33 protein-coding genes and 2 pseudogenes (1 of these 35 only partly in view) are annotated in these 40,967 nt (G+C 59.6%); 13 read left to right on the forward strand and 22 right to left on the reverse strand.

What is annotated here, in order from left to right:
• The 3 genes from tdcD to G5182_RS11505 form a co-directional block, all read left to right on the forward strand.
• A protein-coding gene (gene tdcD / locus G5182_RS11495) for a propionate kinase (protein WP_216951787.1) crosses the window boundary here: on the forward strand, nt 1–131 show its 3' portion. Its footprint begins 1,078 nt before the window's first position; only the last 131 of its 1,209 coding nucleotides appear in the window; its start codon lies off the left edge, out of view; it ends in the stop codon at nt 129–131.
• Nucleotides 132–175: 44 nt separating this feature from the next.
• On the forward strand, nt 176–2,470 hold the full coding sequence (pflB, locus tag G5182_RS11500) for a formate C-acetyltransferase (RefSeq protein ID WP_323912687.1): 2,295 nt from the start codon (nt 176–178) through the stop codon (nt 2,468–2,470).
• A 69-nt stretch (nt 2,471–2,539) separates the two neighbouring features.
• Nucleotides 2,540–2,929, forward strand: a complete 390-nt coding sequence (locus G5182_RS11505) for a RidA family protein (protein ID WP_227341070.1) — start codon at nt 2,540–2,542, stop codon at nt 2,927–2,929.
• 106 nt (nt 2,930–3,035) lie between these two features.
• Here the strand turns inward: G5182_RS11505 and G5182_RS11510 are convergent, their stop codons facing one another.
• The gene (locus G5182_RS11510) at nt 3,036–4,247 is read right to left on the reverse strand and encodes an RsmB/NOP family class I SAM-dependent RNA methyltransferase (protein ID WP_047434271.1); all 1,212 of its coding nucleotides are present in this window, start codon (nt 4,245–4,247) and stop codon (nt 3,036–3,038) included.
• Nucleotides 4,248–4,469: 222 nt separating this feature from the next.
• Between G5182_RS11510 and G5182_RS11515 the strand changes: the two genes are divergently transcribed.
• The 8 genes from G5182_RS11515 to G5182_RS11550 all read left to right on the forward strand — a co-directional run bounded on the left by G5182_RS11515 (nt 4,470) and on the right by G5182_RS11550 (nt 12,949).
• On the forward strand, nt 4,470–6,476 hold the full coding sequence (locus G5182_RS11515) for a reprolysin-like metallopeptidase (protein ID WP_227341069.1): 2,007 nt from the start codon (nt 4,470–4,472) through the stop codon (nt 6,474–6,476).
• The gene (locus G5182_RS11520; RefSeq protein WP_227341068.1) at nt 6,473–6,802 is read left to right on the forward strand and encodes a hypothetical protein; all 330 of its coding nucleotides are present in this window, start codon (nt 6,473–6,475) and stop codon (nt 6,800–6,802) included. Before G5182_RS11515 ends, G5182_RS11520 begins: the two co-directional genes overlap by 4 nt.
• Before the next feature lie 252 nt (nt 6,803–7,054).
• A complete protein-coding gene (locus G5182_RS11525; protein WP_421254392.1) occupies nt 7,055–9,019 on the forward strand; it encodes a reprolysin-like metallopeptidase in 1,965 nt (654 codons plus the stop codon).
• Nucleotides 8,998–9,333 (forward strand): hypothetical protein, encoded by a 336-nt coding sequence (locus G5182_RS11530; RefSeq protein ID WP_227341066.1) that lies wholly within the window; start codon nt 8,998–9,000, stop codon nt 9,331–9,333. Before G5182_RS11525 ends, G5182_RS11530 begins: the two co-directional genes overlap by 22 nt.
• Nucleotides 9,334–9,473: 140 nt before the next feature.
• Nucleotides 9,474–10,112: a pyridoxamine 5'-phosphate oxidase gene (pdxH, locus tag G5182_RS11535; RefSeq protein ID WP_013723557.1), complete on the forward strand. Its 639-nt coding sequence runs from the start codon at nt 9,474–9,476 to the stop codon at nt 10,110–10,112.
• A gap of 36 nt (nt 10,113–10,148) precedes the next feature.
• Nucleotides 10,149–10,763 (forward strand): glutathione S-transferase family protein, encoded by a 615-nt coding sequence (locus G5182_RS11540; protein WP_323912678.1) that lies wholly within the window; start codon nt 10,149–10,151, stop codon nt 10,761–10,763.
• Nucleotides 10,763–12,403: a GNAT family N-acetyltransferase gene (locus G5182_RS11545; protein ID WP_323912677.1), complete on the forward strand. Its 1,641-nt coding sequence runs from the start codon at nt 10,763–10,765 to the stop codon at nt 12,401–12,403. Before G5182_RS11540 ends, G5182_RS11545 begins: the two co-directional genes overlap by 1 nt.
• Nucleotides 12,404–12,409: 6 nt before the next feature.
• Nucleotides 12,410–12,949 (forward strand): GNAT family N-acetyltransferase, encoded by a 540-nt coding sequence (locus G5182_RS11550; RefSeq protein ID WP_167556828.1) that lies wholly within the window; start codon nt 12,410–12,412, stop codon nt 12,947–12,949.
• Nucleotides 12,950–13,045: 96 nt separating this feature from the next.
• On the opposite strand, the gene G5182_RS11555 is transcribed toward G5182_RS11550, so the two are convergent.
• The 15 genes and pseudogenes from G5182_RS11555 to G5182_RS11625 form a co-directional block, all read right to left on the reverse strand.
• Nucleotides 13,046–13,459 carry a hypothetical protein gene (locus G5182_RS11555; RefSeq protein WP_335873548.1) on the reverse strand — a complete coding sequence of 138 codons (414 nt, stop codon included), beginning with the start codon at nt 13,457–13,459 and terminating at the stop codon, nt 13,046–13,048.
• Nucleotides 13,460–13,641: 182 nt separating this feature from the next.
• The gene (locus G5182_RS11560) at nt 13,642–14,772 is read right to left on the reverse strand and encodes a cupin domain-containing protein (protein ID WP_127006698.1); all 1,131 of its coding nucleotides are present in this window, start codon (nt 14,770–14,772) and stop codon (nt 13,642–13,644) included.
• Between the two features lie 139 nt (nt 14,773–14,911).
• Nucleotides 14,912–16,282 (reverse strand): adenylosuccinate lyase, encoded by a 1,371-nt coding sequence (purB, locus tag G5182_RS11565; protein WP_005334624.1) that lies wholly within the window; start codon nt 16,280–16,282, stop codon nt 14,912–14,914.
• A 130-nt stretch (nt 16,283–16,412) separates the two neighbouring features.
• Entirely contained in the window at nt 16,413–17,027 is a 615-nt protein-coding gene (gene hflD, locus G5182_RS11570; protein ID WP_005334622.1) for a high frequency lysogenization protein HflD, read from the reverse strand.
• A 23-nt stretch (nt 17,028–17,050) separates the two neighbouring features.
• Entirely contained in the window at nt 17,051–18,157 is a 1,107-nt protein-coding gene (gene mnmA, locus G5182_RS11575) for a tRNA 2-thiouridine(34) synthase MnmA (RefSeq protein ID WP_005353619.1), read from the reverse strand.
• Nucleotides 18,158–18,314: 157 nt separating this feature from the next.
• Nucleotides 18,315–18,806, reverse strand: a complete 492-nt coding sequence (locus G5182_RS11580) for an NUDIX hydrolase (RefSeq protein ID WP_335873546.1) — start codon at nt 18,804–18,806, stop codon at nt 18,315–18,317.
• Nucleotides 18,806–19,729: a 23S rRNA pseudouridine(2457) synthase RluE gene (gene rluE, locus G5182_RS11585; protein WP_421254393.1), complete on the reverse strand. Its 924-nt coding sequence runs from the start codon at nt 19,727–19,729 to the stop codon at nt 18,806–18,808. Before rluE ends, G5182_RS11580 begins: the two co-directional genes overlap by 1 nt.
• Before the next feature lie 104 nt (nt 19,730–19,833).
• Complete coding sequence (locus tag G5182_RS11590; protein WP_421254394.1) at nt 19,834–20,601, reverse strand: PTS sugar transporter subunit IIA; 768 nt, start codon at nt 20,599–20,601, stop codon at nt 19,834–19,836.
• Nucleotides 20,601–20,906, reverse strand: coding sequence for a PTS fructose transporter subunit IIB (locus G5182_RS11595; RefSeq protein WP_005334611.1), 306 nt, complete (start codon nt 20,904–20,906; stop codon nt 20,601–20,603). The genes G5182_RS11590 and G5182_RS11595 overlap by 1 nt, the downstream gene beginning before the upstream one ends.
• Nucleotides 20,907–21,124: 218 nt before the next feature.
• Nucleotides 21,125–22,531 carry a hexose-6-phosphate:phosphate antiporter gene (gene uhpT, locus G5182_RS11600; RefSeq protein ID WP_005353611.1) on the reverse strand — a complete coding sequence of 469 codons (1,407 nt, stop codon included), beginning with the start codon at nt 22,529–22,531 and terminating at the stop codon, nt 21,125–21,127.
• Nucleotides 22,532–23,185: 654 nt separating this feature from the next.
• Complete coding sequence (locus G5182_RS11605; protein WP_421254395.1) at nt 23,186–25,093, reverse strand: PTS fructose transporter subunit IIABC; 1,908 nt, start codon at nt 25,091–25,093, stop codon at nt 23,186–23,188.
• 535 nt (nt 25,094–25,628) lie between these two features.
• On the reverse strand, nt 25,629–26,405 hold the full coding sequence (locus G5182_RS11610) for a phosphotransferase family protein (protein WP_266134038.1): 777 nt from the start codon (nt 26,403–26,405) through the stop codon (nt 25,629–25,631).
• 11 nt (nt 26,406–26,416) lie between these two features.
• Nucleotides 26,417–26,932 carry an AAA family ATPase gene (locus G5182_RS11615; RefSeq protein WP_216951773.1) on the reverse strand — a complete coding sequence of 172 codons (516 nt, stop codon included), beginning with the start codon at nt 26,930–26,932 and terminating at the stop codon, nt 26,417–26,419.
• Nucleotides 26,933–26,963: 31 nt separating this feature from the next.
• Nucleotides 26,964–27,062: pseudogene (locus tag G5182_RS11620) on the reverse strand (GNAT family N-acetyltransferase); the annotation flags it as partial.
• 65 nt (nt 27,063–27,127) lie between these two features.
• Nucleotides 27,128–27,391 (reverse strand): hypothetical protein, encoded by a 264-nt coding sequence (locus G5182_RS11625; protein ID WP_421254396.1) that lies wholly within the window; start codon nt 27,389–27,391, stop codon nt 27,128–27,130.
• A 276-nt stretch (nt 27,392–27,667) separates the two neighbouring features.
• Here G5182_RS11625 and G5182_RS11630 point away from each other — a divergent pair.
• Nucleotides 27,668–27,940: pseudogene (locus G5182_RS11630) on the forward strand (transcriptional regulator); the annotation flags it as partial.
• A gap of 83 nt (nt 27,941–28,023) precedes the next feature.
• On the opposite strand, the gene G5182_RS11635 reads toward G5182_RS11630, so the two are convergent.
• Nucleotides 28,024–28,956, reverse strand: a complete 933-nt coding sequence (locus G5182_RS11635; protein ID WP_421254399.1) for a LysR family transcriptional regulator — start codon at nt 28,954–28,956, stop codon at nt 28,024–28,026.
• 520 nt (nt 28,957–29,476) lie between these two features.
• On the opposite strand from G5182_RS11635, the gene G5182_RS11640 reads away from it, so the two are divergent.
• Nucleotides 29,477–32,578: a hypothetical protein gene (locus G5182_RS11640; protein ID WP_421254400.1), complete on the forward strand. Its 3,102-nt coding sequence runs from the start codon at nt 29,477–29,479 to the stop codon at nt 32,576–32,578.
• A gap of 96 nt (nt 32,579–32,674) precedes the next feature.
• Here G5182_RS11640 and ruvC read toward each other — a convergent pair whose 3' ends face one another.
• The 5 genes from ruvC to G5182_RS11665 all read right to left on the reverse strand — a co-directional run bounded on the left by ruvC (nt 32,675) and on the right by G5182_RS11665 (nt 40,647).
• Complete coding sequence (gene ruvC, locus G5182_RS11645; RefSeq protein WP_005334512.1) at nt 32,675–33,196, reverse strand: crossover junction endodeoxyribonuclease RuvC; 522 nt, start codon at nt 33,194–33,196, stop codon at nt 32,675–32,677.
• 115 nt (nt 33,197–33,311) lie between these two features.
• Nucleotides 33,312–34,361, reverse strand: coding sequence for an efflux RND transporter periplasmic adaptor subunit (locus G5182_RS11650; RefSeq protein ID WP_421254397.1), 1,050 nt, complete (start codon nt 34,359–34,361; stop codon nt 33,312–33,314).
• Between the two features lie 15 nt (nt 34,362–34,376).
• Nucleotides 34,377–37,439 carry an efflux RND transporter permease subunit gene (locus tag G5182_RS11655; RefSeq protein ID WP_421254398.1) on the reverse strand — a complete coding sequence of 1,021 codons (3,063 nt, stop codon included), beginning with the start codon at nt 37,437–37,439 and terminating at the stop codon, nt 34,377–34,379.
• Nucleotides 37,440–37,605: 166 nt separating this feature from the next.
• Complete coding sequence (locus G5182_RS11660) at nt 37,606–39,945, reverse strand: acyl-CoA dehydrogenase (protein ID WP_005353557.1); 2,340 nt, start codon at nt 39,943–39,945, stop codon at nt 37,606–37,608.
• A gap of 48 nt (nt 39,946–39,993) precedes the next feature.
• Entirely contained in the window at nt 39,994–40,647 is a 654-nt protein-coding gene (locus tag G5182_RS11665) for a TetR/AcrR family transcriptional regulator (protein WP_421206238.1), read from the reverse strand.
• Nucleotides 40,648–40,967: the final 320 nt, after the last annotated feature.

Consider the following 40,967-nt stretch of genomic DNA (forward strand, 5'->3'; position numbering starts at 1 on the left):
AGGGCTGCCGGGTGATTTCGGCGGCAGAGTCCATGGTGCTGGCGGCGGTTATTCCCACCAATGAAGAGAAAATGATCGCACTGGATGCCATTCGTCTGGGGCAGCTGGTTCGTCAGGCCGAGTGCGTCTGACATCTTCCACTGTAGTGTCATGAGTAGTGAATGAGGTTTATTTGATGAAAGTTGATATGCAATTGGATCAGGATAAATTCCGTCAGGCATGGCAAGGGTTTGCCGGTGAAAACTGGAAGCACGAGATCAACGTCCGTGATTTTATCCAGCAGAACTACACCCCCTATGAAGGTGACGAACAGTTTTTAGCAGATGCGACCGAAGCGACCACCACTTTGTGGAATAAGGTGATGGAGGGGATCCGTATCGAGAATGCCACCCACGCACCGGTCGATTTTGATACCAATATTGCCACGACCATTACTGCCCACGGGCCGGGTTATATCGAGCAGGGGCTGGAAAAAATCGTTGGCCTGCAAACCGACAAGCCCCTTAAAAGAGCACTGCATCCATTTGGCGGAGTAAATATGATCCGCAGCTCTTTTGAAGCATATGGCCGGGAGATGGATCCCGAATTTGAATATACCTTCAGCGAATTGCGCAAAACCCATAACCAGGGCGTGTTCGACGTCTACTCTCACGAGATGTTGCGCTGCCGAAAATCGGGAATTTTGACCGGTTTACCGGATGGTTACGGCCGTGGTCGCATTATCGGAGATTATCGTCGGGTCGCGCTCTATGGCATAGATTATCTAATCCGTGAGCGGGAGCTGCAGTTTGCCGATCTGCAACCGGCGCTTGAGCGGGGAGAGCAGCTGGAGCAGGTGATCCGCCAGCGCGAGGAGCTGGCCGAGCACAAGCGGGCACTGGTGCAGATCAAGCAGATGGCGGCCAACTACGGCTTTGACATCTCCGGGCCGGCACGCACTGCCCAGCAGGCAGTCCAGTGGCTCTACTTTACCTATCTGGCGGCGGTGAAGTCGCAAAATGGCGGGGCCATGTCCCTCGGTCGCACCGCCACCTTCCTCGACATCTATATCGAGCGGGATCTGAAGGCGGGGCTTATCAGCGAGCAGGATGCCCAGGAGCTGGTCGATCACTTCATCATGAAGATCCGCATGGTGCGCTTCCTGCGCACCCCCGAGTTTGACTCTCTCTTCTCCGGCGATCCCATCTGGGCCACCGAGGTGATCGGCGGCATGGGGCTGGATGGTCGCACCCTGGTGACCAAGAACTCCTTCCGCTACCTCCACACCCTCAAGACCATGGGGCCGGCGCCCGAGCCCAACCTCACCATCCTCTGGGCGGAAGGATTGCCGCGGGCCTTCAAGACCTATGCCGCCCGCGTCTCCATCGATACCTCATCCCTGCAGTATGAGAACGATGACCTGATGCGCACCGACTTCGAGAGCGATGACTACGCCATCGCCTGCTGCGTGAGCCCCATGGTGATCGGCAAGCAGATGCAGTTCTTCGGTGCACGCGCCAACCTGGCCAAGACCCTGCTCTATTGCATCAACGGCGGCGTGGACGAGAAGCTGAAGATCCAGGTTGGTCCGAAAGTGGCGCCCATCATGGACGAGGTGCTGGATTACGAGACCGTCATGGCCAGCCTCGACAGCTTTATGGATTGGCTGGCGGTGCAGTACATCAGCGCGTTGAACCTGATCCACTACATGCACGACAAGTACAGCTATGAGGCCTCGCTGATGGCGCTGCACGATCGCGACGTCTATCGCACCATGGCCTGCGGCATTGCCGGTCTGTCGGTAGCGGTCGATTCGCTGGCGGCCATCAAGTACGCCCGGGTCAAGCCGGTGCGCGATGCTGACGGGCTGGCGGTCGATTTCGTGATTGAGGGGGAGTATCCCCAGTACGGCAACAACGACGAGCGGGCCGACTCCATTGCCTGCGATCTGGTCGAGCGCTTCATGAAGAAGATCCAGGCGCTGCCGACCTACCGCAATGCGGTACCGACCCAGTCGATCCTGACCATCACCTCCAACGTGGTCTATGGCCAGAAGACCGGCAACACCCCGGATGGCCGCCGCGCCGGTGCCCCGTTTGCCCCGGGGGCCAACCCGATGCACGGTCGGGATAGCAAGGGGGCGGTCGCTTCGCTCGCCTCGGTGGCCAAGCTGCCGTTCAAATACGCCAAGGACGGGATCTCCTACACCTTCTCCATCGTGCCGGGGGCGCTCGGCAAGGAACCCGCCAATCGCGAGAACAATCTGGTGGGGCTGATGGATGGCTACTTCCATCACGAGCGGGATGTGGAAGGGGGGCAGCACCTCAACGTCAACGTGATGAACCGCGAGATGCTGCTGGATGCCATCGACAATCCGGACAAGTACCCCAGCCTGACCATCCGGGTCTCCGGCTATGCGGTGCGCTTCAACGCCTTGACCCGCGAGCAGCAGCAGGACGTCATCTCCAGAACTTTCACCAACATGATGTAACTCTCATGCCCGGGGTGAGCAGGCTTGCTCCGGGCCTACTTTTTGTTTGTCAGCACGAGGAAGTAACAGATGCGACAGGTTATCACTACCAAAGCGGCGCCGGGCGCCATCGGCCCCTATGTGCAGGCCACCCGGATTGGCAACATCCTCTACACCTCCGGTCAGATCCCGCTGGACCCGGTGAGCGGCGACGTTGCGGAGGGGATCGAAGCGCAGACCCTGCGCTCCCTGCAAAACGTACAGGCGATTGTCGAGGCGGCAGGCGGCGAGGTGCGAAACATCTTCAAGACCACGGTGTTTGTCTCGGATCTGAACGACTTTGCTGCGGTCAACCGGGTCTACAACGACTTCTTCACCGAGCACGATGCCATGTATCCGGCTCGCTCCTGCGTAGAAGTGGCTCGGTTACCGAAGGATGTGAAGATCGAGATAGAGGCGATTGCTGCGCTGGAGTCCTGACGCGGCGATCCTTATCAATAAAAAGAGCGGCAGCTCGAGGCCTGCCGCTCTTTTTTCATCGAACCCGCCGTGCGCGATAAGGGCGCAAGGAGCAGGTCATTCTGGATCAGGCGATCCGTTCGATACGAGCCATGTAGAAGCCGTCGAAGCCGGTCTCGGACGGGCTCACGGTGTGATCGTCACGCAGACGGAAGTTTTCGTTGGCGGCGAGGAACTTGTCCACCTGCTGGCGGTTCTCCTCGGGCAGGATGGAGCAGGTTGCATAGACCAGCAGGCCGCCGACTTTCACCATCTGGCTGTAACGCTGCAGGATCTCTTCTTGCAGCGCGACCAGCACCGGCAGACGCTCGGCGGTATCACGCCACTTGGCATCCGGATTGCGCTTGAGTACGCCAAGACCGGAACAGGGCACGTCAAGCAGTACGCGGTCGGCGCTCTCTTTGAGGCGCTTGACGGTCTTGCTGCTGGTGATGACCCGGGTCTCCACGTTGTGGGCACCGGCGCGACGGGCGCGCTGCTTGAGGTTCTCCAGCTTCCACTCTTCCACATCCATTGCCAGCAGACGGCCTTTACCCTGCATCATGGCGGCGATATGCAGGGTCTTGCCACCGGCACCGGCGCAGGCGTCGATCACCCGCATGCCTGGGGCAACTTCCAAAGCGGCAGCAACCAGCTGGGAGCCAGCGTCCTGCTGTTCGAAGCAACCATCGGCAAAGGCCTTGGTACGGAACAGGGCGGCGTCAGAGGTGACCTGCAGGGCAGTCTCCACACCTTCAACCGGAATGGTGGTGACCTGCTCTTTGGCCAGCATGGCTTGCAGTTCATCACGGGTGCACTTGAGGGTGTTGACCCGCAGGTAGCGCTTGGGCATCCAGGCCAGGGCGGCACGCTCGGCAGGCCAGGCTTCACCCAGCTGCTCGCTACCCAGTTTCTCCAGCCAGCTCGGGCAACCATCCATCAATACCGGGTTCTTCTTCGCCTCGGTCAGACGGCGGCGGAATGCTTCTTCATTGAAGCGATCCAGGGTCGGGTGATTGGGCTGGGCAATTTTGTGGAAGGCGTGCCAGCTGTGCAGCAGTGGCCAGACATTCTTTTCGGCCTGACGCACCTGAATACCGGTGAGGAAACAATAGAGGCTGAGACGGCGCAGCAGGTCGCCGGTGACCAGGGCAATCCTTGCCTGTTCTTGCGGTTTGAGTTCGATGCCGGAGAAGTGACGGGCATAGGCGCGGTCGAGGGTAAGACCCTGACCGAGCACATCGTCAACAATGGCAACGACCAGATCCCCGAAACGGGGCAACAGTGGGGATTTGAGCATGAGATTAACCTTGGCCAGATAAAGATGAACCGCACCTTTGTGAAGAGGAGCAGTTCTAAAATTGACAAATCCGCGCAATGATAGGGGTTAGACGGGGTTGGCGCAACACTCCCACTCGGGAATGGTGGAAAGGGTTGCTTCAGCTTTGTATTGATGTGGCCGAATAAAAATAAAGTACAGGCCGCAATTCAGGCGATTGCATTAATAAAAGGACTAAAAACAATGCATGTGACGAAATACTCTAGGGTGGCCTTGCTGGTTGCCAGCATGCTGGGCTCAACCAGCCTGATGGCCAGCGAGTGGAGCACGGTAGCCGCCAGAGCGACTGCGGAGCAAGGTTATGAGGTGCGGGCCAATCAGTTTCGAGTGGCCAAGGTGCCGCTCGACTATTTTGCCGGACTGCAAGCCGGGGTGAGTGAGCTGACCCTGCCGCTGCCCGATGGGGGGGAGGTCACCTTTGCTCTGGAAGCCTACGACTTGCTGCCTGCAGATCTTGCCGCCAAGTATCCGCAGATCCGCACCTTCAAGGGGTACAACCCGGCGCATCCGATAGAGACGGGGCGCTTCGATCTGGGGCCACAGGGTTTCCATGCCATGTTCAGCCATCAGGGCAAGATGGTGTTTGTCGATCCGCTGCGCAATGCCGAAGGGTATGCCGTCTATTACCAGCAGGATGCCCATAGTCGCCTGGAGGATGAGGCGGACAAGGTGCTTGGCCATGATGCCGACAGGGCGTTGCAGCAAAGGGTGCAGGTGGATGGTAATGTGCGTAAGCGCTACACCATCGCCATTTCGGCGACGGGGGAATATACCCGATACCACGGAGGCTCCAGGGTACTGACCATGGCGGCCATCACAACCCTGCTCAACCGGGTGAATCAGGTCTATCAACAGGATGTGGGGGCAGAGTTTGTATTGGCCAGTGGCAATGACAACCTGGTCTTTACCGATCCGGCCAGTGATCCCTTTGATAACACCAATGCGGATGCTGATCTGAACGTAGATGTGCAGGCTCAGGCGTTTGCTGCCGGGGATGTGGGGGCATTTGATATCGGCCATGTCCTCAATACTGGAGGCGGTGGTTTGGCGAGTTTGGGGGTGTTATGTGTTGATACCCTGCCACCCTATTACGCCTATGGCGCCAAGTCATCTGGCATGACGGGTTCAAAAGAACCAGTCGGTGATGCTTTCTTTATAGACTATGTGGCCCATGAAATTGGCCACCAGTTTGGTGCCGAGCATACCTTCAACGGCACGACCGGCAATTGTGGTGCGGGTAACCGTGCTGAGGAGCAAGCTTGGGAGCCGGGCAGTGGCAGCTCCATCATGGCCTATGCCGGCATCTGCGGTGAGGAGAATATCCAGCCACACAGCGATCCCTATTTCCATAGCAAGTCCATCGAGCAGATGCGAGCTCATATGGCGAGCGAATCGACCTGCGGAACCACGCTCGCGTTGAGCAATAATGCTCCGCAGGTTGCGGCCGGCAACGATTATGTGATCCCGGCCAATACGCCCTTTGCCCTGAAGGGGGCGGGGGCGGATCTGGATGGTAACCCTCTGCTCTTCAACTGGGAGCAGATCGACAAAGGCACCGAATCGAGCAGCGTCGCTACCATGGTTGACGATGGCTCCCGGCCGCTGTTTCGTTTTGTCTCTCCCACGGCATCGCCGGAGCGGATCCTGCCGAGTTTGCCATCCCTGCTCTCCGGCACGCTTGCCAAAGGAGAGGCCTGGCCGACCACCAACCGGGATCTCAATTTCAGACTGACGGTGCGAGATGGTCAGGGTGGCGTTGCCAGCGATGACATGAAGGTGCAGGTGGTCAATACCGGCACAGCATTTCGCATCACCAGCCCAATTTCCGGGGTCACCCTCACGCCCGGGGGGAGTCAGTCACTGACATGGGACGTGGCTGGCACCACGTTGCCACCCATCAGTTGCAGCAAGGTGGATATATCTGTAACCCAGGACGAGGGTGCTAGCTGGGCACTCCTCGTCTCCAGCCAGCCCAACAGCGGCTCTGCCACAGTGACCCTGCCGGGCAACCTCACCAGCAGTGTCAGGCTGAAAGTGGCTTGCAGCGACAACATCTTCTTTGCCATCAGTCCCCTCAAATTGCCTCTGGTGCAAGGTGGCTCTAATTCAGGTGGCGGTGGTGGTGGCGGGGTGCTCGGATTGTGGACGCTAGCACTGGCGCTGCTTGGCTGGCAACGGAGGCGCACATGAGGGGAATCCCCCTGTTGCTGCTTGCCATGCTCGGCGGTTGTCGGGTCGATGCCAGCACCCTGGAGCAGGAGCTGAGTGCAAACCTTGCCAGGCAGGATTACCGCCTCATCGTGATCGCGGGGCGGGGAGAGTTCGCCCCCGGTATTGCAGCCGAGCAGCAGGCAGAGGCCAAGGCGCGCTGTGGCAAGCGTTATCTGGATGGATTGGGCGATGTGATAAGGCCCGGCCAGCACGAAACGCATGCCAAACTGAGTGCCTACGCCAGCGAGTTTAACCGGCGCATGGTGATTCATTGCCCGATAGCATCGGGCGCGGATAAGCAGTAATACGCCAACGAACCAATCCAAATGGGGGGATATTCAGCCCCCTATCTATCCGTGAAGGCGCCAATGGCGCCTTCACTTTTTTCCGTTGTTGAATGGGGTCAGTCTGTATCGCCTGAGATGGGGAGCGTGGGTGTAGCACGATGTCTCAGCGTGACAGAAGTTTTGTGCGAATTTTCTTTTCTGTCTGTCACGCAGATCGTCAATTGACGCTGCACCATACTTGTTGTCACCAGGGTAGGGCAAGGAGGCTCTATGAAGCATGGCATTGCGGTGATTATCACCAGTTTGTCTGTTCAGGTTGCAGCAGAACCACAGTGGACCTTCATGGATGAAAACTTGGAAAGGGGAGGGATCTATGATGTGCGAGCTGAAAAGGTCAGAGTGGTGGTTCCTGACAAGCCTTTTGAGCCCGGGCATCTCGCCAGTGTGTTGACTTTGCCACTGCCGGATGGCACTACGGTGCAGTTTGATGTTCATCCCAATGCCTTGCTCCCGGAGCCTTTGGCCCAGCGCTACCCTTCTATCAATACTTACAGTGGGAAGGCTATCGATCGGGCGGCGGATACAGGCCGATTTGATGTCACCATACATGGTTTTCACGGTATGTTTACCCATCAGGGGCGTACCTTTTATGTCGATCCGCTTCAGGACGGTTTCTCTTATGCCGTTTATGAACAGCAAGATGCCTGGCGGCGACAGGATGTGGATCAGGTGATTGATCCTCATGGTATCGAGCGTGAGCGAGCTGTGCTGGTCGATGGCAATTTGCGCAAGCGCTACACTATCGCTATCTCGGCAACCGGGGAATATACCCAGTATCACGGTGGTACCAAGGTTGCAGCACTCTCGGCGATTGCAACACTGCTTAATCGGGTCAATGAAGTCTATCGCCGTGATGTGGGGGCCGAGTTTCAGCTTGCAGCTGATACGGATAATGTGATTTTCACCGATCCTGCGACGGATCCTTTCACCAACTCGACCCAGGATATCGCAATCAACCAGACCCAACAGGGGGTGTTGCTCAATCCTTCTTTTGATCTGGGCCATCTGCTGGCGACATCAGGCGGCGGGGTGGCGACCCTGAGATCTTTATGCAACCCTTTCAGCCGTTCACGGGGCATGACCGGAGGCTCACAGCCTATCGGTGATGCATTCTTTATTGATTATGTGGCTCACGAATTGGGGCACCAGCTGGGGGCAGAGCACTCCTTCAATGGCATGGCCGACAGTTGTGCCACGGGTCGCAAGGCTAGCTCAGCCTGGGAACCGGGCAGTGGCTCGACCATCATGGCCTATGCCGGGATCTGTGGTGAGGAGAATCTGCAGGTTAACAGCACACCTTTCTTTCACAGCAAGTCGATCGAGCAGATGCGGGCTCTGATGGCCTCTCTGCCCTCCTGCGGCACCGACCTGGCGCTTGCCAATAACGCGCCGGTTGTGGATGCGGGGGGCGATAGGGTGATCCCCGCCAATACGCCTTTCACTCTTGTCGGTAGTGCGCTGGAGCTGGATGGAGATGCCTTGAGTTACACCTGGGAGCAGGTGGATCTGGGCAACGCATCCAGCAGTTTGGCCACCATGGTGGATGATGGGTCACGCCCGCTGTTTCGCTTTGTCTCGCCAACTTCGGATCCCCGCCGAACCTTGCCTGCCATGAGCTCGCTGATCACGGGTGTGCTGGCCAAAGGGGAGGCGTGGCCAGCGACCAATCGCAATCTCCAGTTCCGCCTTACCGTACGTGATGGTCAGGGGGCGGTCAGCAGTGATGAGATGGTGGTGCAGGTGATCAATACCGGCGCGGCATTTGCCATCACAGCCCCGCAGATTGGCGCCATGGTGGCGGGTAGCACTCAGCTAGTGACATGGAATGTTGCTGGGACCGATCAGCCTCCTATCAACTGTCCCAGCGTGGATTTGGCACTGACACAGAATGGCGGTTCTAGCTGGACTACGCTGGCAAGCGGGCTTGTCAATAACGGTTCGGCCAGTGTGGTGTTGCCTGCACCGTTGATCAGCACGGCTAGGCTGAAGCTGGCATGCAGCAATAATATTTTTTTCTCTATCAATGGGATAAGAGGTAATGCGTCGGCCACTACGGAAAGTGCAACTGTCATTACCGACAACAATACGGGTGGCGGCGGCGGTGGTGGTGCGGTGAGTATCATTGTGATCATCCTGATGGGAGGTGCAGCCGGATGGCGCAGGTATTACGGTTAGCCGTCAGTTTGCTGTTTCTGCATATCTGCGCAGCGCCTGTTGTGGCCGCATCACTGACCGAGGCAATAGATGAGAGTCTTGCTGCTCAGGATTATCGGCTCATCGTGCGCGGCGGGCGTGGCGGCATGGCCCCGGGGGTTGTGGAGTCATTGCAAGCAGAAGCGAGAACCCGGTGCGGAGTCCGTTATCTGAAAGGGTTCGGCGATGTGATTGAGATGGGCAAGGAGGCGGAGTTTGAGCAGCGGATTGACTATGCCACCCGATATAACCGACAGATGCTGGAAAGGTGCATGCCGGAGGCGATTCAGAGGTAATAGTTTGCAGGTAAACACAGCGGGGAGGCAGTTGCCTCCCCGCTGTGTTATGGCTTGTCACTGACAGATGAGCGGAGCACAATGCCTGCGTCACTCTCTTGATGGTCGTGGAACCATTATTTATTTGAAGGAAAATCAAGATGATGGATGTTGCTGATCTGCGCCGTGAATACTCCCGTGGCGGGCTGCACCGGGCCGATCTGCCGGCCGAGCCGCTGGCGCTGTTCGAGAAGTGGTTGGCGCAGGCCTGTGAGGCCAAACTGACCGATCCCACCGCCATGGTGGTAGCGACGGTGGATGCCGATGGTCAGCCCTGGCAGCGCACTGTGCTGCTCAAGCACTACGACGCCCAGGGGATGGTCTTTTACACCAACATGGGTAGCCGTAAGGCGCAGCAGCTGGAAGGCAATCCTCGAATCAGCCTGCTCTTCCCCTGGCACACGCTGGACAGACAGGTTCATGTGACCGGTCGGGTGGAGAAGATGAGCACCTTCGAGGTGATGAAGTATTTCCACAGCCGTCCCAAGGATAGCCAGATCGCTGCCTGGGTCTCCAAGCAGTCGACCCGCATCTCGGCCCGCGGCGTGCTGGAGGCCAAGTTCCTCGAGCTCAAGCAGAAGTTCGCCAATGGCGAAGTGCCGCTGCCGAGCTTCTGGGGCGGATTCCGGGTAGTGATCGAGACAGTGGAGTTCTGGCAGGGGGGCGAGCACCGACTGCACGACCGCTTCTACTACACCCGCGAAGGGGATGGCTGGCATATCGAGCGTCTGGCTCCCTGATCGCGCTGTTCAAATCTGTTTTCACAAGGAGTGTGTATGCGTCTGTATGGTGATCTGCGTTCCGGCAACTGCTACAAGGTGTGGCTGCTGGCCCGCTGGCTGGAGTTGCCCCTTGAGTGGGTTGAGGTGGATATTCAGGCGGGGGATACCCGTACCCCTGCATTTTTGGCCATGAACCCCAACGGCAAGATCCCGGTGCTGGAGATTGGCCAGGGCGATACGCTGGCGGAATCCAACGCCATCCTCTTCTATCTGGGGCAAGGCAGTACCTTGTGGCCAACCGAGCCGCGCCAGCAGGCCGAGGTGCTCAAATGGATGTTCTTTGAGCAGTACAGCCATGAGCCCTACATCGCGGTGGCCCGCTTTATCGTTCACTATCTCGGCCGACCCGAGTCGCAGGAGGCGCGGCTCGACGGTCTGAAAGCCGGTGGCGAGAAGGCGCTGGCGGTAATGGAGCAGCAGCTGAAACAGAGCCCCTACCTGTGCGGTGATGCGCCGACCATCGCCGATATCGCCCTTTATGCCTACACCCATGTGGCAGAGGAGGGGATCTTCTCTCTGCAGGGGTGGCCCGCTATCCGTAGCTGGATCGCCCGTATCGAAGCCCATCCCCGTCACCTGACGCTGCCAGCGGCCTGTCAGGCCAGCTGATGGAACTGCTGATCGAGGCCAGTCTGTGGCAACCGCAGTGGGCTGCGCTGTTGCTGCACTGGCAGCAGCAAGGTCATCGCTGGCAGCTGCTGCTGGGCAAAGAGGCGGCGGCCGCCCTCGATCAAACCGATGCACCCTGGGCGAGCAGCCCTCCAGACGGGGTGTTCTGCCCGGGAGCCCTGCTGGCTGCCTGGCTCGATGGGGATCTGCTGGTGGATTTTCATGTTGATCCCAGCCGCCAGATCCTGATCAGCGCCTCTACTTCCCTATTGACCCTCGCCAGGGAGCAGGGACTGCTCACCCTTGGCCCTGTGGGGGCCGATCTGCCGCTCACCCCCGAGGCCGATTTGGGCGCCGTGCTAAATCGCCTGCTGGCGCGCCGCGTGACGGTGCCGACCCTGGTTGAGGATCATCCGCTATCAGGCGTCGCGCTGCGACCGCTGCAGGCCGCCGATGATCGCGAGATAGTACGCTACTGCAACGACGAGGCGCTGGCCCGCTACACCCTTAATATTCCTCATCCCTATCCGCCGGAGGGGGCCCGCGACTGGCTGGCGCTCAGCTGGCGCAAGGCGGCGCTTGGTCTTGGCTGGAGCTGGGCCATCACCTTGCCAGAGGAGCAAGGTGCGGCGTTGCTTGGGGTGATCTCCCTGCACTGGAATGGCGAGCTCGCCTGGTGGGTGGGCGTGCCCTGGCAAAATCGCGGTCTGGCTACTCGGGCCGCTGGCTTGGTCAAGGGGTTCGCCTTTGACCAACTGCAACTGCCTGCGCTGACGGCTCGCCATATGCCAGACAATTTAGCCTCCGGCCGGGTGATGGCAAAAGTGGGGATGCACTATCGCGGGCGGCGCCATATCAGTGGTCGCCAGCCGTGTGATGTGAGTTACTGGCGACTGGATCGCGCCCCCTCCTTACCCAATCCCTTGGCCGAGGAGATTGCCTGCTGGCTTGCTGATGAGCGGATCGCCGTGGTGATCCTGTGGGATCCTGTAACGTTGGATCGGCAGAGTGCCAACGGCAAGCTGGCCATCTCGCTCTTTGTGGATGAGAGGGGCGCGGGGGAGGAGTCCTGCTCTATTCGCTGCCCGCCGCATCTTGAGAGGTCTCTGGAGGTGCACTGTTACCCCGTCGAACTGCTGGAGCAGGCCGAACCGGAGCAGTTGTCCCATCTTGGCGGCGTCTTGCTGAAAGACAGGGATGAACAGGGGCTGGCGTGGTTGCTGCAACTGGCCGCACTGCAGCGTCAAGGGCCCGAGCTGCTTAGCCGCGAGGAGCGCGCATCACGGCTCCACTGGTTCAACCAATTGATGGCGCAGGCGCTGGGCGGCAACGGTGACTCGCCGCAGATACGCTATCAGCAGTTACGGCTGCTGGTGGAGCTGCCGGAGCTGGTCGATGAGCTGGATGGCTGTTGGTATCAAACGCCAGAACTGACCTTTGAGCGGTTGGCGCGGGAGGCTCCCGCCCTCTGGTTTGCCTACCGGGAGGCGATGAACAGGGTCACCCCGGCTACGCTAACCGCCTTGCAGCAGCAGTTTGCAGCTCGTTTTCCTGAGTGCACCCTCCCATTTTTGGACAAAGGTACTCAGAATGACCAGCCGTTGTGTGGAATAATGCCCGCTCTGCTGTACGAGGAGTAATACCTGATGTTGAGAACCGAGCGCCCCGGTGACATGCTGCCGGTCTATGAGCTGCTGAGTGCCGCCTTCGGTCGTTCCGATGAGGCCGAACTGGTCAACCGCCTGCGCGAATGTGGCGCTGCCGTGGTGACCATGGTCGAAGAGGAAGAGTACGAGTTCATGGGGCACCTGATGCTAAGCCCGATCACCATTAACGGCATGGAAGGGCCCTGGCTCGGTCTGGCGCCGGTCGCGGTTCATCCCGACTGGCAAGGCCAGGGGATTGGCTCGGATCTTATCCGTGAAGGGCTTGATACGGCGCTCGAGATGGACTGGAAAGGGGTGGTGGTACTCGGGGATCCGGCCTATTACAGCCGTTTCGGTTTCCGCCCGGCCAGCGAGTTTGGCCTGCACTGCATCTATGAGGTACCTGCCGACTGCTTTATGGCGATGGAGCTGCAGGAGCGCGGTTTTTCGGGTGTGCAGGGTGAGGTGCTCTATCACCCCCTGTTTGATGAACTCCCCGACGAGCTGCCGGACGCGCAGGCAGAAGTGTCCCATTTATAGCGAGACGTCGCAGCGATAAGCCATAGCGAAAAAGCCCTCATTGAGGGCTTTTTCATCTTGTATTGATCCCTGCCGGGCTTATTCGAGCAAATTGGCTCAGGCAATGATGTCGAGCTGGGTGCCCTTGCGATTATCTTCGCCCACCATGTCACCCATCTGCTGGGCGAGCGGGCTCTGCTGGAATTGCATGTAGTCGCTGAGATTCTGCTGGCGCTGGTAGCGAGTCGCAGCCTGATACATATCAGCCGTGCTCGGGCCCGACTTGCTGTCGCTCTCCTGACCGCTGGCTTCCAGGTAGCGCTCCACCACGGCTTTATCTTGCTGGTTAGCCGTATAAGAGACAGCCAGGGTTCTGCGAGCCGTTGCTTTCTCTTCGCTCTGTGCCTGTAATTCATCCTTCTTGATCAGCGCTTCGTTACGGGCCTGATTGACCTGTTCGGGCGTGACAGCCGGAGAGGAGGGATATTTGCCGTAATCGGGCAGCGGCATGGGCCGGGAGGTGATTTGCATGGTGGCGCTTCTCTTGTGAACAGGGACGGACGCATGATACTCATCCATGTTAGCTCAATAAATCACCACTTGTCGGTTCATCAAGAGTAGGTTCAGCTTCGCGCATCGATTGTTAATTGAACCGCATCTGAGTGACAAAAAGGCGCCATAAGGCGCCTTTTTATCCTTCAGTTACCGCCGGATCAGTTGAAGAACCAGTAACCGCGGTTGACCAGACGGGTCAGCAGTTGCAGGAAACCGGCCTGATCGGCCAGCTCCACCATGTCGGCCTGGGTGATGATGTCCTTGTCGCACAGGAGGGAAATGGCTGCCGCGTCTTCGCTCTGCAGCGTCCAGGCTTCGCCGTCGATGAAGCACTGCTGGCTCTCGCCGCTAAACCAGACGGTGCGCAGACCCGGTACCTTGATGGCAGGCTCGCCCTGGGTCAGCATGTCGGCCACTTCCTCGGCGCTGTAGTCTGGCTCGACCGGATTGACGTCCAGATCGTGCTTGGCCTCGGAGATCATGGTGCCGAACCACTCCTTGAACAGGGTCTCGTCATCGAGGGCCTGCTGCATCAGCTCGCGCAGACGGTGCAGCTCGTGGGGCTGGATCTCGCCGTGACGGGCACGGGGCTTGAGGTCGGCATCGCCGTAACGCTCGGTACGCACCTCATTGTCGATCAGGTGATCGGCAAAGGAGGAGATAAGCGCCTTGGCATCCGGTGCGCGAAAGCCCACCGAGAAGTTCATGGAGGGCTCGATGGCGTAGCCTTCGTGAGGGAATCCGGGCGGAATGTAGAGGATGTCGCCCGGCTCCATGATGACGTCGATGATCGCCTCGAACGGCTCGCAGTGCAGCAGGGCGGCGTGGGCGGCAAACTCGTTGAGCGGCTTGGCATCGCCAACCCGCCAGTGGCGCTTGCCCAGACCCTGGGTGATAAACACATCGTAATTGTCGATGTGGGGGCCGACACCCGCGTGAGGGGTAGAGAAGCTCACCATCACATCGTCAAAACGCCAGCCCGGAATGAACTGGAACGGCACCGCCAGCTCGTTCACCTCGGGAGCCCAGTGGTTGCAAGCCTGTACCAGAATGGTCCAGTTCTCTTCGCCCAGATGGTCGTAGGATTCGAAGGGACCGTGGGCAGCATCCCACTTGCCGTCGAAACGGGTGACCAGACGGGACTCTACCACCTCTTCCATGGCCAGACCCGCCAGCTCGTCCGGGCTGATGGGATCCTGAAAGTCCTTGAAGCCACCCTTGATAAGGAGCGGGCGCTTCTGCCAGTAGTGCTCGAGGAAGTGAGCGATATCCAGATTGAGTTCGTACATGCTGTTTCTCGTGTCTCGCAAAGAGGTTTTGCCCAAGGCAGGCTTGGGAAAAGCCACTCGGGGTCCTGCCGTGGCAGGGAAAATAACAGGGGCCCTGTGGCGTATCGTGCACAGGGCCCCTTCGTCACTGCCGGTTGGCTTACTTCAGCAGATCGACCAAACGCTGGGCGTCACCGATGTAGTTGGCCGGGGTCAGCTTCTTCAGCTCAACCTTGACAGCTTCCGGCAACTCCAGGGTGTCGATAAAGGTACGCATCCCTTCGGCATCGACGCGGCGACCACGGGTCAGCTCCTTGAGCTTCTCGTAGGGCTTCTCGATACCGTAGCGGCGCATCACGGTCTGGATCGGCTCGGCCAGCACTTCCCAGTTGGCATCCAGATCGGCGGCCATGGCGGCGTCGTTGGCTTCCAGCTTGGAGATACCCTTCAGGGTCGCCTGATAGGCAATCAGGGAGTAACCCACCGCCACACCCAGGTTGCGCAGTACGGTAGAGTCGGTCAGATCACGCTGCCAGCGGGAGATGGGCAGCTTGCTCGCCAGATGCTGGAACACGGCGTTGGCCAGACCCAGATTTCCTTCGGAGTTCTCGAAGTCGATGGGGTTGACCTTGTGCGGCATGGTGGAGGAGCCGATTTCACCGGCGATGGTGCGCTGCTTGAAGTGACCCAGGGAGATGTAACCCCACACATCGCGGTCGAAGTCGATCAGGATGGTGTTGAAGCGAGCCATGGCGTCGAACAGCTCGGCGATGTAGTCATGCGGCTCGATCTGGGTGGTGTAGGGGTTCCAGGTCAGACCCAGGGAGGTAACGAACTCCTCGGAGAACTGGTGCCAGTCCACATCCGGGTAGGCGCTGAGGTGGGCGTTGTAGTTGCCGACCGCACCGTTGATCTTGCCGAGGATCTCCACCGCCATGATCTGCTTGAACTGGCGCTCAAGACGGTAGGCGACGTTGGCCATCTCCTTGCCCATGGTGCTCGGGGTGGCAGGCTGACCGTGGGTGCGGGAGAGCAGCGGCATGTCACGGTACTCGTGAGCCAGACGCTTGAGCTCGCTGATCAGCTTTTCGCAATAAGGCTTGATGACCTCTTCGCGGGCAGTTTTCAGCATCAGACCGTGGGAGTTGTTGTTGATGTCTTCCGAGGTGCAGGCGAAGTGGATGAACTCGCTGACAGCCGCCAGTTCCGGGTTCACTTCGACTTTCTCTTTGAGGAAGTACTCCACCGCTTTCACATCATGGTTGGTGGTGCGCTCGATCTGTTTGATGCGGGCGGCGTCACTCTCGTTGAAGTTGCTGACGATGCCGTCGAGCAGGGCGTTGGCAGCCGCGCTCAGGGCAGGGACTTCCGGGATCCCGGCATGGCTGGCCAGTTTTTGCAACCAGCGAACCTCGACTTCAACGCGAAAACGCAGCAGGCCGAATTCGGAGAAGATAGGGCGCAGGGCATCGGCCTTGTCGCCATAACGACCGTCAATCGGGGAAACAGCAGTCAGCGCGGACAGCTCCATGGGGTGAACTCCTGATGATTTGTGTGGGGGATCCGTATTCACTCGCGCGTGGGGCTGAGTCGTCGTCAGGGCGGATGTGCGGCTGTTCACCCTGATGTCGACCTCGGCTGGCCCGCGCGCGAGCTGATGATTAGTAACGTTTGGCCAGCTCCACCATCTTCTTGCGAGCGAAGATGATCTGAGTGCGGCTGCCACCGAGCTGACGCCACAGCACGCAGGCACGAATACCCGCCAGCAGCAGGGCGCGCACCTTGTGCTGCACCAGCGGCTGCTGCAGGAACAGCGGGGTACCCGCCACCTGGATGCGCGGCCCGATGGGGCTGATAAGATCGCTGTAGATGCTCGCCATGTTGGCCAAAATCTGCTCGTCGAGCAGATCGAAGTGCTGTTGCTGGCGGCCAATCTGGCTGATCCGCTCACCCAGCATGTTGAGAATGTCCTTGCGCTTGGCCAGCTTGCGCTCCAGTGCAATCAGGCTTACCACGTAGCGGGTCAGCTCGGCATTCTTCTGGCTGCCGTCGGCACCCAGCTGCTCGACCAGCGCACGGTAGCCGTCGCGAATGGCCAGATGGGTGTTGTTGAACACCTCGAGCGGTTGGCTCGGGTTGGTCACCAGAATGCTGGAGAGGCTCTCGCGCAGGGCGGCCTCGTCACAGCTGCCGTCTCGGGCCACCTTCTGCACCAGATACGCGGCCTGGCAGATGCCGGCAAAGGCCATTGTTCTGTCTTGGAATTTATCGCTCACGTCTGCTGCCTTCTGTTAAGGATTCAAACCGGATGGCTGAAACGTTGTTCGATGATGCCACCGCCCAGACACACTTCCCCGTCGTAGAAGACGGCGGATTGGCCCGGGGTGACCGCAGCCTGTTTTTCGTCGAAGATGACCCGGATGGTCTCGTCGTCGATGGGCTGGATCAAGCAGGGGATATCCTGCTGGCGGTAGCGGGTCTTGACGGTGCAGCGACGCGGTTCGCGAATGGGGGTGCGATCCACCCAGTGCAACTGGCTGGCAATCAGGCCATCGGAGTAGAGGCGAGGATGTTCGCCCTGCGCCACCACCAGCACGTTGCGCTCGACCTCTTTGTCGACCACATACCAGGCCTCTTCGGTGGCATCTTTGCGACCACCGATGCCGAGCCCCTTGCGCTGGCCCAGGGTGTGATACATCAGACCCTGATGCTCGCCGATCACCTTGCCATCCACGGTCTCGATTTTACCGGGCTGGGCGGGCAGGAACTTGGCCAGGAAGTCCTTGAACTTGCGCTCGCCGATAAAGCAGATACCGGTGGAGTCTTTCTTCTTGGCGGTGATGAGATCCAGCTGCTCGGCGATGCGGCGCACCTCCGGTTTTTCCAGATCGCCAACCGGGAACAGGCTCTGACCTACCTGCTTCTCGCTCAGGGTGTAGAGGAAGTAGCTCTGATCCTTGTTGGTATCGAGACCGCGCAGCAGGCGCGGGCGGCCGGTGCTGTCGTCACGGCGCACATAGTGGCCGGTGGCGATGTAGGTGGCACCCAGCTCTTCGGCGGCAAATTCGAGGAACGCCTTGAACTTGATCTCCTTGTTGCACAGGATATCCGGGTTCGGCGTGCGGCCAGCCTTGTACTCTTCGAGGAAGTGCTCGAACACATTGTCCCAGTACTCGGCCGCGAAGTTGATGGTGTGGAGTTTCATCCCCAGCTTGTCGCAGACGGCCTTGGCATCAGCCAAATCCTGGGCGGCAGAGCAGTACTCGTCCGTGTCGTCTTCTTCCCAGTTCTTCATGAACAAGCCTTCGACCTGATAGCCCTGCTGCTGGAGCAGGTAGGCCGAGACGGAAGAATCCACGCCGCCGGACATGCCGACGATCACCTTGATTTGGCTGTTGTCTGTCATTAGTCGAAGTTACCAGTTCGTTTAAACGGGGCGTATTCTACCAGAGTTTTGCGCCCCCGGTCACATATCCATGCCGCAGTTCCCATCAGGAGCCTGATAGCAGGAAATCGTTTTTCTGTTGTTGGCCTTTGTCACCGAAAAAGAGTGTCAAATGGCCTCAGATAAAGGCCTTGAGTGCCGAGAGCGGCAGCCGTGTCCCCGCCAGATAATCCTGAATGCACTGCCACACCAAGGGGCTGCGTAGGGCCGGTTTGCACTCGGCAATCTCTTCCAGAGTGAGCCAGTGGCAAGCCAGCACATCGCCGTCAGGATCCTCTGGATGGTGCTGACCCGGCGCTTTTTCAAGGTCGAAGATGATGGCGGTGCGCACATAGGTGGCTTCGCTGTCGGCCGGTTTGAACAGATAGGTACCAAGCCAGGCGGTCGGCGCGGCGGTCAGCCCCGTCTCCTCTTTCAGCTCGCGGCAAGCCGCTTCAAGCAGGTTTTCCCCCGGCTCCACATGGCCGGCGGGCTGGTTGAAGCGGCGCTGGCCTTTTATCTCCTCTTCCACCACCAGAAAGCGCCCCTGCCACTGCACCAGGGCGGCGACCGTCAGGCGCGCCTCCATGCGGGCGTGGCTGGTGGCCGATTGCTCTGCCTGATTGCTCATCATGACTCCTTGTCGTTGCTATTGGGATTGCCCGCACGGGCGGGTCTACGCGCCGTTCCTCGCCCGCTGCTGCGGGGTTTGCCGCCGGTCGGGTTCGTGGCTGCGCGCTCGGTTGGGTGAGTGCTGCGGGGGCGCTCGTCCCGTCTCGGCTGGCTAGCCCGCCGTGGCGCCTCCCCTGCCGGTTTGGCCGGTTTGGCGGTATGAGCGCCTGAACGGGATGAGGAGGGACGCGGGCGGCTGTTGGAGCTCGGCGCCAGCTCGGGGGCGGGCAGGCAGCGGCTCTCGCCGGGAGCCAGACCATCTAGCGTCCAGTCACCGATGGCGTAGCGAATAAGGCGCAAGGTGGGGTGGCCGATATGGGCGGTCATCCGCCGTACCTGGCGGTTGCGCCCCTCGATGATCTTGATCTCCAGCCAGCTGGTGGGGATCTCCTTGCGATCGCGAATGGGCGGATTGCGCGGCCACACCGCAGGTTCATCCATAATGCGCGCACCGGCGGGCAGGGTCATGCCGTCATTGAGCTCCACACCGGCGCGCAGGGCGGCCAGTTTCTCCTCGCTCGGGATGCCTTCCACCTGCACCCAGTAGGTCTTGGGGGTCTTTTCCCCAGGCTGGGTGAGACGCGCCTGCAGCTTGCCATCGTTGGTGAGCAGCAGCAGCCCCTCGCTGTCGCGATCGAGCCGCCCTGCGGCATAGATGCCGGGCTCTTTGATGTAATCCTTGAGGGTCTCGCGGCCCGCCTCGTCGGTGAACTGGCAGAGCACCATATAGGGCTTGTTCAGCAGGAGCAATTTGCGATCCGCTGGGGCCAGCTCCGGTTTGCGAGGGGATGCATGGCGGGGAGCGGCTGGTTTGGTAGTCGTGCGCGGGGCGTTATCGCGCGGCGCACGGCTGACAGAGAGACGGGAGCGGGGAGATTTCATCGGATACACACTTCAAACAGACGATGGCAGCGAGTGTACCACAGGGTGCTGAGGGCAGGATGAATGGCTGGCGTTACAACAAGCAGCGCCCGGAGCCAATTTGCCTAGCTCAGCAGGCTCTCGATGACGATAGCCTGACGGGCGGGGGCCGAGCCCGCCAACAGCAGGGCGTGGCTGACCACATCGTCGATCATCGCCTGCGCCAGTCGGGTAAGGGGGCGCAGGGTCTCCCGTCCGCTACCAACCGGCACCGCCAGCAGAATAATGGTCTGCACCGGTCCGATTTGAGAGCCCCACTCGATGGGCTCCTTGCAGCTAAGCAGGGCCAGCGTTGGCTGGCTGATCCCTTCGCTCAATACATGAGGCATGGCAAGGCCGGGGCGGATGATGGTGGCCGAGACCTGCTCGCGCCGCTCCACCGCGGCGGTCAGTGTGGCGCGGTCGGTGATCAGCTCGGCGGGCAGCAGATCGATCAGATGCTCGAGGGCCTCGGCCTTGGTCAGCGGCACTGGGCTGTAGGCCAGCTGGCGCAGGGCAAAATGGTAGTCGGGCAGAGCGTTGGCCAGTCGCAACTCCGCCAGCGCGGCGGTGCGCGGGCGCACCAGCGGTTGACCCAGCTCCCCGCACCAGCAGGTGAAGGCCATGTGGGCGAGCTCGGCATCGCACCCTTCAATCTGCAACTGGCAGAGATCGCCGGGCTGGGTGGCGAGGGTCAACAGGGAGAGCTGGTTGCTGGCGGCAACAGTCTGGCGCCGGGTGAGGTTGGCGCAGCGGATGGTGGATTTGAACATCCCCGCCAGCCGGTTCAACTGCTTGGCCTGTGTGATGCTCAACCCCTGCTGGCAGTAGAAGGTGATCTCGCGGGTCAGCATCAGGCCGGGATCGGCAGGGCCTTGAGTACGGCGTTGGCATCCAGCAGCACGGTTTCCAGTCTCACCTGATGGATGGTGCAGCCGAGGAAGCGCTCTTTCTGCTCAATCTCGATATCGGAGGCAATCAGCACCAGGTCGGCGCTGGCAATATCGCGGGCGGTCAGCATGTTTTCCATGCCCATGGCGCCCTGTGTCTCGACCTTGATCTTGAGTCCCAGCCCAGTGGCGGCTTTTTGCAGGGCATCGGCAGCCATATAGGTATGGGCGATACCGGTCGGGCAAGCGGTGACGGCGACGATCTTCATCTGCTCTCTGTGATGCTGACAAGGGGGAGCAACAAGATAGCGCCAGCGGGGGGCTTTTACCAAAAGTCCATATGAAAAGTGGGATCTTGATGGGGATATGCCCGTCCCTTGAACGGCAATGCAGGCTGATATGGGCTAGTTGGGAGTGGGGTTTCCCCAAAAAACAAGGGCCACCCCTGTGGGTGACCCTGAACAATCTGCGTCTGTTGTTATGGCTATCAGGCGGTCTGGGCAGCCAGCTCGGCGGCTTTCAGTTCGCGCTTGATGCGGCGGATTTTGCGCTCTTCGGCGACCGCGACACAACCCATCAGCACCAGACAGGCGGCGGCTGCGATGTCCAGCGCCGCGAAGGTGCCGGTCCAGCCGGTCAGACCGAAGATGGGGGTGCCATCGGCGATCATGCCCAGACCCAGTTTGGCGAAGCTGTCACCAATCAGGTAAGCGAAGGTGCCCTTGACGCCATCGGCCACGCTGATGCCCTGCTTGGGGACGAAGCCCACGGCGGCCACGCCGATCAGCAGTTGCGGACCAAACACCAGGAAGCCCAGGGTGAACAGGGAGCCCAGGAACATAAACTGGGTGGTCGCATGCTGGTAGAGACCCAGGGTGGCGATGATCAGCGCCAGTGCCACGCAGGCAACCAGACCACGACGACCATTGGCCAGATCGGAGAGGTAACCCCACATCAGGGTGCCGACCAGTGCGCCCACTTCGAAGAAGGTAAAGCCCTGAATAGCCACATCTTTGGAGAAGCCCAGCTCCTGGTGGGCATAGACGGTAGACCACTGGTCGATACCGATACGCACCACGTAGAGGAAGATGTTGGCAAAGCAGAGCAGCCAGATCACCTTGTTGAGTAGCACATACTTCACGAAGATCTGCCACTTGGTCAGCTGCTGCTCTTCGGTAGCGATATCCTCTTCGCTCGCTACTTCGTCAAACAGCTCTTCCACCTTGCCAAGGCCGTAGGCTTCCGGTGAATCGCTACCAAAGCGCAGGCCGATAAAGCCGACGATCAGCGCGATGATGGAGGGGAAGATAAACATGCCGAGCACGTTGCCATCAAACAGGTAGTTGGCACCGAACAGCGCCACACCGGCTGCACCGGCACCGCCCACGTTGTGGGAGAGGTTCCACATGCCCAGATAGGTGCCGCGCTTGTTGCGAGGGGTCCACTTGGTGATGGTGGAGTAGCTGCAGGAGCCACCACAGCTCTGGAAGAAACCGCTCAGGGCATAGAAGAAGATCATGAAGTAGAGGCTGAAACCGGTGCCGCCCATGCTGGCACTGAAGCCCAGCATGCAGAGCGCGGAGAGGATCAGCATCAGCGGCAGGAATTGCTTGGTGTTCTTGCCGTCGGCGTAGTAGGAGACGATGGTCTTGCCCACCCCGTAGGTGATGGAGAAGCCAAGGCCGATCATGCCAAGCTCGGTCATGGAGAGACCGTACTCCTGGATCATGTCATTTTGCGCAATGTTGAAGTTCTTGCGGATCAGATACATGGTCAAATAGCCAATAAATACAACCAGATAAGATTGCATAAACGGCTTGAACCAGAGCTTGCGCCGGGCTTCGACCGGCAGGTCCAGGGTGGGGACCCGGACCTGTTGGAGCAATTTCAACATCTTCGTTCATCCTCTGCGAGATAGACGGTATTTCCGCCGCGCCCCTCATTTGTAGATAGGTTGTTCGAGGTCACGCCACGGAAGGGGGAACGGAACGTCGGGGCTGTCAGCCGTTGCTGCGCTCGACGCTCCATCCATATAAACCCGGGCCCGGCACCGGATGACGGGGCACATTGCCCGTCGCGGTGCGGGTCACGACATCAGGTGAGGTGACTCTAATAAGAGGGGCAAAAAATGGCTTGAGAGCCATCCCTAGTGGGGCTAGGAAATTTTCCTAGTTTTTGCGCTTTCTCGGACAAAGCGTGAGAAGCATCACACCGCTGACGCCAGATTGCTGCCATTTCATCCAGTTTGGCGCTCTGTGTGAGTGCTGGGCTGGGCTGGGCTGGGCTGGGCTGGGCTGGGCTGGGCTGGGCTGGGCTGGGCTGGGCTGGGCTTGGCTTGGCTGGGGAGGTGGGATGGATTGGCCAGAAGGGAGCCAGGGAAAGGTAAGGGGAGAAGTTAAGGGAAAAGTGAAGGGAGAGGGCTGATTGACCACCAATTCTCAGTTGGCGATATTGGGAAATACGGCCCAACAGCCATCCCCAAAAACAAGAGGCCACCCCGTGGGGTGGCCTCTTTTATGGTCTAGGTGCCTCGATGGTGAGGGAGGACTCAGGCCGCCTTGGCCAGGGTCACCTCGTCACTCTTCTTTACCCGCAGCTTTTTCAGGGCAACCGCGACCACGCCGGTGACGATGGCACCGCAGATCATGCAGAGCAGGGCCAGCAGTGGCTTGTTGACGGCACCCAGCAGGGCCACGATGGGGCCACCGTGGGCGACACTGTTGGTGATGCCAAACAGGAAGGCCATCACAGCAGCAGTCATGCTGCCCAGCACGTTGGCCGGAATGACGGCCAGCGGGTCACGGGCGGCGAACGGAATCGCCCCTTCGGAGATACCCACCAGACCCATGGCACCGGCGGCTTTGCCTGCTTCGATCTCGGACTCGTCAAAGATGCCGAGCTTGCGACCGAGTACGGTAGCCAGCGACATGCCAAGGGGAGCGGCCGGGATGGCGCAGGCCATGGCACCCATAAACTGGGTCTGACCGGAGGCGATCATGCCCACCGAGAACAGGAACGCCACCTTGTTGACCGGGCCACCCATATCAAAGCCGGCCATACCACCCAGCACGATACCCAGCAGCACCAGACTGCCGCCGCTCATGGAGAGCAGCATGGCGTTGAGGCCGGTCATCATGTCGGCAATCGGGGCGCCGATAATGAAGATAAATACCGCAGCGATAAACAGGGAACCGACGATGGGGGCGATCAGGATCGGCACCAGCGGTTGCACCATCTTGTGGTACTGGCGAGTGGCAATCCAGCGCACCAGATAGCCGACCAGCAGGCCCGCGATGATGGCACCGATAAAGCCGGTACCGGCGTCAGCGCCGTAGAAGCTGCCGTTGTTGGCGATCCAGCCGCCAATAAAGCCCGGTGCCAGCGCCGGACGATCACCGATGGCGTAGGCGATATAGCCCGCGAGAATGGGGATCATCAGGGTGAAGGCGGCCACGCCCACGTTGAGGATCTGGTTCCACATGCTCCCTTCCGGGATCTGCATGCCGCTCGGGGTCGGGTTACCGCCGATGGCAAGTGCCAGCGCAATCAACAGACCGCCGGTCACCACGAACGGGATCATGTGAGAGACACCGTTCATCAGGTAGCGATAGAGATCGGAACTGCCGCCCGCGCTCTTCTCTTCACCTTTTTTATCTTCTTTGCCAGCCACATAGGCGGGGGCTTTCAGGGCCTGCTCGATCAGACCCTTGCCATCCTTGATGGGGGCTTTTACGCCGGTCTTGATGAGGGGCTTGCCAGCGAAGCGGGCCATGTCCACCTGCTTGTCACAGGCCACCACGATGGCGGTGGCGCGGGCAATCTCGTCTGCGGTCGGGCTGTTCTTGACGCCGATGGAGCCGTTGGTCTCCACCTTCACCTCATAACCCAGCTCCTTGGCGGCGCGCTCCAGCGACTCGGCCGCCAGATAGGTGTGGGCGATACCGGCCGGGCAGCCGGTGACACCGATGATAAAGCCCTTGCTGGTGGCCGGGGCCGCGCTCTGCTCCTCTTTCTTGGTCAGCAGCAGCGCCAGCGCATCGGCCGGGGTTTTTGCCGCCAGCAGTTTGGCGATAAAGCCCTCCTCGATCAGCTTGCCGGAGAGCTCGGCCAGCACTTCGATATGGTGGTTGGCGCCGCCATCGGGGGAGGCGATCATAAAGAAAATGTGGGACGGCTTGCCATCTTCGGCGCCGTACTCGATGCCGTTGCGGCTGATGCCGATGGCGACCGCCGGATTGCACACAGCCGCACTCTTGGCGTGGGGCAGGGCCACGCCCTCTTCAAAGCCGGTGTTACCCAGCTCTTCGCGGGCCCACAGATCCTTGACGAACTGCTGCTCGTCGCTGACCTTGCCTTGCGCGACCAGCAGGCGGGCCATCTCGGTGAAGACCTCTTCCTTACGCGTCGCTTTCAAATCGAGGTTGATCAGATGTTCATTGATCAAGGTGGTGATCATGGCGCTCTCCCCGCTTCCGGTGACGGAAGCTATGCGTGAGTACGTATCGACGTACTGGATAAAAATGACCTGATCATTATCGCGGCTCACCCGCACCCTCCCTATCGGACAAATGTGCTAATCACTGGATTTTTGTGCGCAGCAAAACGCGATGTGATGAAGATCTCGTTTTCAGGCAGGACTCACCATTTTCAGGTTATTGCTAATTTTGTCTTTAAAAACAAATAAATGGATTGTGACTGGTCTCGTAACCAGGTTTGTAATGCATCATGTCAATAAATTAATCACCAGCGGGGTCTGGATTTATATGTGGTTTTAAGGCGTTATAAGATGTGACCTTTCTCACAAAAAGTCGCCATTTCGTCGGGCGGATTAGGATTTTTATGCGCCTGATGGCGGAGGCCAATCGCATTGGCTGGGCGAGCGCAGAGGGGCGTTGTTTGGGAAGAAAGTGTGGTGGCAAGAGAGGGATGGCTGAAAAGAGATAGGTTATAACGCGAACGTCCGAATACGCTCCGCTATTCGAACCTACGGACTACACAATATGCGCCACCGACTCCAGCCAGTTGGGAACTTGTTGCCGATACCACTCCAGATATTGCTGTGCCTGCGGCTTCTCCCTTCTGGTCAGCAGATTGGTGACTTCAATAATCAGCCAGCACTTGGCCATGACGAGATGGCGCAGCAACCGGTCGCCAGAGAGCAGCGAACTGTGGCACAGATAGCGTTCAATGATGGTTTCATATTCAGCCAGCGAACCCATCCGCGGCACCAGCGGGGCCAGATCGATGGCCGGACTGCCATAACCAAATCGCTCCCAGTCAAACAACACCAGCTCACCATTGTTGCGGGTGCCCCAGTTGCCCTCATTGCTGTCTCCCGAAATCAGGCATGACTCCTCGAATAGTTCGTGACCAAGTTGCTGGATATGGCGGATCTTCTCGTTTACCGCTTCCGGCAGGCAGAGTACAGAGAGCGCTTCGTTGGTGTCGACGAGCGACCAGCCGTGAGTTTTCACCGCAAAGTCGGGCTGATAGTTGGCGTTATGCAGGCTGGCCAGCTGAGCAAAGGTCTGTTCGTTGTGGTGCAGCTGCGTGAGCGTGACCGGATGAGGGATCTGCTCAAGGAACAGGGTCTCCCCTTCGACCTTGAGCAGGGTAGGAGTGTTGAGCCCGCTCAAATGAAGTGCGGCGCGTTGGTAGAAATGGCGCTCGACAGGCGATGCGCCGCTTTTTCTGATACAGGGTTTGCCATCCAGCAGCTGGATACTTACCGAAGCGCCCCCCATTTTCGCCAGCTCCTGTTGCGTCATCCTCTACCCCGTTAGCTATGAGTGGTCAGTTGCGTGAGATAGCTATGTACCTCTGTGCGAGTCGTGAAACGGTGCTTGTCGTTTGGGAATCGATCAAACAGCTCGTGATGGAATTGGCGGGAGCTTTTGCCGGCTCGCTGCCCATATTCCGATGCCCACACCAGCAGTTGTTGAAAGCTCTCTTCGGCTGCTACGGCATCCCGTTGCCTGGCACTTTGTGATCCGCGCGATAGCAGTGAATCACGGCATACTGACCAGTCGAGATCCAGAAAAAGCAGGGTATCGGCGGCATCAAGCAGTTGCTCGGCCAGGGCACCAAATACCCCTTCGACCACCCATGATGGCTCTTGAGCAAGTGTTTGAATGGCATGATCAATCTCATGCTGGGGCCGTTTTTGGTTAAACCCGCCCGGTTGCCAGACGATGGTGTCCAGATTGACCTCGCGGATAGTTAACCCCTCAGCCAATCGAGCTGCCAACCAGCTCTTGCCCGATCCAGAGTTGCCAATAATCAGAATTCGTTTCATCTATGAGCGCTCTTTTCTGGAACAGATATCTGGAGGCTGGAAAGTAGGGGGCAATGCGCAGCTCTGCGGGATCGGCCTCCAGCAGCAGCGCTAGCGGCAGTTGGTCGGGGTTCGTCTCGACAAACGTCATCTTTATTTCTCTTTTATCCCGCTCTGACGGTCCGTGGTGCGCCGTCCTCTGGGCCTGATGGTCACTCAATATTCCAGAAACTTCTCGCCGCAGCGCTCGCAGATCAGGTGCTTTACATGGGTGGCCTGGTAAGCCAGCGTTTCGCCAAACGCCCAGTTGGTAATGCTGCTGGAAGTAAAGGCTTGCCAGAAGGCTTTGCGCGGATCCTTGGGCATGATGTCCTGGCTGTGATCGCGGGCGACCAATACCACGAGATGGCGGGTACGCTCCCTGCATTTGTCACAGCGATGGATTTCACTCGGCGGGTTCTGGTCGTGCAGGTTGCTCATAAATGGGCTCGTGAAGTGAGGCAGGCGCCCATCATATTCCTCTCCACTTGGCTCTCAATCTCTCCTTGCTGACGCAGTGAGCAGGCTCACATTTTTGCGCCCCCTCTTTGTTATTTTCCCGCGCGCCGCAGCCGTGTGCCTCTGGTCGATGCCCGCTTCTGCGGTTTGCTGGTGAGTGGTGATGATATGGCGGGTGGGGCGAGCTCGGGTTGCTGCATCTGGGTCAGCAGCCGCCTTGCCGTCTGACGACCGATTCCACGGGCCGCCTATCTGCAGCGGCTCAACGCGGCTTTCCCCGCCATCGACTATCGGGTGCCCGAGGGAACCTATCTCGCCTGGATTGACCTGCGCGGGCTTGGCATCGACTCCCCCGAACGGATGGATGCGCTGCAAACCTTGCTGGTGGAGAAATACCGGGTCGCCATCATGCGCGGCGACACCTACGGCCCGGAAGGCACAGGTTATATCCGCCTCAACGTCGGCTGCCCGCGCTTAAAGGTAGACCAAGGGCTCGACGCCCTGATCGGCGCACTGGGGGAGGTGGGGTAAGGGTTGGGATATCTGGCTGAATGAGCTGTTGATTCATCCAGCCGGTGACCTTGATGGAGGCGTTCGGCTCGGTTATTGCGGGCTCAGAAGGTGGCGATCAAGGGGCCATTGCAAGCGATCTGAGCCTGAATGTCTTGGCACAACATCTGAATGTGGGGCTCATCGTTCTTCTCGCGAGGGATATAAATACCGATAGTCCCCTTGTTGTACTCTTCGCCCATATTCAGCTGGCCAATACCGAATCGGGAAAAATAACCGGCCATGCTCACCGGATAAGGCATGACAGCATTGCTGTTATTGACAATATCAATGCTGGTGAGCAGGGAGTTGCTGCTATAAATGATTTTGTCATTTAACTTCATGGCGGCACGTTCCTGTTTTTTTCTCGCCAAATCATCGACCAGATGGAGATATTTCTCCTCATCCGGCGTCACCAGCAGGCTGGGATAATCAACCAGATCCTGCTTGCTGCATATTTTCCCTGTGAGGGGATGGCCCGCTCTGACAAATACTCCATCGTGAGAAGTAAATAGCGGAATAAATATCAAACTGTAATTTTTGGCCAGCCCGTGAATTTCATGTCCGAGAAACAGATCAATATGATTGCCCAACAGCAGATCGAGCAGGCGCAGATGGTTGCCGACTTCAATATTGATGGTGCAGGATGGGTTGGCCTGTTGATAGCGGGCGGTGACCGGTTGCAATACCGGCTGCCACCACGCATGTCCGGTGCCCACTTTTAGCGGGCGCGCGGTGCGCTCGCGCAGGGTGGCCAGCTGCCTGAGAGTGTCATCGTAGATCCGCTGCATCACGCGCGCCTGCTCCAGCAGCAGCTCTCCGGCAGCGGTAAGCGTCACGCCGCTGGCATGTCTGACCAGCAAGGTCGTTCCCAGACTCTCCTCAAGTTTTCTCATGTTGTGTGTCAGCGTCGGTTGGCTGAGCCCCATTTGCCTGGCTGCCAGACTGACATTTTTGTGGGTGGCCACTTCAATAAATTGTCTTAGATGCTTGTCCACGAACATGGTGTCCGGTTATGGGCGGGTGGTGCGCCAAGCTAGTGTAATCACCCGGGGCTGTCAATTATTCCCCTTTACTGACTGGCTATTTTTATGTGGCTCCCTTCACGTTGTATTCAAATCGCTTTTACCGCTTGATAGCCGGTTTGGTGCGGTGGATCACGTAATTTCATCTGGTTATAGATGTTATCTATGCCGATGGTGACGTGGTCTATTTTTCTGGCGAATACTGACCACGTAGACTGGCAAAAACAGTTTTACTCAATGCTGTTTCAATAACAAAACAAAAAAGTAACGAAGGGAATATATGAAAATTCGTCCATTGGCATTATCCGTGGCGTTATGCTGCGGCGGGGTTCTTTTGTCCGGTTGTAACGACAGCTCATCCAGCGGCAACGATAACGGGGCCAAACCCGAGGTGAAGGCGCCCTGGAATTTTGATCTCTATATGGTCGGTGAGTTTAGCGGCTGGGGTCGTGAGGAGAAGTTCAAACTGACCTTCAAGGATGGTGTCTATCGTCTGGACAACCTGAAAATGAACTCGGGTATGTCCCCGTTCAAAGTGGCCGGGCCCGAGTGGACCAAATATCCCGATTTCTCTGCGGATTCCCGCAAGGAGACCAGCATCTTCCCCGGTCAGGTCTACCCCATGTACTACCAGAACAACGGGCAGAACAACCGTCTGGTGGTGACGGAAAAGGGGCTGCTCGACATTCAGGTCAAGGTGACCAATGCCGATCTGGCTGCACCGGCCATCGAGTTTTCCATGGTGCGTGATGACCCCAATTACAGCGAGAGTCTCTATCTGAAAGGGATTGATGGCAATCTGGAGCCTGTCCTGCAGATGGTCTATCAGGGGGACAAGCAGTATGTGATGGTGGCCAAGCTGACTGTGGGTGAGCACAAGATAAAGATTGCCTCCGCTCAGGAGGGGATCGGCTTTGGGCTCAATGGCGTCATTGCATTGAACAACCCGGTCAAGATGCAGCGCTGCGATGCTCAGTGCCAGCTGGCAACCGTGCGGGTAGAGCAGGAGGGGTATTACAAGTTCCTGCTGGATGCCAGCCAGGATGAGAATGCTCCTCTGTTGCAGGTCAGCGTTGCAGGCGATAGTGATTTGGGCATGATCAATCCCCATGAAGGGCATGAGCTGATCGAGAAGCGCGAATATGAGACCTATAAGCCCGGAGTGACGGAAACGGCCACCTTCTCGGTCAAGCGGGCCAGTGACGAGTATCGTAGCTATGCGCAGTCGACCACTCAGGAGTTGCGTGATCCGGGTGATAGCTTTACTACCTATCAGGAGCAAGCGGATCTGCCCCGCCTGCGCTCCGGCAACATGGTGTTTGATGCCCTGTTTGCGCTGGCTACCCACGAGATGCGCCAGAACAGCGTGGCGCAGGTCAAGGATGGCAGTTACAACGGGGGTCAGGCGATCCCGTGCGACTGTTTTGAAACCGGCGCCAAGTGGCATTACGTATGGACGCGGGATCTCTCCTACGCCACCGATCTGGGGCTGGGGGCGCTTGATCCCATGCGTGCGCGCAACTCCCTGCGCTTCAAGCTCTCTGATTTCAGAGCCGAGCTGACAAGCGATCTGGACAGCTTGATCCCGCAAGGACGCCAGATCATTCAGGATACCGGTACCGGGGGCAGCTGGCCCATCAGTACCGATCGCATGAGCTGGGCCCTGGGGGCCGAGCGGGTGCTGGCTGCCCTGCCTGATGCCGAGCGCCGCGCGTTCTTGCCCGATGTCTTTGAAGGACTGAGCAACACCATAGAGAGTGATCGTCTGGCCGCCTTCGATAGCGCAGATGGTCTCTATGTCGGCGAGCAATCCTTCCTCGATTGGCGCGACCAGACCTATGCCAAGTGGATCACCGCCGATATCGCCCACATCGGCATGAGCAAATCTCTCTCCACCAACGTGACCCACTATCAGGGGTTGCTGCTGGCCGCGCGGGTGGCGGGCGAGCTGGGGCACGATGAGCTGGCGATCCGCTATAACCAGTGGGCGGGGGATCTGAAGCTGGCGATTAATCGCGCTTTCTGGCTGGCGGACGAGAAGATGTATGCCAGCCTGATCAACACCACTACCGATCAGAGCCCGGCCTACAAGTTCGATCTATTGGGGGAATCCCTCGCCATTCTGGCCGGTGTTGCCGATGAGGCGCAGGCCAAAGAGATCATCAGTCGCTATCCCATGGGCCCTTATGGCGCACCGGTCTACTTCCCGCAGCAACCCGATATGCCGGTTTACCATAACCGCGCCATCTGGCCCTTTGTCTCCGCCTACGGGCTGAAGGCGGCGGCCATGGTGCAGAACGTTGCCGTGGTCGATCACCATATCGACTCCCTGATGCGCGGTGCCGCGCTGAACCTCTCCAACATGGAGAACCTCGAGTGGCTCTCCGGCCAGCCCTCCCTGATGGATCTGGCCCATCCCGATTTGACGGGACCGGTGATCAACTCCCAGCGCCAGCTCTGGTCTGTCGGGGGCTACCTTGGCATGGTGACCGACACCACCTTCGGCTACAAGGTGGAAGAGGGGGGGATCCGGATCAAGCCGTTTGTCACCGCTCACTTGCACAAGCTGATGGGGGCCAAGCCCGAGGCTGCACTCAAGGGATTGAACTATCGTGGCAAGCAGATTGACATAGTGCTGCAACTGCCGGAGCTGGGCGGGGAGGGCAGTTACTATCCGGTGCAGAGCGTGACGCTCAATGGCGTTCCGGTGGGGGAGCAGATCAGTGAAAATATGCTGTCCCCTGGCAACCGGATTGAGGTGACGCTCGGTGCCGCCGTGGCTGATGATCAGGGGATCCGCCTGATCAAGGATGTGGCGCCGCTGGATGTCGAGAACCGGCAGGTGTTTGCACCGACCGAGCCGACCCTGCTCGGGGTTAGCGAGCAGAGTGGCAAGCTGGTTGTTGCCCTGCAGGATAGTGTCAACAAGGGGGCGCTCAGCTACAACATCTATCGGGATGGCAAGCAGGTGGCCTCCGGGCTGGATCGTGCGACCAGCTGGGTCGACGACATGGTGCTACAGCCGGGCCAGGCCTATTGCTACAGTGCCGAGGCGGTCTATCCGGAGTCCGGCAACCGCTCCCATCATGCCAAGCCGGTTTGCTATCAGCCTGCGCTGCAACATATCGCCATCGATGGGGCCAACGTCTCCCATACCGGCAGTGTGAGCGCCGCCGATGGGGCCATTCCCGTCCCTTACCTCAAGGATTGGGGCCGCCCCGACGACAGCTTGCTGGTGCAGGGGGTCAAGCTGGATGGCAAGCACGCTATTCGCCTGCAATACAGCAATGCCCAGCATGCCATCAATCTGGGGGTGACCAACGGGGTGAAACGGATCTCGGTGCTTGGTGGTGGCAAGGTTGTCGCCAGCGGCATGGTGCAGATGCCCCATGTGATGAAAGAGGGCGACCTCAAACCGTTGCGTGACTCGACGCCGTTCGTGGTGGATCTGCCCGCCGGAGAGTATGACATTCGAGTGAGCGATTTTTACAACATGAGTTACCTGAAGGCGAACGACACCTACAACGATGCAGGCGGTCAAAAGGGGGCGGTCAATCTGATCGATCTCGCCAGCATCACCATTTCGGCTCGCTAAGCGCTCAAACAAAACGGCCAAACAAAACCGCCCCGGATAGCCGGGGCGGTTTTTTATTTGCTGACACAGAGACGAGCCGTGGGGGGACATAAGGGCTCAGCGATAGCGGCCACGTACCGAGCTGCTGGCGCGGCCGGCCATCTTGATCAGGCTCTGGCGGGTGTGCAGGTGGCAGAGCGCGACGCCGAGGGCATCTGCTGCATCCGCCTGCGGGGTGGCGGAGAGTTTCAGCAGATGGGTCACCATATGCTGCACCTGCTCCTTGGCGGCACCGCCGGTGCCGACTACCGCCTGCTTGATCTGGGTGGCGGAGTATTCGCTCACCGGCAGGTAGGCATTGACTGCTGCGACGATGGCGCTGCCCCGGGCCTGCCCCAGTTTCAGGGCCGAGTCGGCGTTGCGGGCCATAAAGACCCGCTCGATGGCAAACTCGGTGGGTTTGAACTGGGTGATGATCTCGCATACCCCGTCATAGACCTGCTTGAGGCGCTCCGGCAGCTCGCCGCAATCGGTGCGGATGCAGCCAGAGCCCAAGTATTCGGCCTTGCCGCCCACGACCCGGATAACCCCGTATCCGGTGATCCGCGATCCCGGATCGATGCCCAAAATAATGCTCATGGGTGTTGATTGCTCTAAACGCGAGTGATGGCCGCCAAGATAGCAAACTGTGGCCCGTTTGGCTGTATGTCCCGGGCCAAGCGGGTAAAGATTGGCCAGCCTGCGTCGGGCGTGGTTAGCCCTTGAACAGCGCTATGGTGTCGCCATCCTGCAGGCTGCCGGCACCGCGTACCACCACCCGGTCCCCCTGCTTGAGGGCGCCGCTCACCGCCACCTGCTGGCTGTCGCCAAACAGCACGGTGACCGGCACCCGATTCACCTTGAGCGCCTTGCCGCTCTGCGCCACTTGATAGACCACACTGCCATCGGTGCCGAGTACCAGAGCATCCCGGGGCAGCAGCATGCTCTGCTGATCCCCCAGTGGCAGGGCAACCCGTACCGGCGAGCCGATGATGAAGGTGCCCGCTTCCGGTTTGAGGCGCAGCTCGATGAGGCGCGACTTGGGATCGGCGCTGGCGGCTCGCTGGTAATAGACGCCGTGACCGCTCAGCTGCTCCCCCTCCACCCGCAGCCGGGCTTGCGGTGCCAGCTGCTGGGCCCAGAGAATGGGGGCCTGCAGGCGGATATCCGGCTGATCCGGGTTGACCAGCTCCAGCGCCTGCTCGCCCGCGTCCACATGCTCGCCGGGCTGGATGAAGTGGTTGTTCACCACCCCGTCGAACGGGGCATAGATGCGGCTGCGGCGCAGCTGTTCTTCAATCTGGTTCACCTGTATGGCGGCCAGCCGCTCGGCCAGCGCGGCCTGCTCCACATCGTAGCTGGCCTTGTCGTACTGGCTCTGGGAGGCGCTCTTTTGCTGGTGCAGTCGGGTGATCCGCTGGGATTCGGCGCGAGCGAAGCGCAGGTTGCTCTGCCATTTCGCCTGCTCGGCGCGAGCCTGCTCCAGCGAGAGGCGCAGCGCCGTACTGTCGAGGCGCAGCAGCTCATCCCCTTTTTTGACCCGGCTGCCAAATTCGGCGATCCACTCCACCCGGCCGCTCACTTCGGCGCTGAGCGCTGCTTGCTGGCGACTCGCCACCGTGCCGCTGACCCAGATATTGGCGGCCGCATCCCCTTGGGTCACATCCGCCAGGGTCACCATCTTGCCCTGATCGGCCAATACCGGTAGAGCACTGCCTGCAATCAGCGCAGCGCCAGCCAACATTCGGGTAATCATATGTGTCATCGATGAGCTCCTTGCTCAGGCCCGCTGGCGCAGGGGTTGTGGGATCGCCACCTGCTCTCCGAGACGCAGGAAGGCAGGCAACAGGATCAGGGTAAACAGGGTGCTGCAGCTCATGCCGCCGACAATGACGGTGGCGAGCCCGCGGTAAATTTCGCTCCCCTCGCTCGGGCTCAGCATCAGCGGCAGCATTCCGAAGATGCTGGTGAGGCTGGTCATGGCGATGGGGCGCATCCGGCTTTGCAGGGCATCGGCCACCGCCAGCTGGCGGCTCATGCCGTCCCGCTCGGCGGTGCGGGTCTGATGCACCAGCAGGATGGCGTTGTTGACCACCAGTCCCAGCAGGATGACAAAGCCGATGATGGTGAGCAGATCCATCGGCAGCGGCACCAGCAGCCCGCTCAGTTGCAGTGCCAGCACGCCGCCAACTGAGGCAAGGGGCAGGGTGAGCAGCACCAGCAGGGCATCCTTGATGGAGGCAAACACCCCCCACAGCAGCACCAGCAGGATCACCACGGCGAACAGGAAGATGGTCCCCAGATTGTCGAGCGCCTGTTGCAGGCTGTCGGCGTTGCCGGCAATGCGCAGCTCGCCACCAGCGGGCAGCAGGGGGCGGATGGCGGCAAAACTGCGGTTTTTCAGGGTGTCGAGCACCTGCTCCATGGTCATGCCCGCCGGAGGCGCTATCTGCAGGCTGATGCTGCGCCGCCCATCGGCCCGGAAGATACTGGCCGGGCCCATGTCGTGCTCTACCCGCAGCAGCTCGCCAAGGGGAACGATGCGTCCGGAGGGGGTGGCCAGCGGCACTGCCTTTAGTTCTTCCGGATTGGCGGAGCTCTGCCCCATCAGCATGATGTCGAGCCGGTCTTCGCCGTCAAAATACTCGCCAACCCGCAAGCCGTCGCCAAAGGTCTGGATGATGGTGGGCAAGGGCGTGCGATCCCAGCCCACTTCGGCGAGACGTCGATCTTGCGGCACCAGTTTGAGCTCGGGGGCGGTGAAGTCGAGACTCGGCTCGGGCCGGATCTGTGCTCCCGGCAAGTCCTTGCTGAGGATCCCCATGCTGGCACGGGCCGCCTGATAGAGCTCGGGCAGGTTGCCCCCCTGCAGCAGCAGGGAGACGCCGTTCTCGCTGTCAAAGCCGCCAAACAGCGACCCCTGACCGCCGAACACCCGGGTGTCGGGAATACCCACCAGCAGCTGTTTCATCAACAGGCTCTCCAGCTCCTTGATGCGGTTTTCGTCTTTGGGGCGCACGCCAATCTGGGCCCCCCCCGGGTAGCGCAAGATGTAGTAGTTCTTGAGTGCAGGCTCTTTCTCCCCCTTCATGTAGGGGGCGAGGCGGGCGATCAGGGTATCGATCACCTCTTCGCGCTGGGCCTTGAGATTGACCCCTGGGGTGAAGTTCATCCAGACATCCACCGCGTCCCGTTTCACGTCCGGCAGATAGTCCATCTTGGGCAGCAGCGCCCAGGTGGCCAGGGCCGGCAGACTCATCATCAGGGTAATGACCGTCCAGCGCTGGCGTGAGGTCGAGGTCCAGCGGATCACGTGACGAGTGGTGCGCTGCCACAGCGACTCATAGGGATCGGTCAGCGTTTCACGCCCCATCCAGCGCGCCGCCACCGCGGGCAGCACGATGACGGCGACCAGCATGGAGACCGTCACGGCGCAGGCGATGGTGAGCGCCAGATCGGCAAACAGCTGACCCTCCACATCGTTGAGCAGCAGCACCGGCAGGAAGATAGCAACCGTGGTGAGGGTGGAGGCGACCAGCGCCGTCCACACCTGACGGGTGCCTTCGAGCGCTGCCTCCGCCTTGCTCAAATCTCCCCGCTCGTGGCGCCGGTAGATGCTCTCCAGCACCACGATGGCGGCGTCGAGCACCATGCCGACGGCAAAGGCGATGCCCGCCAGCGAGATGATGTTGAGGGTGCGATCCATCACTTTGAGCAAGCAGAAGGTGAGCATGATGCTGATGGGGATGGCGAGGGCAATCATCAAGGTCGCCTTGAGCTGGCGTAGGAAGAGCCAGAGGATGGCGCAGGAGAGCAGCACCCCGAGCCCCAGGTTGGCAGTGACCATGCTGACGGCACGATTGATGTAGAGGGAGGCATCGAACGACTGCTCCATGTGCAGCCCGACCGGCTCCAGCACCTCGCGGTTGAGCTCGTTCACCCGGGCCTTGATCGCCTCAAGGGAGGCCAGGGCATTGGCACCGCTCTCCTTGAAGATCTGGGCGGCGATGGCGGTATTGCCGTTCTGGATCCGCAGCACCGGGTTCTCTTCCCTGGCCACCCTTACTTCCGCCACATCCCGCAGATAGATGGGCAGGCCATTGCGCCAGTCCACCACCTTGTCCCCCAGCGTCTCGACATCGTAACGACCGGCGAAGCGCAGCTTGTACTCCCAGCGACCGATGTCGAGGGTACCGGCCGATACGTCCCAGCCGGTGGTGGCCCGGCTGGCCAACACCGGGATCTCCACCCCCAGCTCGGCGGCGCGATAGGGGTCGAAGCGGATCTGGATCTGGCGCTCGTTGATCCCCTCGACTGCGACCGTCGAGACCCCTTCGATGCGCTCCAGCTCGGGTTTGACCCGCGCCTCGATCAACGCCTGATGATCATCGATCACTCCCTTGGCGCCGGGCAGTTGCTGGATGAAGAAGAAGGTGAGGGTATCGTTGCTGCTGTAGTTGTTGACGTAGGGGCCGCCAATCTTGTCCGGCAATCCCGAGACCCGGTTCAGTCGCGAAATCACATCGAGTTGGGCCCGCTGCATGTCGGTGCCGAGGGCAAACTCCATGTCGATTTCGGTAAAGCCGGGATAGCTGTTGCTGACAAGGCTCTTGAGCCCCTGCACCCCCTGCATCTCCTGCTCGATAGGGTCGGTGATCTCCGACTCCATCTCCTGGGGCGAGGCTGAACGCCAGCTCACCGAGATGTTGAGGTGTGGACGGTCGATGTCGGGGAACAGCTGGATCGGCAGTCCCCGGATGCTGAGCAGGCCCAGCAGGAAAATCAGCACGATCGAGACCGCCACCCAGATGGGGCGTTCGATCGCCGTTTTGGCGAGGTTCATTCACTCTTCCTGAGTTGTTGTTATCGGCCATTCCGCTGGCCTTGCTTCCAAAGCCCCTGCAAAGGGACTCAAGCATTTAACTGGAATTATCCCGGCTTGTAAATGCATGGTTAACAAACAAAAAAACCGGCCACGAGGGCCGGTTTGGTGCAGGGTTGCCAAGGGATCAGGCGGCGTGCTCGACCTTGTTTGGCTGCTTGTTTGCTTGCTGGGAGAAGCCTTCCAGCTCGCCCGGGGCGAAGTTGTCTACCTGGATCGCTTCGTAGCGCAGGGCATCGGCGGCCAGCAGTTTGTCCGCTTCGTCCTTGCTCAGGATGGAACCGGCCAGCGCGGCGGCAACCAGCTCCGGCAGCGCCAGTTTGCGGGGCAGTTTGCCCTCTTTCTGGGCCTGCACCAGCTTCTTCTCGTAGGGCTGCACAGCGACCATGGCCTGGAAGGCGCGCTCCATCAGGCCGACCGGATCCGCCTCGTCTTTGCCCACATAGCAGAGGGCGGTCAGACGGTCGCGGAACTCGCCCGGCTTCATCATGGCCAGACAGATGGCGTGGCAGCGATCGTCGGCCGGCATCTTGTAACCCACGCCAAACGGGAACACCACACGCTTGAGTACGGCACCCACCACCTTGTTCGGGAAGTTCTGGAAAAAGCCCTCGAACGCCTTGCCAATCAGGTAGAGGTTGCGCTCCACCGCGTACTGCACGAACGGAAGATCGGAGACCATGCGGCCCTGATCCTCGTAGTGCTTGAGGGTTGCGGAGGCCAGGTAGAGGTGGCTCAGCACGTCACCCAGACGGGCGGAGATCATCTCCTTGCGCTTGAGATCGCCACCCAGCATCAGCATGGAGACGTCGGCGCACAGGGCCAGCCCTTTACTCATGCGGGAGAGCTGCTTGTAGTAACGGGCGGTTTCACCTGCCACCGGCGCACTGTTGAACTGGCCCAGAGTCAGCCCTTGGAACAGGGAACCGAAGAAGTTGCCGGCGCCAAAGGCGATGTGTTTCATCAGCAGGGCGTCAAACTTCTCGAGACCGCGCTCCACGTCGGTATCGGCTGCCGCTTCCAGCTCGGCAAAGACGTACGGGTGGCAGCGGGTGGCACCCTGCCCGAAGATCATCAGATTACGGGTCAGGATGTTGGCCCCTTCCACCGTGATGGCGACCGGAATACCCATGTAGGCGTAGCCGGTGTAGTTTTTCGGGCCCAGCTGGATGGCACGACCGGCGTGGATGTCCATGGAGTCATCCATGATCTGACGCGCCATTTCGGTCATGTGGTACTTGGAAATCGCGGTGACGATGGCCGGTGCCTGACCCAAATCCAGGGAACCTGCGGTCATGCGACGGGCCCCTTCCAGCTGATAGGTGAGGCCACCGATGCGGGCCAGCGCCTCTTGCACACCTTCAAACTTGCCGATGGACATGCCGAACTGCTTGCGTACATAGGAGTAGGCGCCTACGGTACGGCTCGCCATGTGACCGCAAGCGGTGCCCAGGGCAGGCAGTGAGATGCCGCGACCGGCGGAGAGGCATTCGACCAGCATGCGCCAGCCGCGACCGGCGTAATCCGGGCCGCCGATGATCCAGTCGAGCGGAATGAACACATCCTTGCCGAAGGTCGGGCCGTTCAGGAACGCCAGACCCATGGGGTAGTGGCGATCGCCGACGCGCACGCCCGGGTGGCTGGTGGGGATGAGCGCGCAGGTGATGCCAAGCTCCTCCTTGTCACCCAGCAGTTTTTCCGGGTCATAGAGTTTGAACGCCAGCCCCAGCACGGTAGCGCGCGGCGCCAGGGTGATGTAGCGCTTGTTCCAGTTGAGGCGAATACCGAGTACCTCTTCACCCTTGTGCATCCCTTTGCAGACGATCCCCTTGTCAGGAATGGCGCCCGCATCGGAGCCCGCCTCCGGCCCGGTCAGGGCGAAGCAGGGCACCTCTTTGCCATTGGCCAGCCCCGGCAGCCAGAAATCTTTCTGGGCCTGGGTGCCATAGTGCATCAGCAGCTCGCCCGGGCCGAGGGAGTTCGGCACCATGACGGTGACCGCCACGCTCAGGCTCTTGGTGGCGATGCGGGTGACGATGGTGGAGTTGGCAATCGCCGAGAACTCGCGGCCGCCATAGGATTTCGGGATGATCAGGGAGAAGAAGCCTTCCTTCTTCAGATAGTCCCACACCGGTTCCGGCAGGTCTTTGGTTTCGTTGACGATCTTGAAGTCATCAACCATGGCGAGCAGGGTTTCGACCTGATTGTCGATAAAGGCCTGCTCCTCTGCGGTCAGTTCGGCCTTGCCGTAACCGTGCAGTTTTTTCCAGTCGGGGTTGCCGCGAAACAACTCGCCATCCCACCAGACGGAGCCGGCTTCCATGGCCTCCCGCTCGGTGGCTGACAAGGGCGGCAATATCTTTTTGAAGATGCCGAACACCGGACGGGTTACCACCTTTTTACGGATGGAGGGTACGCCGAGCACAACGGCTATCGCCAGCACCAGCAGGACAAGCAATGTGATCATACCGAAGTTCCTTCTATTTCACTGTTTCCGTTGATTTATTGTTGGTTGTTACACGGCCAGGGAGAGCCTGGTCGACTCCACGGGCGCCCCGACTCCGGACGCCAGATAAGGAATAACGTTGCGCACCAGCCCTTCTACATCGAGCTGCTGGCCAAAGTCGGCCAGGGCGATGTCGCGCAGGGCATCGGCAGAGGCCATGGTGAATACGACGGTGCCCAGGGTGAAGTGCAGGCGCCAGAAGAGATCTGCCGGCGACAGGGCCGGATTGGCCTTGGAGATGGCCTGGGTGATCCGCATCAGAATGGCGCCGTAGTGGGCGGTGATAAAGCGGCGCAGGTGGCCCTGGCTGTCGATATAGCCGCGCCCCAGCAACTGCATGAAGATGGCCGGGCCGTTGGCCCGCACCGCCGAGAGCTTCATCAGCGGCTCTACAAAGCTTTCAAACAGTTGCAGCAGGGTCAGCTGCTCCTGCTCCATCAGTACCCGCAGGCGCGCATCCAGATCGGGCATAAACAGGCTCAGATAGCGGTCGAGCACCGCCTGGATCAGCTCCTTCTTGGAGCCGAAGTGATAGTTCACCGATGCCAGATTGACATCGGCCTCACTGGTGATCAGACGCAAAGAGGTATCGGCGAATCCCCGCTCGGCAAACAGCACTTCAGCGGCGTCGAGAATACGGTTTTTGGTATCGATTTTACTCACTGGACACCTCACTTAAACGAATGTTTAAAAAGTACGTTTCATAACGTGAAGTGTCAAGAGAATGTGAATGAGTGTTAGCGGAATGTTTTTCGATGAAAAAAGCAAAGTGGGCGGAACTTAGTCAAAAAGCAGGACTCTATATCTATGCCACTGCAATTAAACATTAAGTCTCGCCCAACCTGCACCATGCTAGTTGGGCCTTTTTTTGCGCGTTTGTTACCGGTTTGCGGCTTGCAGGCAAAAAAAAGGCTATGTCCCAATTACGTGTTGCATGGGGCGCCCCAGGGCCTCATACAAACACACTTTGATATTTACGCCTT

The sequence above is a fragment of the Aeromonas sp. 600948 genome (assembly GCF_049174875.1).
Taxonomy (GTDB): Bacteria; Pseudomonadota; Gammaproteobacteria; order Enterobacterales; family Aeromonadaceae; genus Aeromonas; species Aeromonas veronii_A.

Excerpts from the sequence above, each read along its gene's own strand:
- pflB (WP_323912687.1), top strand. The coding sequence starts at position 176 with ATGAAAGTTGATATGCAATTGGATCAGGATAAATTCCGTCAGGCATGG.
- G5182_RS11505 (WP_227341070.1), top strand. The coding sequence starts at position 2,540 with ATGCGACAGGTTATCACTACCAAAGCGGCGCCGGGCGCCATCGGCCCC.
- G5182_RS11510 (WP_047434271.1), bottom strand. The coding sequence starts at position 4,247 with ATGCTCAAATCCCCACTGTTGCCCCGTTTCGGGGATCTGGTCGTTGCC.
- G5182_RS11515 (WP_227341069.1), top strand. The coding sequence starts at position 4,470 with ATGCATGTGACGAAATACTCTAGGGTGGCCTTGCTGGTTGCCAGCATG.
- G5182_RS11520 (WP_227341068.1), top strand. The coding sequence starts at position 6,473 with ATGAGGGGAATCCCCCTGTTGCTGCTTGCCATGCTCGGCGGTTGTCGG.
- G5182_RS11525 (WP_421254392.1), top strand. The coding sequence starts at position 7,055 with ATGAAGCATGGCATTGCGGTGATTATCACCAGTTTGTCTGTTCAGGTT.
- G5182_RS11530 (WP_227341066.1), top strand. The coding sequence starts at position 8,998 with ATGGCGCAGGTATTACGGTTAGCCGTCAGTTTGCTGTTTCTGCATATC.
- pdxH (WP_013723557.1), top strand. The coding sequence starts at position 9,474 with ATGATGGATGTTGCTGATCTGCGCCGTGAATACTCCCGTGGCGGGCTG.
- G5182_RS11540 (WP_323912678.1), top strand. The coding sequence starts at position 10,149 with ATGCGTCTGTATGGTGATCTGCGTTCCGGCAACTGCTACAAGGTGTGG.
- G5182_RS11545 (WP_323912677.1), top strand. The coding sequence starts at position 10,763 with ATGGAACTGCTGATCGAGGCCAGTCTGTGGCAACCGCAGTGGGCTGCG.
- G5182_RS11550 (WP_167556828.1), top strand. The coding sequence starts at position 12,410 with ATGTTGAGAACCGAGCGCCCCGGTGACATGCTGCCGGTCTATGAGCTG.
- G5182_RS11555 (WP_335873548.1), bottom strand. The coding sequence starts at position 13,459 with ATGCAAATCACCTCCCGGCCCATGCCGCTGCCCGATTACGGCAAATAT.
- G5182_RS11560 (WP_127006698.1), bottom strand. The coding sequence starts at position 14,772 with ATGTACGAACTCAATCTGGATATCGCTCACTTCCTCGAGCACTACTGG.
- purB (WP_005334624.1), bottom strand. The coding sequence starts at position 16,282 with ATGGAGCTGTCCGCGCTGACTGCTGTTTCCCCGATTGACGGTCGTTAT.
- mnmA (WP_005353619.1), bottom strand. The coding sequence starts at position 18,157 with ATGACAGACAACAGCCAAATCAAGGTGATCGTCGGCATGTCCGGCGGC.
- G5182_RS11580 (WP_335873546.1), bottom strand. The coding sequence starts at position 18,806 with ATGAGCAATCAGGCAGAGCAATCGGCCACCAGCCACGCCCGCATGGAG.
- rluE (WP_421254393.1), bottom strand. The coding sequence starts at position 19,729 with ATGAAATCTCCCCGCTCCCGTCTCTCTGTCAGCCGTGCGCCGCGCGAT.
- G5182_RS11590 (WP_421254394.1), bottom strand. The coding sequence starts at position 20,601 with ATGCTGACCCGCGAGATCACCTTCTACTGCCAGCAGGGGTTGAGCATC.
- G5182_RS11595 (WP_005334611.1), bottom strand. The coding sequence starts at position 20,906 with ATGAAGATCGTCGCCGTCACCGCTTGCCCGACCGGTATCGCCCATACC.
- uhpT (WP_005353611.1), bottom strand. The coding sequence starts at position 22,531 with ATGTTGAAATTGCTCCAACAGGTCCGGGTCCCCACCCTGGACCTGCCG.
- G5182_RS11605 (WP_421254395.1), bottom strand. The coding sequence starts at position 25,093 with ATGATCACCACCTTGATCAATGAACATCTGATCAACCTCGATTTGAAA.
- G5182_RS11610 (WP_266134038.1), bottom strand. The coding sequence starts at position 26,405 with ATGACGCAACAGGAGCTGGCGAAAATGGGGGGCGCTTCGGTAAGTATC.
- G5182_RS11615 (WP_216951773.1), bottom strand. The coding sequence starts at position 26,932 with ATGAAACGAATTCTGATTATTGGCAACTCTGGATCGGGCAAGAGCTGG.
- G5182_RS11625 (WP_421254396.1), bottom strand. The coding sequence starts at position 27,391 with ATGAGCAACCTGCACGACCAGAACCCGCCGAGTGAAATCCATCGCTGT.
- ruvC (WP_005334512.1), bottom strand. The coding sequence starts at position 33,196 with ATGAGCATTATTTTGGGCATCGATCCGGGATCGCGGATCACCGGATAC.
- G5182_RS11650 (WP_421254397.1), bottom strand. The coding sequence starts at position 34,361 with ATGACACATATGATTACCCGAATGTTGGCTGGCGCTGCGCTGATTGCA.
- G5182_RS11655 (WP_421254398.1), bottom strand. The coding sequence starts at position 37,439 with ATGAACCTCGCCAAAACGGCGATCGAACGCCCCATCTGGGTGGCGGTC.
- G5182_RS11660 (WP_005353557.1), bottom strand. The coding sequence starts at position 39,945 with ATGATCACATTGCTTGTCCTGCTGGTGCTGGCGATAGCCGTTGTGCTC.